The following is a 57,671-nucleotide window of genomic DNA, read 5'->3' as shown; positions in this document are numbered from 1 at the left end:
CTCGGTCGAGACGTTGTACCAGTAGGGCATGACGGCCTCCTCGCCGGTGGACGGTGGAGCCTTCGACCCTAGCGGGGCCGGGACCGACGCGGACGGTCGGCGGATCGGCGGGTCGCCGACTCCTGGGGCGGGCACCACTCGCGCCTAGACTGCCGCGCATGGTCTCCGCCGCTGCACCCGTGGTCGCGGGTCGCGTCACGCCCGCCGCGGCCGTCCCCGCCCGCATCCCACGCCCCGAGTACGTGGGGCGGCCCGGTCCGCGGGCCCACACCGGCTCCGAGGTGCAGACGCCCGAGACCATCGACGCGATGCGGACGGCGGGCCGGATCGCCGCGGCGGCCCTGGCCGCGGCGGGCGCGGCCGTGGCGCCCGGGGTGACCACGGACGAGCTCGACCGGGTCGCGCACGACCACCTCGTCGCGTGCGGCGCCTACCCGTCGCCGCTGGGGTACCGCGGCTACCCGAGGTCGGTGTGCACGAGCGTCAACGAGGTCGTGTGCCACGGCATCCCCGACGACCGCCCGCTGGCCGACGGCGACATCGTCAACGTCGACGTCACGTGCTTCGTCGGCGGCGTCCACGGCGACACGAACGCGACGTTCCTCGTCGGCGACGTCGACCCCGAGTCGCGTCGCCTCGTGGAGGCGACCCGGGAGGCCCTCGCCCGCGGCATCCGCGCGGTGCGGCCCGGTCGACGGCTCAACGTCGTCGGGCGGGTCATCGAGACCTACGCGCGGCGCCACGGCCTCGGGGTCGTCCGCGACTACACGGGGCACGGCATCTCGACCGTCTTCCACTCGGGCCTCGTCGTGCCGCACTACGACTCGCCGGCGCACGACACCCTCCTGGTCGAGGGCATGACGTTCACCATCGAACCCATGCTCACCCTCGGCGCGCCCGACACCCGCGAGTGGAGCGACGGGTGGACGGCGGTGACCGTCGACGGCAGCCGGTCCGCCCAGTTCGAGCACACCATCGTCGTCACCGCCGACGGCGCCGAGATCCTCACCGCCCCGCCCGACCCTTCGCCCTGAACCGGCACCCGACCGTTTCCCGGCCCGCCACCCGAAGCCCGAACCCGACCACCCCCTCACCTCCCGGAGGCAGACATGGCCAAGCACTACCCCCTCGGCATCGACGTTGGCGGCAGCGGCATCAAGGGCGCGCCCGTCGACCTGAAGAAGGGCGAGTTCGCGGCCGACCGCCTGCGGATCGAGACGCCCGAGGGCGCGAGCCCGCAGGACGTCGCGGACGTCGTCGCCGGCATCGTCGAGGCGTTCGCCCGGGTCGGGGCCGACCAGCCGGTCGGCGTGACGATGCCGGCCGTCGTCCGACGGGGGGTCGTGGAGTCGGCCGCCAACATCGACCCCGCGTGGATCGGCACCGACGTCGAGGCGCTCATGGCCGAACGGCTCGGGCGTTCGGTGACGGTGCTCAACGACGCGGACGCCGCGGGCGTCGCCGAGATCGAGTACGGCGCGGGCAGGGGCGTGCAGGGCGTCGTCCTCGTGGCCACGCTCGGCACCGGGATCGGCTCCGCGCTGTTCGTCGACGGGATCCTCGTCCCGAACACCGAGCTCGGCCACCTCGAGCTCGACGGCGCCGACGCCGAGACGCGGGCCGCGAACTCGGCCCGGGAGCGCGAGGACCTCTCGTGGGAGGACTGGGCGAAGCGCCTCCAGCGCTACTTCTCCCACGTCGAGGGCCTGTTCTCCCCGGACCTCATCGTCATCGGCGGCGGCGTGTCGAAGAAGGCCGACAAGTACCTGAAGTACCTCGACCTGCGCACGAAGATCGTGCCCGCCGGCCTGCTCAACGACGGGGGCATCATCGGCGCGGCGTCCCAGGCCGTGACGCACGCCTGACGCCGGCGTCGAGCGGACGCCGCCCGACGAGGGCCGCCCACGCTCCGGTGGGCGGCCCGCCGAGTTTCGCCGGCGCCCGCTCTCGTGGTCGGCGCCCGCCGGCGCCCGGTCAGCCCACGCGCACCGCCCCGCGGCCGCGCAGGTCGGTCCAGCCGACCCCGCGGTCGCCGGCGCCGAGGTTCGCGACCTGACGCAGGAACAGCTCGCGCCCGACGTCGGAGAGCAGGGCGTCGTGGACGGGGATCATCGCCGGCGCGCCGATCCGGCGCACGAACTCGACCGTCTCCTTCATCGCGCACCACGGCGCGCACACCGGGACGGCGAGGACGTCGACCTGCCCCGGGTCGGCGTCGAGGGCGTCGCCGGGGTGGAAGAGGCTCGGCTCGCCCTCGGCGCGCAGGACGACCCCGGCGTTGTCGATGCGCGGGATGTCCTCGTGGATGACCGCGTGGCGGTGGCCGACCGGGTCGACGCGGACCGGGCCGAGCTCGACCGGCGTGCCCGAGGCGAGCGCCTCGACGTCGTGGCCCGCCTCGCGCAGGTCGGCCGCGGTCGAGGCCTCGGCGAGCACCCGCGCTCCGGCGTTGCCCGCGAGCAGGGCCGGGAGGCGGTCGACGTCGCAGTGGTCGGGGTGGGCGTGGGTGACGAGCACGGCGTCGAGGTCACGGACGTCCTCCCACCCGACGGCGAACGTGCCGGGGTCGATGAGGATCCGCGTGTCGGCGACCTCGACGAGCACGCACGAGTGTCCGTACGACGTGAGCTGCATGGGGACTCCTTCTCCGGTCGGCTGATCGGTGCGGCGGATGGGCGGGGTCGCCCCGGGGCGGTGGGCCGCTCCCGCCGCCGCCATCCTCGCGCCGGTCCGGCCCGGCCGCCAGGGCCGGGGCGCTCCGGTCGCTCGTCCTAGGATGGCGCGGTGCGCTTCCTCGACGACGTCCGCCCGCCCTACGACCTCACCTACAACGACGTGTTCATGGTGCCGTCGCGCTCCGGAGTGACCTCGCGGCTCGACGTCGACCTGCGCACGCCCGACGACGTGGGGACGACGATCCCGCTCGTCGTGGCCAACATGACCGCGGTGTCGGGGCGGCGGATGGCCGAGACCGTCGCCCGGCGGGGCGCGGTCGCGATCCTGCCCCAGGACATCCCGCTCGGTGCGATCCGCGACACGGTCGCGCAGGTCAAGTCCGCCGACCCCGTCCTCGAGACCCCGATCACCATCGGCCCGGGTGCCCCGGTCGCCGATCTGCTCTCCCTGCTCGGCAAGCGGGCCCACCGGGTCGCGATCGTCGTGGAGGAAGGGCGCGCGGTCGGCGTCGTCACCGAGCGCGAGTGCGAGGAGGTGGACCGCTACAGCACGGTCGGCGACGTCATGACGACCGACATGTTCACCCTCCCGGCCGGCATCGACCTCGCCGAGGCGTTCGAGCTGCTCAGCTCCCGCCACCTCGACCAGGCCCCGGTCGTGCACGCCGACGGCCGCCTCGCCGGGCTGCTCACGCGCAAGGGCATCCTCCGGTCGACGATCTACTCCCCCGCCCTGGACGGGTCCGGTGCCCTGCGCGTCGGCTGCGCCGTGGGCATCAACGGGGACGTCGCGGGCAAGACCGAGGCGCTCCTCGCCGCCGGCGCCGACGTCCTCGTCGTCGACACCGCCCACGGCCACCAGGACAAGATGGTGGAGTCGCTCGGGGTCGTCGTCGCGGCGCGCGACGCCCACGAGCAGCGCGGCGGCCTCCGCGTCCCGATCGCCGCCGGGAACGTCGTCTCGGCCGCCGGGGTGGCCGATCTCGTCGGCGCCGGCGCCGACATCGTCAAGGTCGGGGTGGGACCCGGCGCGATGTGCACGACTCGGATGATGACGGGCGTGGGGCGTCCCCAGTTCTCGGCCGTCCTCGAGTGTTCGGCCGCGGCCTCCGACCTCGGCGCGACGGTGTGGGCCGACGGCGGCGTGAAGTACCCGCGCGACGTCGCGCTCGCGCTCGCCGCCGGCGCGGGTTCGGTGATGATCGGGAGCTGGTTCGCCGGCACGCACGAGAGCCCCGGCGACCTCATGCGCGACGGCCAGGGCCGCCTGTACAAGGAGAGCTTCGGGATGGCGTCGGCGCGGGCGGTCCGCCACCGGACCCGCGACGCCTCCGCGTTCGCCCGCGCCCGGTCGGCGCTGTTCGAGGAGGGCATCTCGTCCTCGAAGATGTACCTCGACCCCGAGCGGCCCGGCGTCGAGGACCTCATCGACACCATCACGGCGGGCGTCCGCAGCTCGTTCACCTACGCCGGGGCGACCTCGATCCCGCAGTTCCGGGAGCGCGCCGTCGTCGGCGTGCAGTCCTCCGCCGGTTACGAGGAGGGCCGCCCCCGCCACGCCTCGTGGTGAGCGCCCCCGCCGTGACGTGATCGGCGCGGGCCGCCGCGGTCTCGCGACGGCCACGTGGGCGCCCGCCCGCGCGCCCGCCGTGACAGGACGGGGCGGGGCGGGAGCGCGGATGAGTCGGCCTGTACGCCGGGTTCTGTCGAGGACGGTCATCCATCTCGGGCGGCTGTTGCCAGACGCCTCCAGCGACCTACCCGCGTGCTCGGGCGGGCCGCCCTCGAACGCACGCTGTCTGGTCTTGCTCCGGGTGGGGTTTACCGAGCCGGACCAGTCACCTGGCCCGCTGGTGGTCTCTCACACCACCGTTTCACCCTTACCCGCGCCTGCCGGCCGGAGCCGGTGGTACGCGGGCGGTCTGTTCTCTGTGGCACTGTCCCGCGGGTCGCCCCGGGTGGCTGTTGGCCACCACCCTGCCCTGCGGAGCCCGGACGTTCCTCGGCGACCGGCACTTCCCGGTCCGACCTGCGGCCCGGGGTTGCACGGCCGACGCGACCGCCCGGCCGACTCATCCGCACGAGCAGCATACGCCCGCTCGGGGGCCCCGTTCGCGTCCCCCGAGGTCAGGACGGGGGCGTGCCCTCAGGATGACCGCCGCCCGGCCGACAGGACGGGCGTCATGCGCATCGCCTCTCCCCGACCCCGCGCGGTCGCCTCCTCGCCCCCGGTCCGGCCCACCCGAGCCCCGCTCGCGGCGCCGGCCGACGCCGTCGCACCCGCCGACGCTGCGGTCGTCGACCCGATCGACCCCGCCGACGCCCCGCTCCCCGAAGCCCCGATCCCCGGCGCGCCTGCCCTCGCGTCCACCGACCCGGTCCCGACGCCACCCGGGGACGCGAACGGCGGGCGCCGTTCTCCCGTGCTCGTCGGACTCGCCGGCGCGCTCGCCGGGGCCCTGCTCGTCGGCACCGTCCTGACGACCCAGCACGTCCGGGGCGCCCAGGAGGCCGACGCGGCGACGGGCGCCACCGCCGCGCCCGCCGCGACGGCGGGCCCGGCCGACGGCGCCCCGAACGGCTCGGGGGTCCTCGGCGCGTGGCAGCAGTGGTCGCACTCGCGCTCCTTCGACCCCACCTTCGCCGCCGCGGCGGCCGACCCGCGTGGCGTCCTCCTCGTCGGCGACTCGATCGCCAGCGGGATCCGGACGCCGCTCATGGCGTCGACGACGGCACTGAAGCGTCCTCTGTCCTGGGACCACTGGAACGGGCGGCCCACGCACGGCACGGCGGACGCGGTCGTCGCCCTCGCCTCCGCCGGGCGGGCGCCGCGCCACCTCGTCGTCGTCTCGGGCGCGAACGACGTGTTCGAGCCCGCCGCGTTCGCCCCGCAGGTCGACCGCCTCCTGAGGGCGGTCGGCCCGGACACGACCGTCGTCTGGGTCGTCCCGTACGTCGCGAGGCGCGCGACCCGCGACGCCGACGTCGCCAACACCGATCGCCTCGACGCCGTCCTCACCGACGCCGCGGCGACCCACCCCCACCTCCGACTCGTCGACTGGACCGCGCACCTGCGGGCCCTGCCGGAGGCACAGCGTGCCGCGCTGGTCCCCGACGGGGTCCACCCGTCGCCCGCCGGCGCCGCCGAACTCACCCGACTCGTGACCGGAGCCCTGCGATGACCCCGCCCGACGACACCGAGACTGGCCGGATCTCCGCCCGCCTCGCGACCGCCCGCCGCCGCACGATCATCGCCGCGGCCGGGGCCGGGGCCGTGTCGTTGGCCGCCGCCCGACGCGCGGAGGCCGCCGCCGTCGACCCGTACAGCTCCGGGAAGCTGGGGAACTGGCGCGCCTACGGGCGGGCCGCGTCGCGGGCCTCGGTCGACCGGTCGGTCGCCGCGCATCCCGACGGAGTCCGGCTCGTCGGTGACTCCATCGCCAACGGCGTGCTCCGACCCTTGACCACGGCGTTCGCGAACCGAGGCCGCCCCATGTCGTGGGACGCCTGGGCCGGCCGCCCGACCGCCCCGCTCGTCGACTCGGTCCGCGCCTGCGTGGATGCCGGCACGATGCCGCCGACCCTCGTCGTCGTCTCGGGCGCCAACGACATCTTCGCCTCCGCGGCGTTCGAGCCGGCCGCGCGCCGGCTGCTCGCCGCGGTGCCCGAGAGCACGCGCGTGCTCTGGGTGACGCCGTCGGTGCAGCGGCGTACCTCGCCCACGCCCGACGTGCGCAACAGCGCGCTCGTCGGTCTCGCCCTGGAGCGCGCAGCCGCCACCCGCGAGAACCTCACCCTCGTGCGGTGGTTCGAGTTCCTCGCCGCCAAGCCGGCGACGCGGATCCCCGCCTACCTCGTCGACGGGGTGCACCCGACGAACCCGCGCGGGTACGCCGCGCTCGTCTCCCTCGTGCTCGCCGCGGCCTGACCGACTGGTCAGAGAGCCGTCGCGGGGCGCAGCTTCGTCACGTCCCAGCTGCGCCCGCGGTGGGCGGCCAGCGCCGAGGCCAGGACCGAGACGGCCGCCCAGGCGAGCAGGACGACCGCCGACGACACGAGGTGCAGGTCCCCGCCGGCGATGAGCGAACGGAACGCCCGGACGACGTACGTCATGGGCAACAGGGGATGCAGCACCTGGAACACGGTCGGCGAGCTCTCGATCGGGTACGTCGCCCCGGCGGAGGCGAGCTGCACGACCACCAGCAGCAGACCGATGAAGCGCCCGGGCGGACCGAGCAGCGCGTTGAGGGCGTGGTTGATCGCCACGAACGTCACCGACGCGAGCAGCGCGAACGCGAGGAACCGCCACGGACTCGCGATCTCGATCCCGACCCAGAAGACGACCACCGCGGTCAGCGCGAGCGCCTGGAGCACCCCGAGGAGCACGGGGGTCGCGAGACCGGCGAGCGTGATGCGCCACGTCGGGGCCGTCGTCGCGAAGACGCGGCGGGCGAACGGGCGGAGCATGAAGAACATCGACATGCCGCCGACCCACAGCGCGAGGGCGAGGAAGTACGGGGCGATGCCGGTGCCGTACGTCGGCACCCGGTGCAGCCGGGTGTTGTCGGCGTCGACCGGTTCCGCGACGACGCCGGACAGGCGCGACCGCGCGTCGCTGTCGTAGGTGGGCACCGCCTTCGCGCCCTGGGCGGCTCCCTGCGCGAGCCGGGTCGCACCGTCGTCGAGCTTTCCCACTCCGGCAGAGAGCTGCGCGACGCCCGCGTCGAGGCGGTGCGCGCCGCTCGCCGCGGATGCGGCGCCGGTCGAGAGCCGGGTCCCCGCCTGGGCCGAGCGCGAGATCCCAGCGGTGAGCTGCCCCGTCGAGGCGTCGAGCGTCTCGGCACCGTCGGCGAGCCGGTCCGCCGAGGTCGCCGCGGTGCTCAGCCCGGTCGTGATGCGGGGAGCGGCGTCGGCGAGGCGGGTCAGGCCACCGGACAGCGTCGTCGCTCCCGTGGAGAGACGGGTCGCCCCGGAGGCCAGCGCGTCGGCGGCACCCGCCGCGCGGGTCACGCCCTGACCGAGGGTCGGCGCGGCGGCGGCGAGACGACGCAGGCCCTGCTCGAGCGAGTCGGCGCCACCCTCCAGCGCGCTCACGCCGTCGCCGAACCCGTCGGCGCCGGTGGACAGGCGCGTCGCGCCGGCACGCAGCTCGTCGGCCCCCGACCGCAGCGGCGCGGCGCCCGCGGCGAGCTCGTCGGTGCCGGCCGCCACCGCGGCCGCGCCGCGGCGCAGATCGGCCGCGCCGGACGCCGCGGCGGCGGTGCCTTCGCGCAGCGATCCACCGTTCTCGGCCGCGGAGGAGAGGCGCGCGCAGAAGGCCGCCTCGGCCCCGGACCGGGCGCAGGACGCGGCGAGCCCGTCGACCGCGCGGGTGTACTCCGCGGCCCCGGAGGCCACGTCGGTCTGTCGGCGCGCCAGGTCGTCGACGCCCTCGGCGACGGCCCCGGCGCCGGTGTCGACGCGTCGGGCGCCGTCGGCGAGCCGACCGGCCCCGTCCGCCAGCGCGGTGCCGCCGGCGGCGACCCCCTGCGCCCCCGTGGCGAGGGCGCCCGCGCCGGTGGTGAGCCGCCGGACGCCCGACCCCAGCTCGCCGGCGCCGTCGGCCAGCGCCGTGGCCTGACCGGGCAGGGCGCGCGTGGCCGCCGCGGCCTCGTCCAGGCCGGACGACAGGGTCGTCGCGCCGCGCGCCAGCTCCGCGTTCCCGCTCGCCAGCGTCCGGGCGCCCTTCGCGAGGGCGGCCGTCTGCGCGGGCAACTCGAACACCGACGCCGCCGCGGAGCCGAGCCCGTCGGCAAGGCGGCGGTTGCCGTCGGCGAGCGTGCCCACTCCCGTCGCGAGCCGGCCCGCGCCGGCGTCGAGCCGGTCGAGGCCGTCGGCGAGCTGGGCGCTGCCGAAGGCGAGGCGGTCCACGCCCGAGGCGAGGTCGCGCGAGCCCCCGCGCAGGGTCGTCGTCGCGGTCGCGAGGCTCCCGACGCCGTCGGCCAGCTCGTCGGAGGCGGACGCGAGCTTGGTCAGCTGGGCCTGGATGTCGTTGAACCCGAGGTAGATCCGGTTGAGGTAGGTCTTCGTCAGCTCGTCCCCGGTCTGGCTCGTCACGGCGTTCGCGACGCTCGAGGCGATGTTTCCGGCGAGGTAGCTCGTCGCGTCGTTGGTCCGGAGCTGCAACTGGGCCGGCCGGGCCCGGTCCGCGTCCGCGGTGGAGACGGCCGACGCCGAGAAGTCGGCCGGGATCGTCAGGACGGCGTAATAGGTCCCGTCCTCCAGCCCGGCGCGGGCGCCCCGCGCGTCCGTCGGGGTCCAGTCGAGGTTGCTCGGCGAGTCGTCGGTCGCGAGGCGCCCGGCGACGACGCGGCCGAGGTCGACCCGCTGTTTCTTGCCGTCGGCTCCGGTCGTCGTCGTGGGCCGGTCCTCGTTCACCACGGCGGCCGGCACGGTGTCCAGGTGGCGGGTGACGTCGATGTTGCTGTAGGTGAGCAGGCCGGCGTAGATCGAGGGCACCGCGACGAGCGCGAGCACGACGAGCTTGCCGAACACGCCCCGGGCGAGGCGGCTCAGCTCGGAGTTGGCGAGGCTGGGAAAGAGACCCATCAGAGGTTCACCTTCACGATCGATGCGGTGCGCAGACGGGCGACGACGACGTCGGCGGCGGGCAGGCCGGTCCAGCGGGTGAGGTCGGCGGGGGCGGGTGGGTCCTGGCAGGCGGCGACGACCGCCGGGCGGCTCGGCGCGGTCCGGGCCAGCCAACCGAGCACGGCCCAGACGGCGACGCGGTCGTGACGGCTCCGCAGGGCGTCCACGTCGTCGACGACGATGACGTCCGGCTCGCCGACCTCCGCGAGGACGATGCCGAGAACGGTCCGCAGCAGGCTCGAGAGGTCACCGACTCCGGCGGCGGGGTCGACGAAGACGGGGTCGGGCAGCCGGGGGTACCCGGCCTGCGACCCGGCGGGCGACGCGTCGGCGGACGCGGCGGCGACCGGCGCGGGAGCGTGGCGGGCCCCGTCCTCGGCGGCGACGCGCAGGCCCACCCCGTACGCCTCGTCGACGAGGGCGAGCACGGCGTCGACGTCGCGGGGCCGCGACCACGGGAGCAGGAGTCGCGTCGCGAGGCGTTCGGCGATGTGCTGCCGCACGTCGACCTCGTCGTCGAGCGGGTTGACCGTGGGCAACTCGGCCAGGCCGACCCGCGCCCGGACGACGCGGGTCTGCTCGGGCAGCACGGCGCCGGCCACCTCGAGGTCCCCGCGGCTGTGCTGCATCCGCCCGGCCAGGGCCAGCAGGGCCGACGTCTTCCCACTGCCCTCCGGTCCGGTCAGGGCGCATACCTGACCACGGTCGAGGCGCAGGTCCAGGCCGCTCACGACCGGGCCGAGGGGCCCGGACACCTCGACGCCGCGGGCGAGCACCACCTGATCGGGCGCGGCGGCGGACGCCTCCGCGGCCGCGAGCCGCCGCGCGACGCCGACCCCCTCGAGGTCGACGCGGGGCAGCCGGGCGGCCAGAGCGGGGGGCAGCGTCCACGCCGCGCGCCCCGCGAGCGCCAGGACGGCGGGGGCGAGCAGCAGCCGGACGAGCAGGGCGTCGACGGCGACCCCGACCGCGAGGCCGGCCAGGAGCGGTCGCAGCGAGGGGGGCGCTGCCGGCGCGGCCGCGGCGAGCGCCAGCGCCGTCCCGACACCCGCGAGGAGCAGAGCCGGCGCGGCCGCGGCCGCCCGCTGCGCCGCCGCCGCCCGCGCGTCGTGGTGCCGGTCGAACCGCTCGCGCACGCGCGCCCCCAGGAGGAGCTGGGCGGCGACGGCCGGGGCGAGCAGGGCGGCCGGAAGGACGACGGGGAACAGCGCGCTCACCGGTCCGGCCGGCGCCAGGCCGAACGCAGCGGCGAGCCGGTCCCCGTGCAGCGCGGCCGCCACGGCGCCGCCCGCGACGGCGGCCGAGAGGGCGAGGCCGAGGGCGGCGATCAGGCCGACGACGACGGACCGGGCCGCGACGAACGCGACGAGGAACGCCAGGGCGAGCACGAGCAGGGCGAGCGCGGGAGTGGCGCCGGTCAGGCGCTCCTCCGCGTCGACCCGCACCGCCGTGTCGCCCGTGACCCGCACGCGGAGGTCGTCCGCGCCGTCGAGGGTGTCGGCCCGCGCGCGGAGGTCGCTCACGAGCCGGGCGGTCGCCGGGTCCGCGGGGCCCGTCGTCGGCACGACGACCAGCACGCCGGTGTCGGCGCCCGCGTCGATGAGCGGGACACCGACGTGCGCGACCCCCGGGAGGGCCCGCAGGCGGTCGGCGAGCCCGTCCATCGCCGTCGTGGGGGAATCGGAGGCGATCACGTCGGCGACGACGAGCAGCGGACCCGTCCACCCCGGTCCGAGGCGATCGACGACCATGTCGTGGGCCGCCCCGGCGCTCGAGGTCGGGGAGCGCATGCCGTCGTCCGGGAGGGCGAACGAGAGGTCCCGCGCCGGTGCCGACGCGAGGCCGAGCAGCACGGCCAGACCCGCCGCGGCGAGGAGCGGGCGCCGCACGACCGCACCGACGGCGGCCCGGGCCCACACCGGGCTCCGATCGCCCGAGGGGTCCGCTGCGGTCCCGCGGTCGTGCGCGTGGGCGTGGGCGTCGTCGCCCGCACCGTCGTCCCGACGATCGTCGTCGCGGTCGTCGGGACCACCGTCGGCCACGGCGGCCCGGTCGCGCTCCCTGCCGCTTCCTGCGCTCGCCGGCGGTTCACCCGCCCGCTCGGCGTCCGCGCCGGTCGCCTCGTCGGCCACGCCGCCGCCATCTTCGTCGTCGCCGCGCGCGTCGTCGCCTCCCGCGTCGTCGCCGTCCGCGTCGTCACCGTCACCGCCGGCCTCGCGCTCACTCCCGGGCCGCGGACCGCGCCGCCGCGACGCTCCAGCGGCGCGGCCCCGGAGCCACGGCATGCACGCCGGCCCGAGGGTCAGCGCGGCTGCGAGGGCGACGACGATCCCGAGGGCCGCGCCGGCCGCCGTCCACCCCAGGAAGGGCACGCGCACGACGAGCGTCGCGAGCAGGCCGACGACCGCGGCGGCCCCGGCGAGGACCACGGCGGTGCCGGCGGTACTCGCCGCGTGCCCGGCGCCGTCGTCCGGCTCGAGGCCCGCCCGCAGGTTCTCGCGATACCGGACGAGGAGGGCGAGCGAGGCACCGAGCCCGGCCGCGAACGCGACCGCTCCGCCGAGCAGGACGGCCTCGCCGGGCACGCCGGAGACCGCCGCCGCGAGGAGGAGGACGGACACCGTGACCCCGGCCGCGGCGAAGCCGGCCAGGATGCCCGCGGCGGCCGCCGCGGGTGAGCCGAGGACCGCGAGCGCGAGAAGGGCGAGCGCGAGGGCGGCGGCGGCCGTCCCCGCGATCGTCGCGCCGTCGATCGCGGCCGTCGGAGCGTCGTCGAGCACGCCCCCGACCAGCACCTGCAGATCGTCCGCCCGCAGGCGGTCGGCCTCTGCGGTGACCGCCTGGAGGGTCGAGGACGGGATCTCGCCCGGTCGGTCGTCGAAGCGCACCGTGACCAGGGCGGTCCGCCCGTCGGCGGCGAGCCCGCCCTCGTCGGGGGCCGCGACGGGGTCGGTGACGGCGGCGACGCCCCCGATCCGGTCGAGGCGGTCCACCGCCGCGGCGAGGCGCTCGGCCCGGGCCGGTGCGGTCAGGGCCGCGGACGTCGACCGCACGACGATCGGCGCGGTGGCGCCCGCCGTCTCCGGGAAGCGGGCGGCCAGATCCTCGAGGTCGTCCTGGGCCGCGCTGCCGGGCGCCGTGACACCGCCCGTGGGGACCGAGTCCGACAGGCCGGCCGCTCCGCCGAGCAGCGCGATCAGCAGGAGCCAGGCCGCCAGGACCTGACCCGGCCGTCGGCGGGCGGCCCGGCCGAGGGCGAACAGGGCGGAGGACACGGGTGTCCCCTTTCGACGTGCGGAACGGATCTGGCGGACGCTCCGGGGCGCGTCGGTGCCGCCGGCGCGGTCGAGGGGTTCAATACACTCCTGTATCGAACCGCCGATGCAATACTGTATCGAAACGTGCCGCGGTCGTCACGCGGCGACCGATGCGCACGAAGGAGCACTCGAGGATGCCGACCCGTTCCCCGGCGCCCACCGCACCCACGCCGTCCCGCCGGCGTCGGGCGACCCGGGAGCGCCTCGTCGAGGCGACGCTCGAGCTGCTCGCCCGCACGGGCATCGCGGCCGCCTCGGTCGAGCACATCTGCGAGACGGCGGGCTTCACCCGGGGAGCCTTCTACTCGAACTTCGCCGACAAGGACGACCTGCTCGCCGCGGTCATCGACCACCAGGTCGAGCGCCTCGCGGGCACTCTGACCGCGTCGGCGCGGGTGGCGCCGGGCGACGATCCCGTCCCGCTCGACGCCGTCCTCGACGTCGTGCTCGGCGTTCCCGGCTTCGGGGACGACTTCTACCTGCGCTACACCGAGCTGTGCCTGCACGTGGCCCGGTCGCGCAGCCCGCGGCTCGTCGCCGCCTTCGCGCGACTCGACGAGCAGATCGCCGGAGCCCTCGGCGATCTGCTCGCCGGGCTCGGGCTCGCACCCGTCGTGCCCGTCCCCCACCTGCTCTGCGTCCTCCAGGGCGTGCTCGCCGAGAGCCATCGGCGCGCCCTCCTGGGTGGGGACGAAGATCGCAACCGCATCGCGCGCACCCTCATCCCGCCGGTGCTGGCGGGCCTGACACGGCCACGCACCTCGGAAGGGGCGGCCCCCGCGCCGGCGGCGACCTGAGCGGCGAGTCACTCCGGCGCGACGACCTCGAGCTCGACCCGGCGTTCCACGACGTCGGCGCGGGCGACGCGCACCCGGACCCGCACACCCTCGGGGTGCGAGCCGCGGCACGTGGCGAGCACGGCGGGGTCGACGAGCTGGACGAGGCATCCCTTCTCGCCGCGATCGTCGACGACCATGCCGTCGAACTCCTCGTCCCGCCGGCTCGCGAGCACCGCCGCCTCGACCGCGTCCGTGCACGCCCGGTCGACGGCCGCGGCCCGCCGGTCGCCGGCGCGCATGAGCTCGGGCAGCTCCGCCAGGGCCGCACGGACGTCGTCGGGCACCGGGCTCCCCTCGCTGATCGCGGCGCAGACGAGAAGCCCGAAACGGTCGACGAGCCGCCGCAGCGGGGCCGTGACGTGCGCGTACGGGGCCGCCACGGCCGCGTGCGTCACGTGCTCGGGGGCCGACCCGAGCACGGGTGTGTACCCCGCGCCCCGGAACAGCACGGTCGCCTCCTGGATGAGCGCGAGGTGGGTGGGGTCCTCCCGGTCGAGCGTGTCGAGGAACCGGCCGTGCCCCATCCCCTCCGGCCACGCGATGCCCAGGGCCTGCGCCTGACGTCGCACCTGCGCGACGGCGCCCGGCTCGGGCGCCGGCATGGTCCGCAGGATCCCGACCCCGGCCGAGAGCATCATGTCCGCGGCGACCATGCCGGTCATGAGCGAGATCTGGGCGTTGTGGTCCTCGGCGGGCACGGGCGGGCGGAACGACAGGACGTAGCGACCGTCGACGAGGTCGATCTCCTGCTCGGGCATCGGCAGGTCCGCGCCGCCCCGGGCGCGCAGCCCCTCGTGGCGCAGGGTGCCGATCCGGGCGAGCAGCGCGAACTCCTCGCGCGGCGAGCCCGAGTCGAGCTCGGCCTGCACCTGGGTGTAGTCGAAGCGCGCGACGCTGCGCACGCGGGCCCGGTACACCTGCGCGGTCCGCACCTCCCCGGCGGCGTCGAGGAGGAGGTCCCACACGAACGCCGGTCGCACGCGGTCGGGCAGCAGGCTCGCGCCGTCCTCGGCGAGCACGGGCGGGTGCAGCGGGGCGCGCTCCCCGGGCAGGTAGAGCGTCTCGACGCGGCGGCGGGCCTCGGCGTCGACGGCCCCGCCGGGGCGGACGAACGCGGGGACGTCGGCGATGGCGTACCGCACGCGGAACCCGTGGCCGTCGGCGCTCAGGTGCATCGCCTGGTCGAGGTCCATGCTGCCCGCGGGGTCGATGGTGAAGAACGGGACGGCGGTCTCGTCCCGGCCGGCGGGCGAGGCGGCGACGGCCGCGACCGCGGCGGCCGCCTCGGCCTCGACCTCGGGCGCGAAGGGCCCGGGGACGTCGAACTCCTCGTGGATCCGCTCGAAGGCCCGGCGCAGCGCCGGGTCCGCCGGTGCGCTCGCGGTGCCGGCGGGGCGCGGGGGCTCGGGCGGCGCGGCCCCGTCGGCGGAGGCGCCGGCGGGACCGGCGGGTCGCAGGTGGTCACCGAGGCGGACGCGTCGCAGGGCCATGGGGCTCAGCGTAGGGGTCGGCCGCCCGCCGGAGCGGGCGCCGCCCTCAGCCGCCGAGGTGCGAGGTGTCGTTGACCACGTCGACGGCGAGGCCCCCGTCCGGCCAGGCCCGGAGCACGGTGATCGACCCCGGGGCCAGCGTGAACCGCCACGCCATCTCGTGCGCGAGACCGAGCGCGTGCTCGAGGACGGCCATGAGGGGGCCCCGGTGGGTCGCGACGATCGTCGTGCCGCCGGCGGCGACGACGTCGGCGAACGCCGCACGGACGCGGGCGGCCAGCTCGGCGAAGGTCTCCCCGCCGGGGGGTCGCACGTCGACGTCGGAGCGCATGGCGGAGAACGCGTCGCCGTGCGCGGCGACGAGGTCGGCCAGCGACGCACCATCCCACTCCCCCACGTCCTGCTCGTCCCACGCCGGGTCGGCGACGGCGGGGCACTCGAGCTCGGCGCCGACGAGCCGGCCGGTCTGGACGGCCCGGGCGAGGCTCGAGGACACGACGCGGACCTCGCCGAACGGTCCGCCGGCGCGGTCGTCCGGGCCGCCGATGATCCGGCGCAGGGAGCGCCCGGCGGCGAGCGCCTGACGCTGCCCCTGCGCGTTGAGGGACGGATCCACCCCGCCCCGGCCGTCGAGGCGGCCGGTGACCGTGAGGTCGGTGACGCCGTGGCGGACGAGGACGACGCGGGTGCCCGGGCCCCGCGTCGGCGGTCCGGACGGTCGCGCCGGCCGGATCGACGGCACCGCGCGCGCGGGGTCCGCCGTGCGGGTGCCCCCGGGGCCGGCCGCGGTGGCGTCGTGGGCCCCGCTCGGTCCGAGGTTCGCGGTGAGCTCCGGGTCCACGGTGGGAGCCCGATCCTCCGTGGGGGCGGCGACCTCGGGCGGCGCGCCCCGGTCGTCCGGGTCGCGGGAGACGTCGTCCACGTCGTCGTCCATGCCGTGCTCAGCGCGGGTCGGCCGGCGGTCGACGGTGTGACCGTCCATGCCCTCGTTCGACAGGGCGTCGGCCGCGCCGTTGAGGGCGCGGGGGATCCACTCGAAGCGGACGGAGCCGCCCGCGGCCCGGCGCGCCGCGACGAGCACCCTCGCCTCGTCGGCGAGGCGGCGCATGTCCTCGTGCTTGATCTTCCACCGGCCGCTCATCTGCTCGACGACGAGCTTGCTGTCCATCCGCGCGAGGACGTCCGCGGCGGGATCCACCTCGGCGGCGGCCTCGAGCCCGACGATGAGCCCCGTGTACTCGGCGACGTTGTTGCTCGCGCGGCCCAGCGGCGCGGCCCGCTCCACGAGCACCCGCCCCCGCGCGTCGCGCACGAGCGCGCCGTAGCCGGCGACGCCGGGGTTGCCGCGCGAGCCGCCGTCGGCCTCGACGACGAGCGACCCGGGGGTCACGGGTTCCGGGGACACGGGCGTCGAGGACGACGCGGGCGTGCGTCGCGTCGACGCGGCGGGTCGGCGCCCCGTGGGGCTCACAGGCCGGATTCGGCGGTGCGCACGAGGATGCGGCGGCACTCCTCGCACCGCACCACCTCGTCCTGGGGCGCCTCCGTGATGCGGCGCAGGTCCGCGCCGAGCAGCTCGAGCCGGCATCCCTCGCAGCGTCGCTGGGACAGGGCGGCCGCCCCCATCCCCGTCTGCGCGCGGATCTTCTCGTACAGGGCGAGCAGGTCCTCCCCCACGCCGTCGGCGACCCCGGCCCGGCGGCCGTCGATGTCGCGCTGCTCGCTGTCCAGGCCGGCCACCGCGCGGTCGCGGGCGGCCGCGGCCTCCTCGACGCCGGTCGCGAGCCGCTCCCGCCTGGCGGTCAGCTCGGCCACCTCGGCCTCGATGCCCTCGGCCCGCTCCATGACCTCGAGCTCGGCGTCCTCGAGCACGTCCTGGCGGCGCGCGAGGGACTCCAGCTCGTGCTGCATGCCCTGCAGGTCCTTCGCGCTGCCCTGTCCCTCGTCGAGGCGGGACCGGTTGCGTTCCGCGCGCTCCCGCACGAGCCGGACGTCGTCCTCGGCCTTGGCGATCTCGCGCCGCACGTCCTCCAGGGCGGTGGTCGCGGCGACGAGGGAGTCGTCGACGGTGGACAGCTCGGCGGCGGCGCTCGCGTGGGCCGCCTCCTCGGGCAGGGTCCGTCGCCGGTGCGCGATCTGCGCCGAGCGGGTGTCGAGCGCCTGCAGGTCGAGCAGTCGCCACTGCCGGGACGGATCCGCCTTCATCGAGTGCCTCTCTCGTCGGGTCCGGGGACCGCCTCGGGGCCGTCGGCCCCGACGACGAAGGTCCACGGGTCGGTACACAGCGTGCTGACGTGGGTCTCCACGGTAGTGCCCGCCGGTCCGAGGGCGGCGAGCAGATCGTCGCGGGCCTGCGCGAGCCAGAGCCACTCCGTGGCCCAGTGCCCGGCGTCGACGAGGTAGGGCGGGCCGGCCTGCTCCGGTGGGTCGCCGGGCCGCGCACCCCCGGCGGCGCGGGCCTGCTCCCGGGCCTCCAGCGCGGGGTGATGGCGCAGGTCGGAGGTGACGTAGACGTCGGCGCCCGACGCCCGCACCTGCTCGAACAGGGAGTCGCCGGCGCCGCCGAGCAGGGCGATGCGCCGCACGGGGGCCCGTGGCGGCCCGGCCACGCGGACGCCCACGGGGGCGTGGGGCAGCTCGCTCTCGAGGCGGCGCGCGAGGTCGCCCAGGGAGATGGACTCGCCCAGGTCGCCGACGAGTCCGAGCCCCTGGCCCTCGCTGTCCGAGAGCGGGGTGCAGGTGGCGGCGTCGAGCCCGCACGCCCGCGCGAGGGCCGTGTTGACCCCGGGCGTCGCGACGTCGGCGTTCGTGTGCGCGGTCCACAGGGCGAGGTCGGCCAGGACCAGCGCCGTGACCGCCGCGCCCTTGGCGTCCGTCGGCACCACCGAGGTGATCCCGCGCATCAGCAGGGGGTGGTGGGTGACGAGCAGGTCGGCCCCGGCGTCGCCCGCCTCGGCGATGACGGCGAGCGTCGGGTCGACGGCGAAGTGGATGCGCCGCACGGGCTGGGCCGGGTCGCCGCTGACGAGGCCGACCCGGTCCCACGACTGGGCCGACTCCTCCGGGAAGAACCGGCGCAGGTGCGCGAGGACCTGCGCGAGATCGGGCGGGTCGGTGAGCAGGTCGGAGCTTTCCGGCGCGCTCACCGCGGCTCGCGAGTTCGCCGTCGTTCGCCGCTTCGTCATGTGGGCCCGGCCGGCCTCGAACCGACGACACCCGCGGTGTAAACGCGGTGCTCTACCAACTGAGCTACAGGCCCCGGACGCCCTCGGGCGCGCCGGCTGCCCATTGTGCCATCACGGGACGGGCCGGAGGCCGCCGTCCGGCGGGCGCGCGGCCGGCGCAACCACGGCGGGGCTCACGCGCCGACGATCTCCGCGAGGGTGGCGTGGAAGCCGGAGAAGTCCCGCGCCTGACCGGGCTCGTTGACGAGGGACCACCGCGTGACGCCGTCGGGGTCGCAGAAAAAGGTGCCGCGGTGGGCGAACCCGCGCGCCTCGTCGAAGACGCCGTACTGCCGGGCCACCTTTCCGTGCGGCCAGAAGTCGGAGAGCAGCGGGAAGAAGAAGCCCTCCCGGTCGTCCCACGCCCGCAGCGAGAACATCGGGTCGCACGACACCGCCACCACCTGCACGTGCTCGTTCTGGTACGAGCCGAGGTCGTCGCGGATCTCCTCGAGCTCCCCCGTGCAGATCCCCGAGAACGCGAACGGGACGAACACGACGAGGACGCCCCGCCCGTCCCGCAGGCCGGACAGCGTGACCGTCTTGCCGTACTGGTCGGGCAGCGCGAACTCGGGGAGCCGGTCGCCGACCGTGGGAGCGGAGGTGGTCATGGCCGACATTCTGCCAGCGCGGAACCCGACATGCCCGGGGGCAGGGTCGTCGTCAGCGGCGCGCGGTCGTCTTCGGGGCGACGAGCCGGGTGGCCGACCAGTCGCTCGTGAGGTTGATGCTCGCGGCCGCGTTGAGTCCGGCGGTGTCCGCGGCCTCGGCGACGTCGCTCGGGTCGACCTCGCCGGACCGGCCCACCTTGGGGGTGACGAGGACGATGAACCCCTGGTCCTCCAGGGTCGCGAGCGCGTCGACGAGGGCGTCGGTGAGGTCGCCGTCGTCCTCGCGCCACCAGATGAGCACCGCGTCGACGACGTCGCCGTAGTCCTCGTCCTCGAGGTCGCCCTGGATCGTCTCGGCCACCTGGGCGCGGACGTCCTCGTCGACGTCGTCGTCGTACCCGAGCTCGAGCACGACCTGACCCGCTCCGAACCCCAGCTTCGCCACGGCCGTGCCGTGGGACGCGGTCTCAACCACGCGTTCCAACCTCCCCAGCATCCGGGCGTCCGTGTTCGGCCCGGGTCGACAAGTCTCCAGACCTCAGTCCAGCGTGTTCGGCGGCAATTGGCAAACAGGCGGGCCGGACACGGGCGGTGCGGCACCCCACCCGACACCGGGTCCACCCCCTCCTCGGACGCGTCTCGGAGGCGCCGTGCCACCCTGTGGGGCAGGCGGCCGGTGCCCCGCCGCCCGGCAACGACATCCCTGGAGGAGACGTGGAGCGCGCGACCCGCCGCACCCCTGCCCTCCGGTTCGAGCTCGGGGCCGACCCGGCCGGGCCCGCGACGTCGGTCCGGGGCGTCGATCGGGTCGTCGTCGAGGAGCCGCTGCAGATCCGGGTGGACGGGGCCGACGTCGTCATGACGATGCGCACCCCCGGCGACGACGTCGACCTCGCGCTCGGATGGCTCGCGGCCGAGGCCGGGCTGACCTCCCCCGCGGACGTGGCGAGCGTCCGCCCGTGCGGGGACCGCGGGCCCGACGGCCTGCCCACGTACAACACGCTCGACGTCACCCTCGCCCCCGGCGTGACCCTGCCGCCCGACGTCGCCCGCGATCGCCCCGTCTCGAGCGCCTGCGGCGTGTGCGGCGCCGACACCGTCGCGGCCGTGGCCCGGCGGGGCGGCACGGACATCGCCGCCGACCCCCTCGTCCTCGACCCCCGGACGCTGCTCGCCCTGCCCGACCTGATGCGCCCGCGGCAGCGGCGCTTCGACGCGACGGGCGGCACCCACGCCGCCGCGCTCGTCGACGCCGCCGGCGAGGTCGTCTGCCTGCGGGAGGACGTGGGCCGGCACAACGCGGTCGACAAGGTCGTCGGCGACGCGGTGCGCCGCGGCGCACTGCCGCTGACCGGGCACGTGCTCGTCGTCAGCGGGCGGGCCGGCTTCGAGATCACGCAGAAGGCCGCGCTCGCCGGCATCCCCGCGCTCGTGTCCGTGTCGGCCACGACCGCCATGTCCGTCGACCTGGCCCGCGAGGTGGGGATGACGCTCGTCGGCTTCGTCCGCGCCGGCCGCGGCACCGTCTACGCCGGAGGGCACCGCATCCGGTCCGGGACGTGAGCCCGGTCACCCCCGATCGCCTCGCGGGCGCCCCGACGGTGACAAGATGAATCCCGCGGTACCGGCGTCTCGCCGGTCCCACGACGGCCGGGGCGCACGGCACCCCGGGCGTCGACACCGATCAGACCCACATCGGCAGGAAGGGCACCACCGTGCGACGCGAGGATTCGCCGATCATCAACGGCCTCCCGAGCAGGCTTCCCGACATCGACCCGGACGAGACGCAGGAGTGGCTCGACTCGATGGAGGCGGTGCTCGACGAATCGGGTCAGCAGCGTGTCCGTTACCTCATGCTCCGCCTCATGCAGCACGCGCGGGAGCGCCAGGTCGGTCTGCCGTCGTCGACGACGACGGACTACATCAACACCATCCCCCTCGAGCAGGAGCCCTGGTTCCCGGGCGACGAGGAGATGGAGCGCGCGTTCCGCCGACTCATCCGCTGGAACGCCGCGGTGCTCGTGCACCGGGCCCAGCGGCCCGGCATCGGCGTGGGCGGCCACATCTCCACCTACGCGTCCGCGGCCACCCTCTACGAGGTGGGCATGAACCACTTCTTCCGGGGTCAGGACCACCCGGGCGGCGGCGACCAGATCTTCTTCCAGGGTCACGCGGCCCCCGGCATGTACGCCCGCGCCTACCTCGAGGGCCGTCTCGACGAGACGCAGCTCGACGGGTTCCGCCAGGAGCACAGCCACGTCGTCGACGGCAAGCCGGTGGCGCTGCCGAGCTACCCGCACCCCCGCCTCATGCAGGACTTCTGGCAGTTCCCGACCGTGTCGATGGGCATCGGCCCGATCAACGCGATCTACCAGGCGCAGTTCAACAAGTACCTGACCAACCGCGGCATCAAGGACTGCAGTGACCAGCAGGTCTGGGCGTTCCTCGGTGACGGCGAGATGGACGAGGTCGAGAGCCGCGGCGCGCTGCAGATCGCGGCGTTCGAGGAGCTCGACAACCTCAACTTCGTCATCAACTGCAACCTGCAGCGCCTCGACGGCCCGGTCCGCGGTAACGGCAAGATCATCCAGGAACTCGAGGCCCAGTTCCGCGGCGCGGGCTGGAACGTCATCAAGGTGATCTGGGGCCGCGGCTGGGACGACCTGCTCGCCGCCGACAGCCAGGGCGCCCTCGTGCACCTCATGAACAGCACGCCCGACGGCGACTACCAGACCTTCCGGGCCAACGACGGCGCCTACATCCGCGACAACTTCTTCGGCCGGGACCCGCGCACGCGCAAGCTCGTCGAGAACTGGAGCGACGAGGACATCTGGTGGCGCCTCAAGCGCGGCGGCCACGACTACCACAAGGTGTACGCGGCCTACGAGCGCGCGGCCAACCACACCGGGCAGCCGACGGTCATCCTCGCCCACACGATCAAGGGCTACACCCTCGGCTCGCACTTCGCCGGCCGCAACGCGACCCACCAGATGAAGAAGCTCGCGCTCGACGACCTCAAGGCGCTGCGCGACACGCTGCAGATCCCGATCAGCGACGAGACGCTCGAGGCCGACCCGTACCAGCCCCCCTACTACCACCCGGGGGCCGACGACGAGCGCATCGCGTACATGCAGGAGCGGCGCGCCAAGCTCGGCGGTCACGTGCCGGAGCGGCGGAAGTCGAGCACGGCCATCCACCTGCCCGACCACAACGCGTACAAGACCCTCAAGAAGGGGTCGGGCAAGCAGCAGGTCGCGACGACGATGGCGTTCGTGCGCCTGCTCAAGGAGCTCATGCGCGACAAGGAGTTCGGCAAGCGCGTCGTGCCGATCATCCCCGACGAGGCCCGCACCTTCGGGATGGACAGCTTCTTCCCGACGAGCAAGATCTACAACCCGCACGGGCAGAACTACACGTCCGTCGACGCCGAGCTCATGCTCGCCTACCGCGAGTCGCCGCAGGGTCAGATGCTGCACCTCGGCATCAACGAGGCCGGCTCCGTGGCGGCGTTCACCGCGGCCGGAACGTCGTACTCGACGCACGGGGAGCCGATGCTGCCCGTGTACGTCTTCTACTCGATGTTCGGCTTCCAGCGGACCGGCGACAGCATCTGGGCGGCGGCCGACCAGATGGCCCGCGGGTTCCTCATCGGGGCCACCGCGGGGCGCACGACGCTCGCGGGCGAGGGCCTGCAGCACATGGACGGCCACAGCCCGATCCTCGCGGCCACGAACCCCGCGGTCGTCCAGTACGACCCGGCCTACGGCTACGAGATCGCGCACATCGTCGAGGACGGACTCCAGCGCATGTTCGCGCAGGACGAGGACGTCATCTACTACATCACCGTCTACAACGAGCCGTTGCAGCAGCCCGCTCAGCCCGACGACGTCGACGTCGAGGGCATCAAGAAGGGCATGTACCTGCTCAAGCCGGCGCAGAAGAAGGACGCGAAGCTGCGCGCCCAGCTCCTCGCGTCGGGCGTGGGCGTGCCGTGGGCGCTCGAGGCGCAGAAGCTCCTCGCCGACGACTGGGGCGTCCAGGCCGACGTGTGGTCGGTGACCTCGTGGACCGAGCTGCGCCGCGAGGCCATGGCGTGCGACGAGGACCACCTCCTCGACCCGACCTCGACGCCGCGGGTCCCGTACGTGACGCAGAAGCTGCAGGACGCTCCGGGCCCGGTCGTCGCGACCTCCGACTACATGCGCGAGGTCCAGGACCAGATCGGCCCGTGGGTCCCGGGCGACTACCACCCGCTGGGCGCGGACGGCTTCGGCTTCTCCGACACCCGGCAGGCCGCCCGCCGGTTCTTCCACATCGACGGACCGTCGATGGTCGTCGCGACGCTCTCGGCCCTCGCCGACCAGGGCAAGCTCGACAAGAGCGTCGCGCAGGAGGCGATCGACAAGTACCGCCTCCTCGACGTCACCGCCGGCGCGTCGGGCAACGCGGGCGGCGAGAGCTGACCGCGCCCGTCCCGGCCCACGCGACGACCCTCACCCCCTGGGGTGGGGGTCATCGCGCGTGCGGGCCCGGCTCGGCCCGACGGCCCTCGTGAGCGAACCTGCGCGTTTAGCATGAGCCCATGACGCGCGTACGCGGACGACCGCGGGACCCTCGGCGATGCTGAGGGAACAGCGCCACCACCTCATCCTCGACGCGCTGCGCGCGCGGGGGACCTCGACGGTGGCCGACCTGGCCGGGTCGGTCGACGCCAGCGTGGCCACCCTGCGGCGGGACCTCGCGGAACTCGACGCCTCCGGGCTCCTGCGACGGGTCCGCGGCGGAGCGATGCCGATCGACGAGCACGACGAGCCGTTCGACGCCGTGCGGGGCGTCAACGCCGACGCCAAGGAGGCGATCGCCCGCGTCGCGGCCGGCCTCGTGCGCGACGGCCAGAGCGTCCTGCTCGACATCGGCACGACCACCCATCGCATCGCGCAGGCGCTCTGTGGACGCCGCATCACCGTCCTGACCAGCAGTTTGCCGGCCGCTGCGGTGCTCGCCGGCGACCCGGCCGTCGAGCTCATGGTGCTCGGTGGGCTCGTGCGACGCGACTACCACTCGATGGTCGGCTTCCTCACCGAGCATGCGCTCGAGCAGGTCCACGCCGACGTGCTGTTCCTCTCGACGAGCGGCATCCGCACCGGGGGCGACGGCGACCTGCAGGTGATGGACACCACGGTCCTGGAGGTGCCGATCAAGCGCGCGATGCTCCGGGCCGCGTCGCGGGCGTACGTCGTGGCCGACGCCACGAAGTTCCCCGGTCGCGGCTCGAGCCGCGTGTGCGACGGCAGCGACCTGGCCGGTCTCGTCACCTCCGCGACGGCTCCCGCCGCCGCCCTCGACGCCGCGCGGCGGGGCGGCCTCGAGGTTCACCTCGACGACGTCCAAGGTTCACGTGCGACCGAAACACTGTCGAACATGATCGTTCCTGAGTAGTCTGACGATCCATCCGGCGCCGCACGGCCACGATCACGAGGACCGTCCGGACGCACCTCGATGACGAAACGGACACTGCCATGGCGCTCCCTCGCTCCACCCGCACGCTGGCCCTCGCGCTGGCCCTCGCCGCCCCCCTCGCCGTCGCCGGATGCGCCAAGTCCTCCTCCGACGTGCAGAACGACAAGGCGGCCGCCACGGGCGGGGCCTCCGGCGGAGGCGCACAGTCCGTCACCGTCCTCATCAGCGCCGACACGAACATCCAGAACCTGTGGGAGAAGAAGCTCATCCCGGGGTTCACCAAGGCGAACCCGGGCATCACCGTCAAGACCAACTTCGACCTGCACGGCGAGCACGACGCGCAGAACCTCGCCAAGCTCGCCGCGGCCGTCAAGGGGGGCAAGGACGTCGGCTTCGACGTCATCGACGCCGGCTTCGTCAGCCAGGCCGCCGACTCCGACCTGCTCGTGCCGCAGGGGACCGACACCCTGCCCGCTCTCGCGCAGGTGAGTCCCACCCTGGTCGAGGCCGGCCGGGGCCACGGCGTCCCGTACCGCGCCAGCTCGGTGCTGCTGGCCTACGACACCAAGACGGTGAACGCACCCCCGAAGACCCTCGACGAGCTGCTCGCCTGGGTCGAGGCCCACCCCGGCAGGTTCGCCTACAACTCGCCGAAGTCCGGCGGCTCCGGGCAGTCCTTCGCGACCACCGTGCTAGACGCGAACATGGACGAGGCGTCCGCGAACGCGCTGCGCACGAGCGTGGACAAGGCGGCGATGGCCAAGTGGGACAAGGGTTTCGCCGTGCTCAAGGGCCTCAACCCGTACGTGTATGGCAAGGGCGTCTACCCCAACGGCAACTCCCAGGTGCTCGAACTGCTCTCCTCCGGGCAGATCGACATGGCGCCGGTCTGGTCCGACATGTTCGTCACCGCGAAGACGAACGGCCAGATCCCCGACACCGTGGATGTCACCCAGATCACCGCGCCGTCGTTCACCGGCGGAGCGTCCTATCTCGGCGTCGCCAAGAACAGCCCGCACCAGGAGGCGGCCCAGAAGCTCCTCGCCTACCTGCTCACCCCGCCCGCGCAGGCCGACATCGCGATGGAGATCGCCGGCACCCCCGTCGCCCCGCTGGCGAGCCTGCCGGCGGAGGTGCAGAAGAAGTTCGAGGGCACCGACCCGACGACGATGCGCCCCACCTACTACGCCGAGGTCGCCAACGACCTCAACAACCAGTGGGACCAGAAGGTCCCCGGGCAGTGATCCCTCGTCCGAGCCGGCGGAGGACCGGTGCGTAGGCCGGGACGCGGCTTCGCGATGGCGATGCCGCCCATGCTGCTCATCCTGGGTTTCGTCGGGCTGCCGATCGTCACCGCGGGCCTCTACAGTCTGGGGCACTTCGGGGGGCTCAACTCGACGACGGCGGCGATCGGCCAGCATCAGCACGAGGCGACGACCTGGTGGGGCACCCTCGGGGCGTACACCGAGGTCCTGTCCAACCCCCGCTTCCGCAGCGACCTCGCGGCGACGGTCGGCGTGACGATCGTCTCGACGGCGATCGTCATGGTCCTGGCCATCGGGATCGCGCTGTATCAACGGTTCTCCGACTCGGCCCTGGCCAAGGGGCTCGCCGTGCTGTCGATCGTGCCGATGTTCATCCCCGTCGTCATCGGCTCGTGGGCGATCCTCACGTTCTACTCGGGCACCGGTTTCGTGCGCACCGTCCTCGCCCAGGTCGGCATCGACGGGCCGGTCTGGGCCTACACGCAGACCGCGGTCGTCATCGGGTCGGTGTGGACGTCGCTCCCCTTCGCCGTGCTCATGGTGACCTCCGGGGTGCAGGCCGTGCCCGACGCGCTCATCGACGCGGCTCGCGACGCCGGGGCCTCACGGGCCCGCACCGCGGCCGGGATCATCCTGCCGATCGCGGCGGTGCCCATCGTCATCGCGGTGACGTTCACCTCGATCGGCGTCCTCGGGTCCTTCACCGTCCCCTACCTCACGGGCCCGAACGCGCCGGCGATGCTCGGCGTCGACATCGCGAACTACTTCCAGGCCTTCAACCAACCGCAGCAGTCGATCGTCATGGCGTTCGTCGTCTTCGCCCTCGCCTCGGCGATCGGGGCCTTCTACGTGTGGGCGAACTTCCGCTCGGCGTCGGGCGCGGTGCGGTGATGGACCGGGTGGCGCGCACGTTGCTCGGGGTCGTCGTCGCCGGGCTGTGCCTCTTCGTGTTCGGGCCCCTGCTCTGGCTGGGGGCGCACGCCTTCGTGTCGAACTGGACGTATCCGCACCTGCTGCCCGACGGGCTGACCCTGCGCTGGTGGCGTGTGGTCCTCGACGACCCCAACCTCGCGGCCGCCGTACAGAACTCGCTCACCTTCGCGCCACTCACGGTCCTCGCCTCGGCGGTGATCTGCCTGCCCGCGGCGTACGCCTTCGCCCGCCATGACTTCTTCGGGCGCCGGACCATGCTCATCGGGCTGTTCGCGACCAACGCCTTCCCGAAGATGGGGCTGTTCGCGACGATGGCCTCGCTCTTCTACGCCCTCGACCTCATGCAGACCGTGCTCGGGATCCTCATCGTCCACGTCATCGGCACCGTCGTGTTCATGACGTGGATCCCCGCCGCCGCCTTCGCCGCCGTGCCGCGCTCCCTCGAGGAGGCGGCCCGCGACGCCGGCGCCCGGCCGCTGCGCGTCTTCTTCACCGTGACCCTGCCGCTCGCGCTGCCGGGCATCCTCGTCGCCGCCATCATGTCCTTCCTCGCGAGCTTCGACGAGGCGCAGGGCACCTACCTCATCGGAGCCCCCGACTACATGACCATGCCGACCCAGATGTACAGCCTCGTGCTCAACTACCCCAAGCAGGTGGCCGCCGTCTTCTCCCTCATGCTCTCCGCGCCGTCGGTGCTGCTCCTGCTCCTCGTCCGTAGGCAGGTCATGGGTGGTCACCTCGCCGAAGGGTTCCAGATCCGATGAGCCGGGCGCCCGATCCCCGCGTCGTCACCGAGGCGATCACGCCCAAGGGCCTGCGGATCCGCGGGCTGCGGAAGGTCTTCGGCGAGAAGGTCGTCGTCGCCGACTTCGACCTCGACGTCCGCCCCGGCGAGCTCGTCAGCCTGCTCGGGCCCTCCGGTTGCGGCAAGACGACGACGCTGCGGATGGTCGCCGGCTTCCTCGCGGCCGACGCCGGGCGCATCGAGATCGACGGCTCCGACGTCGTGCGCCTGCCCCCGGACCGGCGCCCGAGCGCGATGGTCTTCCAGAACTACGCGCTGTGGCCGCACATGAGCGTGTTCAAGAACGTCGCGTACCCCCTGAAGCTGCGCCGCCTGCCCAAGGCCGAGATCGAGCGGCGCGTCCTGGGCGTGCTCGAGCTCGTCGACCTGGCCCACCACCGCGACAGCCGCCCCGCCACGATCTCCGGAGGGGAGCAGCAGCGCGCCGCCCTGGCCCGGGCGCTCGTGCAGGAGCCGCACGTGCTCCTGCTCGACGAGCCGCTGAGCAACCTCGACTCCAAGCTGCGCGTCAAGGTGCGCGAGGACATCCGCGAGCTGCAGCAACGCCTCGGCATCACGACCGTGCTCGTCACCCACGACCAGGACGAGGCCCTCTCGATGTCCGACCGCGTCGCCGTGATGAACGACGGCCGCATCGAGCAGTTCAGCGCCCCCGACGAGCTCTACGACGCCCCGCGCACGAGCTTCGTCGCGAACTTCGTCGGGCAGCTCAACACCCTGCCCGGGGTGGTGACCGGCGGGCGGGTCGCCCCGCGCGACGGGATCCTCACGTGCGTCCGGCCGGAGCACACGACGTGCGTGGCACCCGGGTCCGGCGATCTCGACGGGATCGTGCGGCGGGTCGTGCCGCGCGGAGCGTTCCAGGAGGTCGTCATCGACCTCGACTCCTCGGGTGACGAGCCGACCGGCGGGTCCACGACGGTGCGGTCCATGGCCGTCCGGCCCGACGTCTCCCCCGGTCAGCGGGTCGGTCTCCGGCTCGAGCGCCCGATGAGCTTTCGCGACGGAGCGCGCGTGGACTCACCCGCCCCCACCCACACCCCCGGCCGGTAGCGCGATGGTCGAGATCTGCGCCCACCGCGGCGAATCGTGGACCCACCTCGAGAACACCCTGCCGGCGGTCGCCGCCGCGCTCGAGGCCGGCGTCGCGACGATCGAGATCGACGTCCGGATCACCGCGGACGGCGTGCCGATCGTCCTGCACGACGCGACGACCGCCCGGATCTGGGGCCGCCCGAGCGCCGTGCGCGACCAGACGATGGCGCAGGTGGCGGAGCTGCGGTGCGGCGGCGACCGGATCCCGCGCCTGAGCGAGGTGCTCGACCTCGTGGCCGGCACGGGCGTCCGCCTGCTCGTGGACGTGCCGGATCCCGCGATCGCGCAGGGCGCGCACGCGGTCGTCGCGGCCCATCCGGGGCGGGGGCAGGTCGCCTGGTGCGGCGACACGCTCGCGATGTTCGTCGTGCGCGGCCTCGACGCCGACGCGTCGATCTACCTCGCGACCGAGGGGGTCGACGAGCACGACCTGCGCGAGCTCGTCGGGCGGCTCCGCCCCGACCACCTCAACAGCGACGGGAGCGAGCTGACCCCATCCGACCTGCGGCGTTGCCACGACCTCGGGCTCGCCCAGTCGGTGTGGACCATCGACGACCCGGCGGCGATGGCGCTGCTCGTCGACCTCGGCGTCGACTCGATCACGACGAATCGCATCGACCTGCTCGCCGCCGTCGTCGCCGCCGGTCCACCGCGGGCGATCCCCGCCGACCTCGCCCGCGCGCGCGATGTCGCCCTCGATCTCGCCGGCTTCGCCCTGCGGCGCTCCCGGGCGGGCGCCCGGCGCGTCGAGACCAAGTCGGGGGCCGCCGACCTCGTAACGGACGTCGACCGCGCCGTCGAGACACGCGTGCGCGAGATCCTGACCTCCGCCTTCCCCACCCATCGCGTCGTCGGTGAGGAGGCGGGCGTCTCCGGACCGGACTCGGCGTGGAGCTGGCATTGCGACCCCGTCGACGGGACGACGAACTTCGCGGCCGGGCTCGCCTTCTCCTCCTTCTCCCTCTGCCTCGTGCACGAGGGTCGCCCCGTCGTCGGCGTCGTCGTCGACCACGGGACCGGGCAGGTCGTCGATGCGGTCGCGGGAGGGGGCGTCCGCATCGACGGGCTGCCCGTCGAGCGCCCCGAGACCCCGCTGAGCGGCGGCGTCGTGCTCACCGAGCTGCACGGGAACCGCTGGTGGCCCGGGCTGGACCGGTTCTACGACGCCTGCGTCGCCGCGGACGCGACCTTGCGCATCATGGGCTCGGGCACGCTCTCCCTCACGCAGGTGGCGCTCGGACGCGCGGCGGCCTGCGCGATCAGCGAGTTCCACGCCATCGACCACGGCGCGGCGCTGCTCGCCTGCCTCGAGGCGGGGTGCCGGATCCGCACCGCCCCCCTCGAGCGCGGCGCCGCCCGAGACGTCACGGGCGAGGCGATGCCGCTGGGCGCGCCCGTCGTCGTGGGGCGTTCGGAGGCGCTCGCCGCCCTGGGTGGCCCCACGCCCTGAGCCCGAACACCACGGGCCGACCCGCCCCGATCGCCGGAACGCGACGACCCCGCCCGTTCGGCGGGGGTCGTCGCGTCCCGGCTCGGCCGGCGGTCAGCGATCGCGGCCGGCGCGGAACGCCTCGCGGGCGACGACGCCGGTGTCGGGGTTGTCGGTGAACACCCCGTCGATGCCCGTGCGCAGGTAGACGACAATCTCCTCGACGGCCTTGCCGTAGTCGTCGGGGTCGGTGCCGTTGTGGAAGTCCTTCGCCATGAACTGGTTCTCGTTGCGGAAGGTCCAGGGGATCACCTTCAGCCCGGCGCGGTGGGCGTCGGCGACGAGGCTCGTGGGCGCGCCGAGGCGGCCGTCCGGCTTCTTGGGGATGACGAAGAACTTCTCGGGGCCGATGCCGTCGGCGAACCGCGCGATCTTGCTCAGCTCCGCGGGCGTCAGGTACTCGGCGTACGTCCGCTTGTCGCCCTTGGCGATCATGTCGAACGGACCGTCGAGCGGGCCCGAGCCCGTCCACGCGAGGAACGTCGAGTTGGCGCGGTAGCCCATGCGGCGGATCGTCTTGAGGTTCGTCAGCTCGAACGACTGGAGCCAGAGCGGCGCGTGCCGCCGGTTGAGCCCGTACTCCCGCACGAGGCGCAAGAACTCCTTCTCGGGGTCGAGGCCCTGGGAGTGGAAGTACGTCGAGTGCTTGATCTCGGGGATGATCCCGATGGGCCGGCTGTGCTGCTTCTGGAGGCGCTCGCGGGTGGCCAGCACCTCCTCGAACGTCGGCACCCGCCACAGGCCGTCGTAGATCGTGTTCTGCTGGCGCACCTTCGGCAGTCGCTCCTTCGCGCGCAGCGTCCGCAGCTCGGCGAGGGTGAAGTCCTCGGTGAACCACCCGGTCGTGGGCGTGCCGTCGAGGTTCTTCGTCGTCTTCCGGGCGGCGAACTCCGGGCGGGTCGCGACGTCGGTGGTCCCCGAGATCTCGGGTTCGTGCCGGTCGACGAGGACCCCGTCCTTGGTGAGGACGAGGTCGGGCTCGATGTAGTCCGCGCCCTGGGCGACGGCGAGCTCGTACGCGGCGATCGTGTGCTCGGGGCGGTACCCCGAGGCGCCACGGTGGGCGACGACGAGCGGGGCGGGCATGCGCGTGCGCTCGGCGCGCGCGGTGGGTGAGCGGTCGGCGCCCGCGTCGGCCGCGAGGGCGGAGGCGGGGACGACCGTGGCCCCGAGGAGCAGGGCCGTGAGGGAGGCGCCGACGACGCGGCGGGGGGTGGTGGCAGCCATGAGCGGTAGTCAACTCCCCCTCGCCCCCCGGATGGGTGATGGCCGGGTGTCGGGTCGGCGACGCGCCGGCGACCGGGAGGGGAACGCGCCGTTCCCGGCCGCCGAGGCCCGGATTGTCGGGGGAACACAAACCGGGCGCGCTCGCCTCCGTAGACTCCACCCTCATGACTCCCGGTGACGAGCGACCGGACGAGCCGCCGGACGGGGCCGCGGACGGGGCCGCGGACGGGGTGACGGGCCGCCCGGCCGCAGGACCGCCCGCCGGTCCCCCGGGCCTGACGTCGGCCGACGAGGCCGCGACGCTGCGCACGCTGGAGCGGTCCGCCGGCGACCTCATGACCACCGCGCAGCGCCGCCTCGAGGAACGCTTCGGCTGGTACCGCGAACTCCCGGCGCAGGAGCGGTCGTGGGTGGGTCTCATCGCCGCGGCGGGCATCTCGGAGTTCCTGCGCTGGTGCCGCGAACCAGGGCGGGCGGGGCGCCTCATGGCCGACGTCTTCGGCTCGGCACCGCGGGAGCTCACGCGCACGATCACGCTGAGCCAGACCGTGGACCTCGTGCGCTCCGTCGTCGAGACCGTCGAGGAGGAGGTCGACCGGCTCGCGCCGCCCGATCAGCAGGCCGTCTGGTCGCTGGCCGTCCTGCGGTACTCGCGGGAGGTCGCCTTTGCGGCGGCGCAGGTGTACGCGAACGCCGCCGAGCAGCGCGGGGCCTGGGACGCCCGCCTCGAGTCCCTCGTCGTCGACGCGATCGTGCGCGGCGAGAGCGACGACGAGACGGTCTCACGGGCGACCGCGCTCGGGTGGGGCACGCTCGGCCCGGTCACCGTCGTCGTCGGCCACGCCGGGCGCACGCGCAGTGACGACGCGGTCACCGCCCTGCGCCACGTCGCCGGCCGGCACGGGGTCGAGACCCTCATCGCCGTGCAGGGCGGACGGCTCGTCGTCGTCCTCGGCGGCGGCGACGACCACGCCCGGGTCGTCTCCCAGCTCACCCCCCACTTCGGCCCGGGGGCCGTCGTGCTCGGGCCGAGCGTGCCGCGCCTCTTCGCGGCCGGGCGGTCGGCGCGGGCGGCGATGTCGGGCCTCCGGGCCGCGCCCGCCTGGCCCGCGGCCCCGCGCCCGGTCGCGGCCGACGACCTCCTGCCGGAGCGCGCGCTGATCGCCGACACCCCGGCCCGGCACCTCCTCGTCGAGCGGATCCACCGCCCCCTCGAGGCGGCCGGGTCGTCCCTGCTCGAGACGGCGACGACGTTCCTGCACGTCGGGCGCTCGATCGAGGCCTCGGCGCGCGACCTGTTCGTGCACCCGAACACGGTCCGGTACCGGCTGCGGCGCATCGCGGAGGTGACCGGGTACGACCTCACCGATCCGCGGGAGGCGCACGTCGTGCGCACCGCGATCGCCGTCGCCGCCCTCGACGTCCCCAGGTCCCGGACCCGGCGCCCGCGGCCGGCGGACGTCGACGGCCCGCCCGACCCCTGAGCGCCGGGCCACCTCTCGCCCCGCGAGTTTCCGAGCCCTCGGGCCCCCGATCGACGGGAAACGACGCCTCGCGACGCCCCCGTGCCACGGCAAACTTGGAGGAAACCTCCAAAGAAGCGGACGAAACTTGTCGGGACCCGGACCGGGATCGGAGCCCCGACTACGCCAGAGTGTGGGGGTGCTCGTCATCGTCTGCCCCGGACAAGGGGCCCAGAAGCCCGGCTTCCTCTCCCCCTGGCTCGATCTCCCCGGCTACCGCGACCGGCTCGAACGGCTCGGCGCGGCCGCCGGCGTCGATCTGCTCACCCACGGCACGACCTCGGACGAGGCGACGATCAAGGACACCGCCGTCGCGCAGCCGCTCATCGTCGGCGCCGGGCTGCTCACCCTCGACGCGCTGCTCGAGTCGGCCGGCAGCGGGCCGGACCTGAGCGCGGTCGGGGCGCTCGCCGGGCACAGCGTCGGCGAGATCACCGCCGCCGCGGCGGCGGGCGTGCTCGCTGCCGACGACGCGATGGGCCTCGTCGCGCTGCGCGGCCGTGCGATGGCGCAGGCCAGCGCCGTTCGCCCCACGGGCATGAGCGCCGTCCTCGGCGGCGACCCGGAGGACGTGGCCGCCACGCTGGCCGCTCACGGACTCACGGCCGCGAACGCCAACGGCGCCGGCCAGGTCGTCGCGGCCGGCACCACCGAGCAGCTCGAGGCGCTCGGCGCGGCACCGCCGGCCAAGGCCCGGGTCATCGGGCTGTCGGTCGCCGGCGCCTTCCACACCACGCACATGGAGCCGGCGGTCGACGAGCTCGCCGCCCACGCCGCGGGCCTGTCACCCGCCGACGCGCGCGTCCCCCTGGTCTCCAACCGCGACGGCGAGGTCGTCACCGGCGGCCGCGAGGTCCTCGACCGCCTCGTCGAGCAGGTGCGCCGACCCGTCCGGTGGGACCTGTGCATGGAGCGCTTCACCGAGCTCGGGGTCACCGCGATCCTCGAGGTGGCGCCCGCCGGCACCCTCGTCGGCCTGGCCAAGCGCGCCCTCCCGGGCGTCGCGACCCTCGCGCTGCGGACCCCGGCCGACCTCGACAAGGCGCGCTCCCTCGTGGCCGAGCACGGCGCCGCCTCGTGAGCGGCGACCGGCCGAGGCCGACCCTGCGCACGATCCGCGGCCCGGAGTTCAGCGCGATCCTCGGGATCGGCGACCACCGCCCGGAGCGCGTCGTCGGCAACGACGAGATCGTCCGCTACATCGACTCCACCGACGAGTGGATCCGGGAGCGCTCCGGCATCGCGGCCCGCCGTCAGGCGGGCCCCGACGAGTCGCTCGTCGACATGTCCGTCTCGGCGGCGCAGGCGGCCCTGGACGCCGCGGGCGTGGCCGCGGACCGCGTCGGCGCGGTCATCGTCGCGACGATCTCGCACGACGTGCAGACCCCCGCCGCCGCGACCCTCGTCGCCGACCGGATCGGCGCGGGCCACGCGGCGGCCTACGACCTAGGGGCGGCCTGCTCGGGGTTCACCTACGGCATCGCGACCGCCGACGACCTCGTCCGCTCGGGCCGCGCGGAGCACGTGCTCGTCATCGGCGCCGAGAAGCTCTCCGACTACCGCAACCCCTACGACCGGGGCACCGCGTTCGTCTTCGGCGACGGCGCCGGCGCGGCCCTCGTGGGTCCGTCGACGACGCCGGGCATCTCGGCCACGGTGTGGGGGGCGGACGGTTCCGGCGCGCCGCTCATCAGTCAGTCCGTCGGGTGGAACGCGGCCCGCGCCGCGTGGTTCCGCGACACCGCCGAGCACGGGCTCGACGCCGCCGGAGGCGAGCTCCCGCCGCCCGCGCGGGTCAACCCGGAGGCCACCGACACGTACTGGCCGTACCTAACCATGCAGGGCCCCTCGGTGTTCCGGTGGGCGGCCTACCAGATGGCGCCGGTCGCGCTGGAGGCGATCGAGGCCGCCGGCATCACGCCCGACGACCTCGACGTCTTCGTCCCGCACCAGGCGAACACGCGGATCATCGACGCCCTCGTCAAGAAGATCGGCCTGCCCGACCGGGTCGTCGTCGCGCGGGACGACCTCGCGGACATGGCGAACACGTCCGCGGCGTCCATCCCGCTCGCGACGGCGCGTCTCCTGCGCGAGGGCCGCGCGAAGAGCGGCGACCTCGCCCTGCTCATGGGCTTCGGCGCCGGCCTCACGTGGGCCGCGCAGGTCGTCGTCCTCCCCTGAACCCCCGCCGGTCCGACGGGTACGCATCGGACCACCGCCGCCCCCGGGCGGCACCCGCCAGCGGCGGGGACGCACCCACCGCCCGCGCGGCCGGCCCGGCCACGCGGACCGACACAGATGAAGGAGCAGTCACATGGCTCAGAGCCAGGAAGAGATCCTCGCGGGTCTCGCCGACATCATCAACGAGGAGACGGGTCTCGAGCAGGAGGCCGTCCAGCTCGACAAGACGTTCACCGAGGACCTCGACATCGACTCGCTGTCGATGATGACGATCGTCGTCAACGCCGAGGAGAAGTTCGGCGTCCGCATCCCCGACGAGCAGGTCAAGAACCTGCAGACCGTCCGCGACGCCGTCGACTTCATCCACGGCGCGCAGGACTGACCCGTCCCGCGCGAGCGCGGTGCCACCCCGCCCACGGGCGTGGCACCGCGCGCCGGGCGCGGACGCCTGGCGCGTCACCCGCGGCGCCCGCCCGGGCACCCGTCACGCTCCGTCACTACCCGCATCGCCCACCACACACTCTCGACCCCCGCACCGTCCCCGCCCTCTCGCCCAAGGAGAACCGTCGATGTCCACCACGAGTGATGCCCGGATCGTCGTCACCGGTCTCGGAGCCACGACCCCGCTCGGCGGCACCGTCGAGTCCACGTGGGACGCCCTGCTCCGGGGCACGCCCGGGGCGAAGACCCTGACGCAGGAGTGGGTCGGGCAGTACGAGCTTCCCGTGCGCTTCGCCGCGAGCCTCGCGACCCCGGCGTCCGAGGTCCTCAAGAAGGTGGAGCTGCGCCGTCAGGACCCGTGTGCGCAGTACGCGCTCATCGCCTCGCGCGAGGCGTGGGCCGACGCCGGCACCCCCGAGATCGAGCCCGACCGTCTCGCCGTGGCCGTCGGCTCCGGCATCGGCGGCGTCACGACCCTCATCCAGGCGTGGGACGACCTGCGCGAGAAGGGCCCCCGCCGCGTCTTCCCGCTGACGGTGCCGATGCTGCTCGCCAACAGCCCCACCGGTGCCGTCGCCATCGAGCTCGGCGCCCGCGCCGGCGGCCACACCCCGGTCAGCGCGTGCGCGTCCGGCGCCGAGGCCATCGCGAGCGCCATCACGACCCTGCGCAGCGGGCGGGCCGACATGGTCGTCGCCGGCGGCACCGAGGCGGCGATCCACCCCGTGTGCATCGGCGGGTTCGCCGCGATGCAGGCCCTGTCGACCCGCAACGACGACCCGGCCACCGCCTCCCGCCCGTACGACGTGGGTCGCGACGGCTTCGTCATGGGTGAGGGTGCCGCGATCGTCGTGCTCGAGACGTACGAGCACGCCGTGGCCCGCGGCGCGAAGATCTACGCCGAGCTGCGGTCGGCGGGGCTGAGCAACGACGCCTACCACGCGGCCGCTCCCGAGCCGGAGGGCATCGGCGCGTCCGCCGCCATCCGGGAGGCGCTGCAGCGCGGCGACATCGACGTGTCCGACGTCGTCCACCTCAACGCGCACGCGACCTCGACCCCGGTGGGCGACATCGCCGAGTGCAAGGCCATCCACGCCGCCTTCGGCGACCGGGTCGACGGCATCGCCGTGAGCGCGACGAAGTCGTTGACGGGCCACCTGCTCGGCGCGGCCGGGGCGCTGGAGGCGATCTTCACGATCAAGGCGATCGAGACGCGCACGGCCCCCGCGCAGATCAACCTCGAGGAGAAGGACCCGGCGATCGACCTCGACATCGTGCACGGGCAGCCGCGCACCCTGCCGGACGGCGACATCGTCGCGCTCGACAACTCGTTCGGGTTCGGCGGCTGCAACGTGGCCCTGGCCTTCGCCAGCGTCTGACCCTCTCGGCGACGCCCCTCGCGACACGCGGGGGGCGTCGTCCCGTCCCTGCCGCCGACCCGCCCCGCCCGCCGACCGCGCGCCCGTCGCCGCCGACGGCCCACCGCCGAACCCCACGAGGTGCCCCGTGACCTTCTCCCGCATCGCCATCGTCAACCGTGGTGAGGCCGCCATGCGGCTCATCCACGCGGTCCGCGACCTCAACGCGGCCGCGGGGCTCGAGCCGGGCCGCGGGCGGCCGATCGAGACCGTCGCGCTGCACACGAGCGGCGAGCGGGGGGCGATGTTCGTGCGGGAGGCCGACCACGCCTACGACCTCGGCCCCGCCGCGGATCGTCCCTACCTCGACCTGGCGGTGCTCGAGCGGGCCCTGCACGAGAGCGGCGCCGACGCCGCGTGGGTCGGCTGGGGCTTCGTCGCCGAGGACCCGGCGTTCGCGGAGCTGTGCGGCCGCCTCGGAGTGACCTTCATCGGTCCGAGCCCGGAGGCGATGCGCCGGCTGGGCGACAAGATCGGCGCCAAGCTCATCGCCGAGGAGGTCGGCGTGCCCGTGGCGCCGTGGAGCCGCGGGGGCGTTGACACCCTGGCGGACGCGACGGCCGCGGCCGCGCGCATCGGCTACCCGCTCATGCTCAAGGCGACCGCGGGCGGCGGCGGACGCGGCATCCGGCGCGTCGACTCCGACGCCGACCTGGCCGACGCCTACGAGCGCACCCGGGCGGAGGCGGAGCGGGCCTTCGGCTCGGGGATCGTCTTCCTCGAGCGCCTCGTCACGGGGGCCCGGCACGTCGAGGTCCAGGTCGTCGCCGACGGCCAGGGCACCGCCTGGGCCCTCGGCGTGCGCGACTGCTCGGTCCAGCGCCGCAACCAGAAGGTGCTCGAGGAGTCGGCGTCACCGCTGCTCGACGAGGCGCAGACCGCCCAGCTCAAGGCGAGCGCCGAACGCCTCGCCCTCGCCGTCGACTACGCCGGGGCCGGGACCGTCGAGTTCCTCTACCACCCCGGGGAGGCCACCTTCGCGTTCCTCGAGGTCAACACCCGCCTCCAGGTCGAGCACCCCATCACCGAGGCCACGACCGACACCGACCTCGTCGCCCTGCAGATCCACGTCGCCGCCGGCGGGCGGCTGGAGGGAGACCGCCCGGTCGAGTCGGGCCACGCGATCGAGGCGCGCCTCAACGCGGAGGACCCCGACCGCGACTTCGCCCCCTCCCCCGGCCGGATCGCGCGTCTGCGCCTGCCGAGCGGCCCGGGCATCCGGGTCGACACCGGGGTCGCCGAGGGCGACGAGATCCCCGCGGACTTCGACTCGATGATCGCGAAGATCATCGCCGTCGGCCGGGACCGCTCCCAGGCGCTGGCCCGGTTGCGGCGCGCCATGGACGAGACGACCGTCGTCATCGAGGGCGGCTCGACGAACAAGGGGCTCGTCCTCGACCTCCTCGCGGCGCCCGAGGTGCTCGACGGCTCCGCCGACACGGGCTGGATCGACCGCGTCCGCGCGCAGGGCCGCCTCGCCGAGCGGCGGCACTCCGGCGTCGCGCTCGTCGCGGCGGGCATCGCGGCCTACGAGACGGCCGAGCAGGTCGAGCGGGCCCGGCTGCTCGAGACGGCCCGCGGCGGCCGGCCGCAGGTGCAGCACCGGACGGGTCGCGCCGTCGACCTCAAGCTGCGCGGCGGCGCGGCCAAGGTGACGGTCTACCGGATCGGGTCGCGGCGGTACCGGGTCCACCTCGCCTCCGGCGACGTCGAGCGCACGGTCCTCGCGCAGACCGACCGGATCGACGATCTCACCGGGCGGATCACGATCGACGACACCACGTACCGGCTCGTCACGGCCACCCACGGAGCCGTCCAGCTCGTCGAGGTGAACGGCGTCACGCACCGGGTGGTCCTCGACGAGGGCGGGGCCCTGCGCTCCCCCGCGCCGGCGCTCGTCGTGGCGACGCCGGTCGCCGTCGGCGACGTCGTGGAGGCCGGGGCCCCCGTCCTCGTGCTCGAGTCGATGAAGATGGAGACGGTCCTGCCGGCCCCCTTCGAGGGGCGGGTGAGTGAGCTGACGGTCTCCCCCGGCAGCCAGGTCGAGACCGGCGCCGTGCTCGTGCGCCTCGCCCCCCTCGGCGACGGCTCGCGCGCCGACGCCGCCTCCGCCGTCGACCTCGACCTGCCGGACCCCGCGGGCGACGGGACCGACCGGGTCGGGCACCACCTCGACGACCTCGGGGCCATGCTCCTCGGCTACGACCTCGTGCCGGCCGAGCAGGGGCAAGCGCTCGCGGCCTACCTGCGGACCCGGACCCGGCCGACCGACGCGCCCCCGGCGGGTGAGCTGGCCCTCCTCGAGACGTTCGCCGACTTCGTCGAGCTGTCCCGCAACCGCCCCGCCGGCGAGGAACTCCATCTCGACGTGCGGGTGCACAGCTCGCGCGAGCACTTCCACACCTACCTGCAGAGTCTCGACGTCGAGCGGGGCGCGCTGCCGGAGACGTTCCGCGCCAAGCTGGCCCGCGTGCTGCGCCACTACGGCGTGACGTCGTTCGACCGCACGCCGGCGCTCGAGGAGGCCGTGTTCCGCGTGTTCCTTGCGCAGCAGCGGTCGGCCCCCGAGGTCGAGGTCGTCACGACCGTCCTGCGGGCCTGGCTCGTCGAGCCCGCGCCCGGCCCGGACCTCGCCGCACGCGTCCGGGACGTCCTCGCCCACCTCGTCACCGCCACACAGCTCCGGTTCCCCGTCGTGGGCGACCTCGCCCGCAGCGTCCGGTTCCGGTGGTTCGACCAGCCGCTCGTCGACGCCGAGCGGGCGAGTGTCCTCGCCGGCGTCTCGGGCCGCCTCGCCGACCTGACCGGCACCCCGGCCAGCCCGGCCCGGGACGTGGCGATCGACGCGCTGGCCGAGATCCCCGAGCAGATCGTCCAGTTCCTCGCCGAGCGCATCGGCGGTGCCGAGCTGCCCGCCGACGAACCGATGCTCGCGGTCCTCGTCAAGCGTCACTACCGCCGGCACGGGCTCCACGGGCTCACCGAGACCCACGTGCAGGGCCGCCCGGTCGCCGTCGCCCAGTACACGCTCGACGAGGTGCCGCGGCACCTCGTCACGACGATCGGGCGGGTCGCGGAGCTGCGCGAGGGGAGCGGACTGCTCCGCGCCGTCGAGGAGAAGCTCGCCGACACCCCCGCCGGGCACGACCCCATCGTCGACCTCTACCTGTCGTGGCCCGACGCGCCGGAGGACCCCGACGCGGCCTCCGCCCGGATCGGCCGGATCCTCGGCGACCTGGAGTTCCCGCACCGGGTGCGGCGCGTCGCGGTCGCCGTCTGCCCGGGCGGCGGCCGCGAGGTCGGCTACTTCACGTTCCGCCCCGCCGCCTCGCCGCAGGGACGCACGGTCCGCGCGAGCACCGCTGCCCCCGTCGACCCCGACGACGCGGGAACACCCTCCCCGTTGACCGAGGACGTCCTCGTCCGCGGGGTGCACCCGATGGTGGGGCGACGCCTGGACCTGTGGCGCCTGCGCGAGTTCGAGGTGACCCGCCTCGACGCGCCGGCCGACGTCCTGCTGTACCGCTGTGTCGCTCCGGGCAACCCGACCGACCAGCGCCTCGTCGCGCTCGCGCAGGTCCGTCAGGTCGCCGTCGTCCGCGACTCCTCGGGCCGCGTCGTCGGCCTGCCGCACGCGGAGCGCGCCGTCGCCAACTGCCGGGAGGCGATCCGTCGGGTCCGCGCCGCGAACGCCGAGGAGTCGGTGCGCCTCGACATGAACTACGTGTGGATCCACCTGTGGCCCACCCTCGAGGCCGACGTCGCGCAGCTCACGGCGCTCAAGGATGACATCGCCCCCGTCACCGCCGGCGCGGGGATCGAGGAGGTCGTCGTCGACGGGCCGGTGGCCTCCCCGGACGGCACCGAGACCCAGCTCGCGGTGCGGTTCCGGAAGGCGCCCGGGTCGGGGGTCGTCGCGACCCTCGGGGGTCCGCCCACCGAGCCGCTGCACCCCCTCGACGACTACGCCACCAAGGTCCTGCGCGCCCGGCGCCGCGGCCTCGTCTACCCCTACGAGCTGCAGGCGATGATCGCCGGCGCCGGCGGGTCGACCACGGAGTACGACCTCGACGAATCGGGCCGCCTCGTCCCCGTCGAGCGGCCGCGGGGGCGCAACACGAGCGGGATCATCGCGGCCGTCGTCACGACGCGCACCGCGCGGCACCCGCACGGGGTCACGCGGGTGGTGCTCTGCGGGGACCCGTTGCGGGCGCTGGGCGCGGTCAGCGAGCCCGAGTGCGCCCGCATCGTCGCGGCGATCGACCTCGCCGAGTCGATGGGGGTCCCCCTCGAGTGGTACACTGTCTCGGCCGGCGCGCGGATCTCGATGGACTCCGGCACCGAGAACATGGACTGGGTCGCCCGCGCCCTGCGCCGGATCGTCGAGTTCACGCAGGCCGGCGGAGAGATCAACGTCGTCGTCGCCGGGGTCAACGTCGGCGCGCAGCCGTACTGGAACGCCGAGGCGACGATGCTCATGCACTGCAGGGGCATCCTCGTCATGACCCCCGACAGCGCGATGGTCCTCACGGGCAAGCAGTCGCTCGACTTCTCCGGCGGCGTCTCGGCGGAGGACAACTTCGGCATCGGCGGGTACGACCGCGTCATGGGCCCGAACGGGCAGGCGCAGTACTGGGCCCCCGACCTGCTCGGGGCGCGGCGCATCCTCATGGCGCACTACGACCACACGTACGTCGCCCCCGGCGAGGCGGGGCCCCGACGGGTGGCGACGACCGACCCCGTCGACCGCGACGTGACGACCTCGCCGCACCCGGCCGGGGACGCGGGCTTCACGCGGATCGGCGACATCTTCTCGGCGCGGACGAACCCCGACCGGAAGAAGCCGTTCGACATCCGCACCCTCATGGGGGCGGTGGCCGACGCCGACCACCCCACGCTCGAGCGCTGGGCCGGCATGGCCGACGCCGAGACCTCCGTCGTCGCCGACGCCCACCTCGGCGGGATCCCCGTCTGCCTCATCGGGATCGAGTCGCGGCCCGTGCCCCGCCGCGGCTTCCCCCCCACCGACGGCCCCGACGTCTACACGGCCGGCACCCTGTTCCCCCGTTCGTCGAAGAAGACGGCCCGCGCCGTCAACGCGGCGAGCGGCAACCGGCCCGTCGTCGTCCTCGCCAACCTCTCCGGCTTCGACGGTTCCCCAGAGTCGATGCGCAACCTCCAGCTCGAGTACGGCGCGGAGATCGGCCGAGCCATCGTCAACTTCGACGGCCCCATCGTCTTCTGCGTCGTCTCCCGTTACCACGGCGGCGCGTTCGTCGTCTTCTCGAAGGCGCTCAACCCGAACATGACGGTGCTCGCCGTAGAGGGGTCCTACGCGTCGGTCCTCGGCGGCGCCCCCGCCGCCGCGGTGGTGTTCGCCCGCGAGGTCGACGCGCGCACCGCCCAGGATCCCCGGGTGAGCGGGCTCGAGGCGCAGCTCGCGGCCACCCGCGGCGAGGGCGACGCCGACGCCGAGCGGGCGGCCGCCGCCGCCCTGCGGGCCCGTCTCGAGGCGACGCGCCGCGACGTGCGCGCCGAGAAGCTCGGGGAGGTCGCCGCCGAGTTCGACGGCATCCACGACATCCATCGGGCCGTCCGCGTCGGCTCCGTCGACGAGGTCGTCGCCCCGGCCGACCTGCGGCCGCGCCTCGTCGCCGCCCTCGAGGCGGGGCTGCGCCGGTAGGGGGGCCATCGGGCCGGTCCGCGCGTGAGCCCGGACGAACGGGCGCCGCCGGGCACAGCGACGGGAGGCCACCCGCCCGGGTGGCCTCCCGTCGCGTCGGTCGCGGTGCACGTCCCCGCACGCGGGCGCAGGGCGACCGCGGACGCTCGGACGCGGTCGGCCGTCACGCGCGCACTCCCCCGCGGGTGCGACGCGTCACGGGGACTCGCCCGGGCGGGCGGTTCAGCTCACGCGGTAGAGCCAGCGGGTGGGCTGGCCGTCGCCGGCGTGGCGGAAGGGGTCGAGCTCGAGGTCCCACGCGGTGCCGAGGGCGACGTCGAGCTCCCGGCGCAGTGCGCTGTGGTCGCCGGCCCGCAGGGCGGCGCGGATCCGGTCCTCGTTGAGGACGGCGTCGCCGTTCGCGGACGTCCACGTGTGGTGGATGCCGAGGGCGGGCGTGTGGCTCCAGCGGGACCCGTCGGATCCGGGGCTGGCCTCCTCGGTGACCTCGTAGCGGAGGCTGTCCCATCCGCGCATGGCGCTGGCGATGCGGGCGCCCGTGCCGGGCTCGCCCACCCAGGCGACCTCGGTGCGCACGAAGGATCTCCCGAGCGGCTGAGGGGTCCACTCGAGACGTACCCCCTCGCCGAGGACGCTCTCGAGCGCCCACCCGATGTGGGGGCACAGCGCCGCCGGGGCCGAGTGAATGAACACCACCCCGCGGGTCATGACGGTCGACGACACGACGGACATCCGGGCCTCCTGTGTGTGAGGGACGTCTTCCCCAACGACCTCACGCGGATGACCGAGCCGATCGTGCGCCTGCGACGCGCCGATGCTGTGATCTGTGTCGATCTCTTCGGTTGTGCGGGCCGGCCCCGGACGCATCCGCCCTTCCCGGAGCGGACGCGCGAGTTGCCTTGCCTTCTCGTCATTCTGCCCCACCGACGCCGCCCGGCCAAGCCCACGCGACGAACGGATGTCGACAAGTTCGCAGCTCGTGGGCGTGGAAAGCTGGACAACCGATCAAGACGTACGGTTGACTTGGTCCTGTCGCCGCCGCCGGTGCAGGGAACATCGGCCGCGGACATCGAGTGCCTCGGCGCTCGAGGTCGCACCGTCGTGGGGGCGGAGAACCGTGGCGACACCGCAGGACACACGCTTCGACCAGGGGGGAACCACCATGAACGAGATCACCGCACCGGCGCCCGGCATGCAGAGCGCGATGGCCATCCTCACGGCCCGGCTCCAGAGCATGGACGGGGGCTGCACCGTCAACGAGTACGTCGACGTCCTGCGCGACGAGATGGAGGGCCAGGACCCGATCATCCTCACCTCCGCGATGGCCAGCCTGGCCTCCGCGCTGCTCGCGATCGCCTCGGGTGGCACGAAGATCCCGCCGTACGAGCTGCTGTCGACCATCGGTCTGACGCTCGCCGACGCCTGACCTCCCCGGGCGAGCCGTGAGTGCAGTCGGCGGGCCGGTTAGTCTGTGCGCTGCGGGCCAGTAGCTCAGCCGGTCAGAGCAGCGGACTCATAATCCGTCGGTCGTGGGTTCAAGCCCCACCTGGCCCACCGCTATAGACACGGTCACCGACACGACGAAGGCCCCGACCGTGCGGTCGGGGCCTTCGCGGTGGCTCCCCCGGTTGGACTCGAACCAACAACCCTCCGGTTAACAGCCGAATGCTCTGCCAGTTGAGCTACAGGGGAATGCTGCCTGAGGAAGATTAGCAAACTTCGGCAGCCGGGCGAAATCGCGGTCGGCGGGGCTGACCTGGTCAATCGTCCACGCGCACGCGCGCGTTCGCCCACGCCGCGTCGCCGGCCCAGGGGCGGCGTCGGCGGCGTCCGTCACCGGCCCGTCAGCGCAGGCCCGCGGACTCGGCGAGCTCGGCGAGGACCTCCCCGCACAGGGCGGCCACCTGCGGGTCGCCGCGGCGCACCCCGCGGGCCGGCACGATCTGCTCGACGAGCGAGGAGTCCGACAGGTCGCGCCGGATCGCGACGCGGCCGACCTCGGCGTCGTCGAGGACGACGACGGCGTCGACGAGGACGCTCGCCGCGACCCGCTCGTAGAACACGGCGGAGAAGCGGTCCCCGCCCGGTCCGAGGGTCCACTGGGCCGCGCGGCCGCCGTCGACCCACGTCACCGAGATCGTCCCGGTCACCGGCTCCCAGGCGCCCGCGAGGACGTCGAGCCACGGCCGGGAGAGGCGCACGGTCGCGCCGTCGGAGCCGCCGGGGTCGAGGACCCACACGCGCGTCGTCCCGGCGACGAGGAGCCCGCCACGGTAGGTCTCGGTCGTCACCGCGAGGGGGCGCTCCCCCGGGCGCTCGCGGCGGAGGACGTCGCGGGCGAGGGAGGCCTCGGGCCGCCGGCGGGAGAAGAGGCCCATCAGCTCACCCGCGCCCGCAGGCCGGCGAGGTCGCGTTGCAGGGCGGTGAGTTCGACGGCGATGCCGTGCGCCCGGGCCGGGTCGTCGCCCTCGGCGCGGCGCAGGGCCCCGGTGGCGTCGGCGATCCGCCGCTTGAGCGCGTTCTCGCGCATCCGGACGACGAGCGAGTCGACGTACCGCTCGTCGGGCTGCATCGTCGTCGGGTCGACCCGCGCCTTGACGGGGGCCACCGCGAGATGGCTGACGAGCCGGGACGCGCGGGGCCCGGCGGCGGCGTCGAGGGCGTCGACCCAGGCCGCCGACGACACGGTCTCGTGCCGGCCCCACTGGGTGAGGACCGCGTGCATGACGGCGTGGTGGCCGGGGTCACTCAGGGTCATGGCCGCGAGGGCCGCCGCGTCGGCGTCGGCCACCGCCCGCGGGTGCTGCACGAGCACCTGCAGCAACTGGTGCTCGAGGTCGACCTCGGGGTCGCGCAGGTTCGGGAATCCGAACGGCACGGTCTCCGGGTCGACGGGTGCGGCCTGCGGTGCCCCGGGTTCGGCGACCGGAGGCGCGGCGGGCGCGACCGGCGCCGCGTGGCCCGGGCGTCGTTCGGCGTCCGCGGCGCGCGCGACCTCGCGGGCCACCTGCTCGACCTCGACGCCGATCCATCCCGAGACCGTGCGCGTGTACTCGGGGCGCAGCGAGCGATCGCGGATGTCGGCGATGATCGGGGCCACGGCCCGCATCGCCTGCACGCGCCCCTCGGCGTGGTCGAGGTCGTAGGCGGCGAGCGTCGTCCGGACGGCGAACTCGAACATGGGCACGGCCTGTTCGACGAGCAGGCGCACGGCCCCGTCACCCGACCGGATCCGCAGGTCGCACGGGTCCTGCCCGGAGTCGGCCACGGCGACGTAGCTCTGCGAGGCCCAGCGCTGGTCGAGCGAGAAGGCCCGCATGGCGGCCTTCTGCCCGGCGGCGTCTCCGTCGAAGGTGAAGATCGTGCGCGCGGGGGCCGACTGGGCGTCGTCGCGCAGGAGACGACGCAGCGTGGCGACGTGGTCGGTCCCGAACGACGTCCCGCACGTCGCGACCGCCGACTCGACGCCGGCGAGGTGGCACGCCATGACGTCGGTGTAGCCCTCGACGACGACGGCCCGCCGGGTCGTCGAGATCGCCTTCTTCGCGAGGTCGAGGCCGTAGAGCACGGAGGTCTTCTTGTAGATGGGCGTCTCGGAGGTGTTGAGGTACTTCGCCTCGATGCGGTCGTCGTCGAAGAGGCGACGCGCCCCGAACCCGACCGTGGCGCCGGTGAGGTCGCGGATCGGCCACACGAGCCGGCCGCGGAAGCGGTCGTAGAGACCGCGGCCGCCGCGCCCCACGAGCCCGGCGAGGACGAGCTCCTCGTCGGTGAACCCCTTGCCCCGCAGCTCGGCGGCGAGCGCCTCACCGGAGCGGGGCGCGAAGCCGACGCCGAACCGTTCCGCGGCCGCGCGGTCGAAGCCGCGTTCGCGCAGGAAGTCACGGCCGGCGCGGCCCTGGGGGTCGGCGAGCAGCGCGGACCGGTAGTAGTCCTCTGCCGCCCGGTGCGCCTCGATGAGGCGGGCGCGCCGCCCGTGGGCGGCGTCGTCGCGGCCGCGCCCCTCCTCGTACGTGAGGGAGATGCCGAAGCGGTCGGCGAGCTGCTCGACGGCCTCCACGAAGGTGACGTGGTCGATCTTCATGACGAACGAGATGACGTCGCCGCCCTCGTCGCACCCGAAGCAGTGCCAGTGCCCCTGAGCGGGACGCACGTTGAACGAGGCGGTCTTCTCGTCGTGGAACGGGCACAGGCCCTTGAGGCGCCCGACGCCGGCCCGCGTCAGCGTCACGTGCTGGCGCACCACCTCGTCGATGAGCGCGCGCTCCTTGACGAGGGCGACGTCGTCGTCGCGGATGCGTCCGCCCCGTGAAGCCTGCACGCCCACCTCCCATGTCCCGCGCGGCCCCAGTCTATCGACGGGCGGTCACCCGGCCCGGGCGAGGCGGCCGGTCCGGGTACGCGTGGCGGCGCGGACCCGCTGTGCGCCCACCCTCAGGTGCACCAGCGGCGATGGAGGGTGAGCGCGCGCACGTCGGACAGCGACGCGACCTGGTCGAGGACCACCCGGCGGCGCGCCGCGTCGTCGCCGGCCGCCTGCGCCGCGGCGAGGTCGGCGGCCAGGGGCACGTCGAGCCGCTCGGGCCGGGCGAGGAAGGCCGCGACGAGATCGGCGACGACGCCGCGCTCGCGCTCCATGAGGTCGACCCGGTCCGGGCTGCGCATGACGAAATGAGCGGCGAGCGCCTTGAGCACCGCGCATTCGGCGCGCGCCTCCGCGGGGACGACCACGTCGGCGTCGTACCGGGTGTGCGGGCCGGGCCCGAACGCGGCGAGGGTCGCCTGCTCGGCGGCGAGGACGAAGCGCCCGATGAGCCGGCTCGTCATGTCCTTGAGCGCCGCGAGGCCGGCCCGGGAGTGGTCGAACCGTTCGACGACGTCGCCGGTGGCGCGCAGTCGGTCGACCGCCGCCACGAGGAGCGCGTCGTCCAGGTCCGGCTCGTACCACTCGCGCACGACGTCGAAGACGGGCCGCAGGTCGGTGCGCGAGCCGAGGACGCGCAGGTCGAGGCGACCGCCCGCCACGGCGTCCTCCACGTCGTGGACGCAGTAGGCGACGTCGTCGGCCCAGTCCATCACCTGCGCCTCGACGCAGCGCCGCCTCTGCGGCGCCCCCGTCCGCAGCCACGCGAACGCGTCGGCGTCGTCGGCGTACACCCCGAACTTGGCCGTGCGCACCGGCCCGTCGCCGCGGAACCACGGGTACTTCGTCGCCGCGTCGAGGCTGGCCCGGGTGAGGTTGAGCCCCGCCGACCGGCCGTCGGGGTGGGCGCGCTTGGGTTCGAGCCGCGTGAGGATGCGCAGCGTCTGCGCGTTGCCCTCGAACCCGCCGATGTCGGCCGCGACCGCCGCGAGGGCCGCCTCCCCGTTGTGGCCGAACGGTGGGTGGCCGAGGTCGTGGGCGAGGCAGGCGGTGTCGACGACGTCGGCGGAACAGCCGAGCGCGCGGGCGAACTCGCGCCCGATCTGGGCGACCTCGAGGGAGTGGGTGAGCCGGTTCCGGACGAAGTCGTCGGTGTCGGGCTGGACCACCTGGGTGGTCGCCGACAGCCGCCGGAGCGCGGCGGAGTGGACGAGCCGCGCCCGGTCCCGGGCGAAGTCGTCGCGGTCGGCCCGCTTGAGCGCGGGGTCCTCGGCGACCCAGCGCGCGCGGTCGTCGACGGAGTAGGCACCCACGCGAGAACTCTAGGATGGGGTGGTCGTCCCGGTGGCAACGAGGCCGCGCGAGAGACGCCCGTCGGAGATCACCGTGCCGGCGGGGCCCGGGCCGGTGAGCCCCGGGTGCGCGGCCGCCCCTCGTGGACGGCGCGAGGACCCCTCCACCCTCCAACCCGTAAGGTCGAGTCATGCACCGCCACCCCCTCATCTCGGCGGCCGAGCTGGCCGCGCGTCTGCGCGGCGGGCCGAGTCAGGCGCCCCTCCTGCTGGACGTGCGCTGGCAGCTCGGCTCCGGCGACGGCTACGACGCCTACCTGCAGGGACACCTGCCAGGGGCCGTCTTCGTGGACCTGGAGCGCGACCTGTCGGGCGAGCCCGGCGAGGACGGCGAAGGTGGCCGCCACCCCATGCCCAGCGTCGACGACTTCGAGCTCGACATGGCCGAGTGCGGTGTCGACAACGAGCGCCTCGTCGTCGTCTACGACGACTACGACTCGATCGCCGCCGCCCGCTGCTGGTGGCTCCTGCGCCACTTCGGCAAGTACGACGTCGTCGTCCTCGACGGCGGCCTGAGGGCCTGGAAGGCCGAGCGGCTGCCCGTCGAGTCGGGCGTGCGGCTCGTCGAGGAGGGCGACTTCTCGATCCGCCGGTCCCGCATCTCCGCCCTCGACGCCGACCAGGCCCTCCTCTACGCCCGCGAGGGGCTCTTGCTCGACGCGCGCCCGTCCGACCGCTTCGAGGGCCGCAACGAGACCGTCGACCGCGTCGCGGGTCACATCCCCGGCGCCGTCAACGTGCCCGCCCGCTCCCTCGTCGCCGGCGACGGGACGATGCTCGAGCCGGCCCACCTGCGCCGCGTCCTCGGCGAGGTCGGCGTCGACGGTGAGCGCCCGGTCGCCGCGTACTGCGGATCCGGCGTCCAGGCGTCGTTCCTCGCCCTCGCGATCTGCGCGGCGGGCCTCGGGTGCGAGATCCCCGTCTACGTCGGCTCGTGGTCCGACTGGATCACCGACGCCTCCCGCCCGACCGGATCCGATCACACCTCCGGGGTGCGCTGACCTCGGGTGTGCTCCCGGGGCGGCGTCCCTCAGCCGCCGGAGACCGAGACCTCCGCGGCCGCGACGAGCGCCGCCGAGGCCCCCGTGAGGTCCCGCGACTCGAGCCAGCCCTCCGGGAGCGCCACCCGCCGCGGCGAGCCGGCGCGGCCGCGTTGCCCTTCCGCCGCGTCACCCGGCCACGGCTGGATGGGGTCGAGGCCAGCGAGCAGCTCGTCGAGCGAGTCGAGGTCCTCGACGAGGGCCAGCCGGTGCCGGATGTCGTGCCCGGCGGGAAAACCCTTGAGGTACCAGGCGATGTGCTTGCGGATGTCGCGGCACGCCTTGTTCTCGTCCCCGTAGAACTCGGCGAGGTACACGGTGTGGCGGCGCATCGTGGCCGCGACCGTGCCCAGGTCGGGGCGGACCCGCGCGTCGCTGCCGGCGAAGGCGGCCGCGAGGTCGGCGAACAGCCACGGCCGCCCGAGGCAGCCGCGCCCGACGACGACCCCGTCGCACCCCGTCCGGGCCACCATGTCGAGGGCGTCCTCCGCGGACCAGATGTCACCGTTGCCGAGCACGGGGATGCTGCTCACCGCCTCCTTGAGCCGCGCGATCGCATCCCAATCCGCGCGGCCGGAGTACGCCTGGCTCGCCGTGCGGGCGTGCAGCGCCACCGCCGAGGCCCCCTCGGCCTCGGCGATGCGACCGGCCTCGAGGTAGGTGACGTGGTCCTCGTCGATGCCGACGCGCATCTTCACGGTGACGGGGACGCCGCTCGGGGCGGCGGCCCCGACGGCCGCCGCGACGATGTCGCGGAACAGGCCCGTCTTCCACGGCAGGGCCGCTCCCCCGCCCTTGCGGGTCACCTTGGGAACGGGACACCCGAAGTTGAGGTCGATGTGGTCGGCGCGGTCCTCGGTGACGAGCAGCCGGGCCGCGGCTCCCACGGTCGCCGGGTCGACGCCGTACAGCTGCACCGACCGGGTCGGCTCGTCGGCGTCGTGCTCGATGAGCCGCATCGTCTCGGCGTTGCGCTCGACGAGCGCCCGCGACGTGATCATCTCGCTGACGTACAGGCACGACGCGGCGCCGCCCGCGGCCGCGTCGAACTCGCGGCACAACCGGCGGAAGGCGCGGTTCGTGATCCCCGCCATGGGCGCGAGGACGACGGGCGCGGCGATGCGGTGCGGCCCCAGGGACAGGCCCGGAAGGGTGGAGAGAACGCTCATGGTCTCCCCATCATCCCAGCCGCCCGGCGTGCTCCGGCCCCGGCCGGGGCCCCGCCGCTCCGCGGCCGAGGGGCCGGCCGGCCGCACCGGGTGGGCGTGCGGCAGGGGCCTACCTCGTGGCGACCTCGAGGGCGACGACGGCCACCGGTGCGACGAGGCCACCCACGTATCGTGGGGACGTGCCCGAACCGACCCTCCCGCCCACGCCCCCGCACCCCGTCCACGACGCCGCCGCCCCCGCATCCGAGGGGGCGGTCGACCCGCGCGACACGGCGACCCCCGCCGGACCCACGCAGCCCGCGTGCGCCTGCTGCGCACACGGCGCGGAGGCCGCGCCCGGCGTGCCCGGTGCGCCGGCCACCCCCGCGACCCGCGGGCCCGCCTGGCTGCCGGCGGCGGTCGTCGTCACGCTCCTCGTCGTCGGGCTGCTGCTCGGCGGGCCCGTGGGCGCCGTCGTGGCGGGGCTCGGCGCGGTCGCGCTCACGGTCGTGACCGCCCTCGCGTGGCGCCGCGCCGAGCCCGGCGAACGCCTCATGCGCCTCGCCGTCCTCGTGCTCGTCGTCGGGCTCTGCCTCGTGCGGTTCGTCCCTCGCTGAGCGGTGAGCGGGAGCCGTCCGCCGAGCACGTGAGCGCGCCGGCCGCACCCCTCGATGAGGTGCTACGGGGTGCTACGAAACTGAAGTGAAGACCATCAGCCAGCGCGAACTGCGCAACGACAACGCGACGATCGTGGCGGGTGTCGAGAGCGGCGAGGTCTACACCGTGACGCGGCGCGGGGTTCCGGTGGGCAGACTCGGCCCCGTCGACGCCGAGGCGGACCTGCGCTGCGCCAGACCCGCGAGATCACGTCCCGTGTTCGCGTCCCTCCCGCGGGTCACGAGCGAGGTCTCGACCGAGGAGATCCTCGCGGACCTGCGCGGCGACCGGTGAGTCGCTGGTACATCGACACCTCGGCCGCAACGAAGCTCCTCGTCGACGAGGACGAATCGGCGGCACTCGCGGGCGAACTGGACGCCCGCCGACCCGACCTCGTGGCGAGCTACCTGCTCGAGACCGAGATCCGGCGGGTGGTGCATCGCGTCCCCACCCTGACGCACGAGTCGGCCAGCAGACTCCTCGACAGCGTCGGACTGTACGAGTGCCCGCCGTCCCTCTTCCGCGAAACCGGCCTTCTGCCCGGGCCCGGGCTGCCGTCCCTCGATCCTCTCCACCTCGCGACGGCCGTTCGCGTCGGGGTGGACGCCGTCCTGGCGTACGACCGGAGGATGGGCGAGGCGGCTCGCGCGCTCGGCCTGACCGTCGTGGCCCCCGGTGCATCGGACCCGACCGTCGCCTCGCGCTGATCGCCCCCCGACAGGCCTGTCGAGGCCGGCCCCGTCAGTCGTTGCCGAACTCCATCGCGGCGCGGTCCAGCGCCTCCTCGTCGTCGTCGATGCCCGCGGTCGACGAGGCGATCGCCGCAGCGCCGCCCGGGGCGAGGTCGCCCACGAGGTTCGTGCTCGCGATGCCGTGCGACGGGGCGCCGGCGGCCCCGCCGAGCAGGCCGATCCCGGCGTACTGCTCCAGGCGGCTGCGCGAGTCGGCGATGTCGAGGTTGCGCATGGTGAGCTGGCCGATGCGGTCGGTGGGGCCGAAGACGGCGTTCGCGGTGCGCTCCATCGACAGCTTGTCGGGGTGGTAGCTGAAGTTCTCGCCCTGGGTGTCGACGATCGTCCAGTCCTCACCGCGGCGCAGGCGCAGGGCGACCGAGCCGGTGACGGCCGAGCTGACCCACCGCTGCAGCGCCTCGCGCAGCATGAGCGACTGCGGGTCGAGCCAGCGGCCCTCATACATGAGCCGGCCGAGGCGGCGGCCGTTGCCGTGGTAGCTCTCGAGGGTGTCCTCGTTGTGGATGGCGTTGACGAGCCGCTCGTAGGCGATGAACAGCAGCGCCATGCCGGGCGCCTCGTAGATGCCGCGGCTCTTGGCCTCGATGATCCGGTTCTCGATCTGGTCGGACATGCCCAGCCCGTGGCGGCCGCCGATCTCGTTGGCCTTGAGCACAAGGGCGACGGGGTCGTCGTACCGGACGCCGTCGACGGCCACCGGCCGCCCCTGCTCGAACGTGAGGGTGACGTCCTCGGTGGGCACGTCGACCTCGGGGTCCCAGAAGCGCACGCCCATGATCGGGTCGACGATCTCGATGCCCGTGTCGAGGTGCTCGAGACGCTTCGCCTCGTGGGTCGCGCCCCAGATGTTCGCGTCCGTCGAGTACGCCTTCTCGGTCGAATCCCGGTAGGGCAGGTCGCGCTCGGCGAGCCAGCGGCTCATCTCGGCGCGGCCGCCGAGCTCCTCGACGAAGTCGGCGTCGAGCCAGGGCTTGTAGATGCGCAGCGCGGGGTTGGTGAGCAGTCCGTAGCGGTAGAACCGCTCGATGTCGTTGCCCTTGAAGGTCGATCCGTCGCCCCAGATCTGGACGTCGTCCTCCATCATCGCGCGGATGAGCAGGGTGCCGGTGACGGCGCGACCCAGGGGCGTGGTGTTGAAGTACGTGCGGTTGCCCGAACGCAGGTGGAACGCGCCGCAGGCGAGGGCGACGAACCCCTCTTCGACGAGAGCGGCGCGGCAGTCGACGAGGCGGGCGAGCTCGGCGCCGTACGCCTGCGCCCGGCCTGGCACCGAGGCGATGTCGGGCTCGTCGTACTGGCCGATGTCGGCGGTGTACGTGCAGGGCGTGGCGCCCTTCTCGCGCATCCACGCCACCGCGACCGAGGTGTCGAGGCCGCCCGAGAAGGCGATGCCGACACGTTCACCGACGGGGATGCACGTCAAGACCTTGGACATGACCACAGATTATGCGTCGGACCGTATGTCTATGCAGTCGTCTCGGATCGTGGACAGCGCCGGGTCACGAATCGGCGGTGTCGACGGCCCCGCCGTAGCGCCGGTCCCGGCGGGCGTACGTCTCGATCGCGGACCAGAGGTGCCGGCGGTCGTAGTCGGGCCACAGCGTGTCCTGGAACACCATCTCCGCGTACGCGCTCTGCCAGAGCAGGAAGTTGCTCGTGCGCTGTTCGCCGGAGCTACGGACGAAGAGGTCGACGTCGGGCATGTCCGGCTCGGGCAGGTACCTGGCGAGGGTCTTCTCGTCGATCCCGCCCGGCCGCAACCGGCCCGCCGCAACCTGCTCGGCGATGGCCCGGGTGGCGTCCGCGATCTCGGCGCGGCCCCCGTAGTTGACGCAGAAGTACAGCGTCATCGCCCGGTTGTCCCGCGTCATCTCCTGCGCCGTCTCGAGCTCGGAGATGACGGACCGCCACAGCCGGGGCCGCCGCCCGACCCAGCGCATCCGCACCCCCCACGCGTGGAGCTGGTCGCGCCGGCGGCGGATGACGTCGCGGTTGAACCCCATGAGGAACCGGACCTCGTCCGGGCTGCGCTTCCAGTTCTCCGTCGAGAACGCGTAGGCCGACAGGTTCCCGACCCCGATCTCGAGCGCGCCGGCGACGACGTCGAGGAGCGCCGCCTCCCCCGCCTCGTGGCCCCGCGTCCGGGGCAGACCGCGCTGGTTGGCCCAGCGCCCGTTGCCGTCCATGACGACCGCGACGTGGTTCGGCACGAGCCCGGCGGGGAGCTGCGGTGGCGTCGCGCCGCTCGGGTGGGCGAACGGGGCGGCGTAGGTGCCGTGGGGCATGGTCAGGACCTTTCGACGAGGCGCAGGGACCGCACGCCCCGCTCGAGATGCCACTGGAGGAACGCGGCGACGAGGCCGCGCCCCTCGCGGCGGTGGACGGCCTCGCTCGCCTCGGCGCTGCTCCAGTCGCCCTCGAGGAGCGCGCCGAGCAGGGCGAGGGTGGCGAGGGCGGGGGCGGCCGAGCCGGGGGTGCGGCACGACGGGCACACGGCACCGCCCGCCGACACGTTGAACGCCTTGTGCGGCCCCGGCTCCCCGCAGCGGACGCAGTCCCGGAAGCTCGGCGCCCACCCGGCCACCGAGAGGGAGCGCAGCAGGAACGCGTCGAGGACGAGGCCCGCGTCGTGCTCCCGGCCGGCCAGGGCCGCGAGGCCGCCCGCGAGCAGGAAGAACTGGGCCCGGGAGGACTCGCGCGCCTCGACGAGCCGCTCCGCGGTCTCGAGCATCGCCGAGGCGGCCGTCCACGCGTCGTAGTCCCGGGCGATCGCCTCCCCGTAGGGGGCGAGCACCTCGACCTGGGTCACGGTGTCGAGGTTGCGCCCCTCGTAGAGCTGGGCGTCGACGACCATGCCCGGCTCGAGGCGCGCCCCGAACTTGCTCTTCGTCCGTCGCACCCCCTTCGCGACGGCGCGGACGAGCCCCCGTTCGCGGGCGAGGAGGGTGATGATGCGGTCCGCCTCGCCCAGCTTGTGCGTGCGCAGCACGATGGCGGCGTCGCGATAGAGGGGCACCGGCCCATTCTGCTACGCAGGTCCGACATCGCCTCGCCGGCGCCCCGGCGCCGCCCTACCGGGACGGGCGGCCCCACCCCGCGCCCGCGCTCTCCGGGCGCCGCGCGGAGGCCGGGCCGAGGTCGCGCCGCGGCCAGGCGCTGAACCGCCCGACGAGCGTGAGCATCGCCGGCACGAGGACCGTGCGCACGAGCAGGGCGTCGATGAGGATGCCCACGGCCATGGCGAAGGCGAGCTGGTGGAACGAGGCGAGCGGGATGACGGCGAGCATCCCGAAGCTCACGGCGAGCGCGAGCCCGGCCGTGGTGATGGCCCGCGACGTCTCGGGCATCGCGCGCACGATCGCCTCCCGCAGCGGGTGGTGGTGGGCCTCCTCCCATGTGCGGCCCACCCCGAAGATGTTGTAGTCCGACCCGAGGGACACGAGCAGGACCGACGCCGCGAAGGGGACGTAGAACACCAGGCCGTCCGCGCCGAGCACGTCGACGAACAGCCACGTCGTCAGCCCGAGGGACGCGGTCAGCGCCAGGCAACTGCTCAGCAGGAGGTAGACGGGCGCGACGAGCGCACGCAGGAAGCCGGCGAGGAGCACAAAGTTGACGAGCAGCCCGACGACGGCGATCCGCAGCAGGTCGCTCGCGGTGCCGGAGACGAGCCCCTCCGCGAGCGCGGTGTCGCCGGCGAAGCTCATCCGCGCGTCGCCGAAGCCGGCGCGGTCGGCGAGGCCCGGCAGCCGCTCCCGCAACTGCGCCAGGTGGGCGATCGCGCGGGCGTCGAGCGGCTCGGAGTCGAACACGAGCAGCAGCCGGGCGGCGTTCCCGTCCGGGGAGACGACGACGCCCTGGGCCGCCCGGTCCAGCGGGAGCTGGCCGGGGCCGATGACGGTGGCGACGCCCGGCTCGGCCGCGATCTCGCGCTGCAGCACCCGCAGGGCGTCGAGGCGTCGGCCGACGCCGTCGCCCTCGACGAGTACGGTCGTCGGCGAGGTCACCCCGGGCGCGAAGGCCTGGGCCGCCGCGGCGGAGGCCTCGCTGACCGTGTTCGTCGCCGGGAGCGAGCTCGTGAACCCCGCCGAGAGCTGGGCGCGGGCCAGGGGCAGCGAACAGGCGACGAGGGCGGCCACGCAGACGAGGGCGGCCAGGAACGCGGTCACGGGCCGCACGAGCAGCTGCGTGAGCCGGCGGATGAACCACGAGGGCGGGGCCGAGACGCGATCGGCGGGGTCGGCCGGGCGGGGGTGACCGGCCGGGCCCGCGACAGCGCGGCGGCGCCCCCGCGCGACGGCCCGGGGCCACATGAGCCTCCGTCCGAGGATCGCGATGAGCGCCGGCACGAGGGTGAGGGAGACGACGCAGCCCACGACGATCGTCGCCGCCATCGCCGGACCGAAGGCGCGGAAGAAGCCCGACTCGGCGACGACGAGCGAGAACGTGCCGGCGGCCACCGTGAGCCCCGCGGCCAGGACGATCGGGGTGTAGACGCCGACCGACTCGACGATGGCCTCCCGGACGTCGCCGCCGTGGCGGTCCAGGGCCGCCGTGAACCCCGTGGCGTAGAAGATCGTGTAGTCGGTGACCACCCCGAGCAGCAGCGCGACGACGACGGGCTTGAGCTCGGCCGGCGCCCCCACGCCCACGTGCTCCGAGAGGAACACGAGGAACCAGATCGTCGACACGACGGCGATCCCGGAGGCGAGCAGCGCGACGAGCGGGACGACCAGCGACCGGAACGCCAGCCCCACGAGCAGGAAGATGACGGCGACGGTGAGGGTCTCGACGAGGGGTAGGTGGGTGTCGAGCAGGTAGCTCTGCTGCGCCCGCGCGGGCACGGAGCCGGCGACCCCGACGACGTGGTCCTCCGGCCGCTCGAGCCGGTCCTGGGTGTACTGACGCGCGGCCGCGTGCTGTTGGCCGAAATCGCTCGTCGGGTCCATGAACATGTACGTGAGCACCGCCGTGCCCGTCTCCCCCTGCCCCTGGCCGAGGGGCACGGCGTTCGTCAGGGGGATCGCGCCGAGGACGGGCCAGGCCGGGGTGGTCTGGTTGAGCGCGAGGGCATCGAGGATCGACTCGGCCTGCACGAACGGGGACAGGCCGGCCGAGTCGTGCTGGACGACGACCGTGCGGCTCGAGAGAGGGAAGCCGAACCGTTCGACGGCGCGCAGTTCGGCCTCCGCCGCGGCGCTCTCCTCGGGGATGAGGCTGGCGGTCTCGTCCGGCGTCGAGAAGCTTGGCGGGTTCGCGATCAGCAGGCCGACGAGCACGCACCACAGCAGGACGATGGGCCACCGGCACGCGTGGACGACCCGGGCGTAGACGTGGGAGGGGCGGAGCGATCTGAGACGGGCGGGGGGACGGAGTGGGCGACGGGGCGCGCGTTCGGCGCCGCCGCCGGTGTCCGTGCCTGACGTCCTCGTGGCGGGACCTCCCCGGACGGGGGCCGTCGCGGCGGCCCGGCGCTCACGCCGTCGCGACCCGACGGCCGCATCAGGATATGGCCCACCGGGTGTCCCGCCGGCCCGGGTGGATCGACGGACCGTCCGGGTCGCACCGGTCCCCGGCGCCGCTAGCGTGGAGGCGCGGCGCGTCCGACTCCGGTGCGCCCCCGGCGAAAGGACCCCGCGATGCGCTCCTCCCCCGGCGGCCTGTTCGAGGCGGACCCCTCCCCGGCCCGGCGGCCACGCCGACGGGGTGCGCTCGTCGCGGGGCTGATCCTCGGCCTGCTCCTCGGCGCCGGCGGGCTCGTCGCGCTCGTGCGCACCGAGTGGGGGGCGGCGACGATCGCCCGCCCGGCCCCCGTCCCGACCGTCACGGCGACCCGGGCCCCGGACTCGTCCGACGGCGTCGCCGGGCCGGCGGGATCGACGTGGCCGGCGGCGTGCGCACGCGTCACCGAACACTCGACCGCGGTGCTCGCCCTCCTGCGGCAGGGCGCCGACGCCGCGTCCCGGCTCGACGCGGCGACCCTCAGCGGGATCGTCCGGCAGGCCGAGGAACGCAACGCCGCCCTCGCCGCGGACAGCGCGACGTGCCGGCAG

The 57,671-nt window shown here is 74.6% G+C and carries 46 protein-coding genes, 3 tRNA genes and 1 other RNA gene (2 of these 50 cut by a window edge); 27 read left to right on the top strand and 23 right to left on the bottom strand.

The window, feature by feature from the left end:
- A protein-coding gene (locus ICW24_RS12845; RefSeq protein ID WP_226346114.1) for an SPOR domain-containing protein crosses the window boundary here: on the bottom strand, positions 1 to 30 show its beginning. The gene continues 147 nt to the left of window position 1, outside the view; the window shows 30 of its 177 coding nt (coding positions 1–30); its start codon is at positions 28 to 30; the stop codon falls past the left edge of the window.
- Between the two features lie 128 nt (positions 31 to 158).
- Here ICW24_RS12845 and map point away from each other — a divergent pair, with 128 nt between their 5' ends.
- Together map and ppgK are read left to right on the top strand one after the other, a co-directional pair.
- Complete coding sequence (map, locus tag ICW24_RS12840) at positions 159 to 1,034, top strand: type I methionyl aminopeptidase (protein WP_226346113.1); 876 nt, start codon at positions 159 to 161, stop codon at positions 1,032 to 1,034.
- A 75-nt stretch (positions 1,035 to 1,109) separates the two neighbouring features.
- Positions 1,110 to 1,865 (top strand): polyphosphate--glucose phosphotransferase, encoded by a 756-nt coding sequence (gene ppgK, locus ICW24_RS12835; protein ID WP_226346112.1) that lies wholly within the window; start codon positions 1,110 to 1,112, stop codon positions 1,863 to 1,865.
- 109 nt (positions 1,866 to 1,974) lie between these two features.
- On the opposite strand, the gene ICW24_RS12830 is transcribed toward ppgK, so the two are convergent.
- Positions 1,975 to 2,634: an MBL fold metallo-hydrolase gene (locus tag ICW24_RS12830; RefSeq protein ID WP_226346111.1), complete on the bottom strand. Its 660-nt coding sequence runs from the start codon at positions 2,632 to 2,634 to the stop codon at positions 1,975 to 1,977.
- A 150-nt stretch (positions 2,635 to 2,784) separates the two neighbouring features.
- On the opposite strand from ICW24_RS12830, the gene ICW24_RS12825 reads away from it, so the two are divergent.
- On the top strand, positions 2,785 to 4,245 hold the full coding sequence (locus ICW24_RS12825; protein WP_226346110.1) for a GuaB1 family IMP dehydrogenase-related protein: 1,461 nt from the start codon (positions 2,785 to 2,787) through the stop codon (positions 4,243 to 4,245).
- A 106-nt stretch (positions 4,246 to 4,351) separates the two neighbouring features.
- Here ICW24_RS12825 and rnpB read toward each other — a convergent pair.
- Positions 4,352 to 4,750: RNase P RNA component class A (rnpB, locus tag ICW24_RS12820), an RNA gene on the bottom strand.
- A gap of 108 nt (positions 4,751 to 4,858) precedes the next feature.
- Here rnpB and ICW24_RS12815 point away from each other — a divergent pair.
- Together ICW24_RS12815 and ICW24_RS12810 are read left to right on the top strand one after the other, a co-directional pair.
- Positions 4,859 to 5,857, top strand: a complete 999-nt coding sequence (locus tag ICW24_RS12815) for a GDSL-type esterase/lipase family protein (protein WP_226346109.1) — start codon at positions 4,859 to 4,861, stop codon at positions 5,855 to 5,857.
- Positions 5,854 to 6,603, top strand: a complete 750-nt coding sequence (locus tag ICW24_RS12810) for an SGNH/GDSL hydrolase family protein (protein WP_226346108.1) — start codon at positions 5,854 to 5,856, stop codon at positions 6,601 to 6,603. Before ICW24_RS12815 ends, ICW24_RS12810 begins: the two co-directional genes overlap by 4 nt.
- A gap of 8 nt (positions 6,604 to 6,611) precedes the next feature.
- On the opposite strand, the gene ICW24_RS12805 is transcribed toward ICW24_RS12810, so the two are convergent.
- Both ICW24_RS12805 and ICW24_RS12800 read right to left on the bottom strand, forming a co-directional pair.
- Positions 6,612 to 9,263, bottom strand: coding sequence for a YhgE/Pip domain-containing protein (locus tag ICW24_RS12805; protein WP_226346107.1), 2,652 nt, complete (start codon positions 9,261 to 9,263; stop codon positions 6,612 to 6,614).
- Positions 9,263 to 12,580 (bottom strand): MMPL family transporter, encoded by a 3,318-nt coding sequence (locus tag ICW24_RS12800; protein ID WP_226346106.1) that lies wholly within the window; start codon positions 12,578 to 12,580, stop codon positions 9,263 to 9,265. Before ICW24_RS12800 ends, ICW24_RS12805 begins: the two co-directional genes overlap by 1 nt.
- Before the next feature lie 176 nt (positions 12,581 to 12,756).
- On the opposite strand from ICW24_RS12800, the gene ICW24_RS12795 reads away from it, so the two are divergent.
- Positions 12,757 to 13,419, top strand: a complete 663-nt coding sequence (locus ICW24_RS12795) for a TetR/AcrR family transcriptional regulator (protein ID WP_226346105.1) — start codon at positions 12,757 to 12,759, stop codon at positions 13,417 to 13,419.
- 8 nt (positions 13,420 to 13,427) lie between these two features.
- On the opposite strand, the gene ICW24_RS12790 is transcribed toward ICW24_RS12795, so the two are convergent.
- The 7 genes from ICW24_RS12790 to ICW24_RS12760 form a co-directional block, all read right to left on the bottom strand.
- Entirely contained in the window at positions 13,428 to 14,951 is a 1,524-nt protein-coding gene (locus ICW24_RS12790) for a ribonuclease catalytic domain-containing protein (RefSeq protein ID WP_226346104.1), read from the bottom strand.
- A 46-nt stretch (positions 14,952 to 14,997) separates the two neighbouring features.
- A complete protein-coding gene (locus ICW24_RS12785; RefSeq protein ID WP_226346103.1) occupies positions 14,998 to 16,341 on the bottom strand; it encodes a bifunctional RNase H/acid phosphatase in 1,344 nt (447 codons plus the stop codon).
- A 77-nt stretch (positions 16,342 to 16,418) separates the two neighbouring features.
- The gene (locus ICW24_RS12780; RefSeq protein WP_226346102.1) at positions 16,419 to 17,156 is read right to left on the bottom strand and encodes a zinc ribbon domain-containing protein; all 738 of its coding nucleotides are present in this window, start codon (positions 17,154 to 17,156) and stop codon (positions 16,419 to 16,421) included.
- Positions 17,153 to 18,097: a Nif3-like dinuclear metal center hexameric protein gene (locus ICW24_RS12775; protein ID WP_226346101.1), complete on the bottom strand. Its 945-nt coding sequence runs from the start codon at positions 18,095 to 18,097 to the stop codon at positions 17,153 to 17,155. The genes ICW24_RS12780 and ICW24_RS12775 overlap by 4 nt, the downstream gene beginning before the upstream one ends.
- A 40-nt stretch (positions 18,098 to 18,137) precedes the next feature.
- Positions 18,138 to 18,210, bottom strand: a tRNA-Val gene (locus ICW24_RS12770).
- A 99-nt stretch (positions 18,211 to 18,309) separates the two neighbouring features.
- Positions 18,310 to 18,786: a peroxiredoxin gene (locus ICW24_RS12765; RefSeq protein ID WP_226346100.1), complete on the bottom strand. Its 477-nt coding sequence runs from the start codon at positions 18,784 to 18,786 to the stop codon at positions 18,310 to 18,312.
- Positions 18,787 to 18,838: 52 nt separating this feature from the next.
- Positions 18,839 to 19,282: a DUF3052 domain-containing protein gene (locus ICW24_RS12760; RefSeq protein ID WP_226346099.1), complete on the bottom strand. Its 444-nt coding sequence runs from the start codon at positions 19,280 to 19,282 to the stop codon at positions 18,839 to 18,841.
- 218 nt (positions 19,283 to 19,500) lie between these two features.
- Here ICW24_RS12760 and fdhD point away from each other — a divergent pair, with 218 nt between their 5' ends.
- The 8 genes from fdhD to ICW24_RS12720 all read left to right on the top strand — a co-directional run bounded on the left by fdhD (position 19,501) and on the right by ICW24_RS12720 (position 29,794).
- Positions 19,501 to 20,349: a formate dehydrogenase accessory sulfurtransferase FdhD gene (fdhD, locus tag ICW24_RS12755; protein ID WP_226346098.1), complete on the top strand. Its 849-nt coding sequence runs from the start codon at positions 19,501 to 19,503 to the stop codon at positions 20,347 to 20,349.
- Between the two features lie 152 nt (positions 20,350 to 20,501).
- A complete protein-coding gene (aceE, locus tag ICW24_RS12750; protein WP_226346097.1) occupies positions 20,502 to 23,249 on the top strand; it encodes a pyruvate dehydrogenase (acetyl-transferring), homodimeric type in 2,748 nt (915 codons plus the stop codon).
- Between the two features lie 157 nt (positions 23,250 to 23,406).
- Positions 23,407 to 24,225, top strand: coding sequence for a DeoR/GlpR family DNA-binding transcription regulator (locus ICW24_RS12745; protein WP_226346096.1), 819 nt, complete (start codon positions 23,407 to 23,409; stop codon positions 24,223 to 24,225).
- 80 nt (positions 24,226 to 24,305) lie between these two features.
- Positions 24,306 to 25,490, top strand: a complete 1,185-nt coding sequence (locus ICW24_RS12740) for an extracellular solute-binding protein (protein ID WP_226346095.1) — start codon at positions 24,306 to 24,308, stop codon at positions 25,488 to 25,490.
- A gap of 27 nt (positions 25,491 to 25,517) precedes the next feature.
- Complete coding sequence (locus tag ICW24_RS12735) at positions 25,518 to 26,402, top strand: ABC transporter permease (RefSeq protein ID WP_226346094.1); 885 nt, start codon at positions 25,518 to 25,520, stop codon at positions 26,400 to 26,402.
- A gap of 8 nt (positions 26,403 to 26,410) precedes the next feature.
- A complete protein-coding gene (locus ICW24_RS12730; RefSeq protein WP_226346093.1) occupies positions 26,411 to 27,208 on the top strand; it encodes an ABC transporter permease in 798 nt (265 codons plus the stop codon).
- On the top strand, positions 27,205 to 28,302 hold the full coding sequence (locus ICW24_RS12725; RefSeq protein ID WP_226346092.1) for an ABC transporter ATP-binding protein: 1,098 nt from the start codon (positions 27,205 to 27,207) through the stop codon (positions 28,300 to 28,302). The genes ICW24_RS12730 and ICW24_RS12725 overlap by 4 nt, the downstream gene beginning before the upstream one ends.
- A 4-nt stretch (positions 28,303 to 28,306) precedes the next feature.
- Positions 28,307 to 29,794 (top strand): inositol monophosphatase family protein, encoded by a 1,488-nt coding sequence (locus ICW24_RS12720; protein WP_226346091.1) that lies wholly within the window; start codon positions 28,307 to 28,309, stop codon positions 29,792 to 29,794.
- A 93-nt stretch (positions 29,795 to 29,887) separates the two neighbouring features.
- On the opposite strand, the gene ICW24_RS12715 is transcribed toward ICW24_RS12720, so the two are convergent.
- Positions 29,888 to 31,060, bottom strand: a complete 1,173-nt coding sequence (locus tag ICW24_RS12715; protein ID WP_226346090.1) for a glycerophosphodiester phosphodiesterase — start codon at positions 31,058 to 31,060, stop codon at positions 29,888 to 29,890.
- 164 nt (positions 31,061 to 31,224) lie between these two features.
- On the opposite strand from ICW24_RS12715, the gene ICW24_RS12710 reads away from it, so the two are divergent.
- The 6 genes from ICW24_RS12710 to ICW24_RS12685 all read left to right on the top strand — a co-directional run bounded on the left by ICW24_RS12710 (position 31,225) and on the right by ICW24_RS12685 (position 42,306).
- The gene (locus ICW24_RS12710) at positions 31,225 to 32,544 is read left to right on the top strand and encodes a PucR family transcriptional regulator (protein WP_226346089.1); all 1,320 of its coding nucleotides are present in this window, start codon (positions 31,225 to 31,227) and stop codon (positions 32,542 to 32,544) included.
- Positions 32,545 to 32,722: 178 nt separating this feature from the next.
- Entirely contained in the window at positions 32,723 to 33,664 is a 942-nt protein-coding gene (locus ICW24_RS12705) for an ACP S-malonyltransferase (RefSeq protein ID WP_226346088.1), read from the top strand.
- Positions 33,661 to 34,764: a beta-ketoacyl-ACP synthase III gene (locus ICW24_RS12700; protein ID WP_226346087.1), complete on the top strand. Its 1,104-nt coding sequence runs from the start codon at positions 33,661 to 33,663 to the stop codon at positions 34,762 to 34,764. The genes ICW24_RS12705 and ICW24_RS12700 overlap by 4 nt, the downstream gene beginning before the upstream one ends.
- A 133-nt stretch (positions 34,765 to 34,897) precedes the next feature.
- A complete protein-coding gene (locus tag ICW24_RS12695) occupies positions 34,898 to 35,146 on the top strand; it encodes an acyl carrier protein (protein WP_226346086.1) in 249 nt (82 codons plus the stop codon).
- 187 nt (positions 35,147 to 35,333) lie between these two features.
- Positions 35,334 to 36,584, top strand: a complete 1,251-nt coding sequence (locus ICW24_RS12690) for a beta-ketoacyl-[acyl-carrier-protein] synthase family protein (protein WP_226346085.1) — start codon at positions 35,334 to 35,336, stop codon at positions 36,582 to 36,584.
- Between the two features lie 127 nt (positions 36,585 to 36,711).
- The gene (locus ICW24_RS12685; protein WP_226346084.1) at positions 36,712 to 42,306 is read left to right on the top strand and encodes an ATP-binding protein; all 5,595 of its coding nucleotides are present in this window, start codon (positions 36,712 to 36,714) and stop codon (positions 42,304 to 42,306) included.
- Positions 42,307 to 42,528: 222 nt separating this feature from the next.
- Here the strand turns inward: ICW24_RS12685 and ICW24_RS12680 are convergent, their stop codons facing one another.
- The gene (locus ICW24_RS12680) at positions 42,529 to 43,038 is read right to left on the bottom strand and encodes a DUF3145 domain-containing protein (protein WP_226346083.1); all 510 of its coding nucleotides are present in this window, start codon (positions 43,036 to 43,038) and stop codon (positions 42,529 to 42,531) included.
- A gap of 430 nt (positions 43,039 to 43,468) precedes the next feature.
- Between ICW24_RS12680 and ICW24_RS12675 the strand changes: the two genes are divergently transcribed.
- On the top strand, positions 43,469 to 43,732 hold the full coding sequence (locus tag ICW24_RS12675; RefSeq protein ID WP_226346082.1) for a hypothetical protein: 264 nt from the start codon (positions 43,469 to 43,471) through the stop codon (positions 43,730 to 43,732).
- A 54-nt stretch (positions 43,733 to 43,786) separates the two neighbouring features.
- Positions 43,787 to 43,860 (top strand) — tRNA-Ile (locus tag ICW24_RS12670).
- A 62-nt stretch (positions 43,861 to 43,922) separates the two neighbouring features.
- Here ICW24_RS12670 and ICW24_RS12665 read toward each other — a convergent pair.
- The 4 genes from ICW24_RS12665 to ICW24_RS12650 all read right to left on the bottom strand — a co-directional run bounded on the left by ICW24_RS12665 (position 43,923) and on the right by ICW24_RS12650 (position 47,982).
- A tRNA-Asn gene (locus ICW24_RS12665) sits at positions 43,923 to 43,998 on the bottom strand.
- 152 nt (positions 43,999 to 44,150) lie between these two features.
- Positions 44,151 to 44,684, bottom strand: a complete 534-nt coding sequence (locus ICW24_RS12660; RefSeq protein WP_226346081.1) for a hypothetical protein — start codon at positions 44,682 to 44,684, stop codon at positions 44,151 to 44,153.
- Complete coding sequence (gene dnaG / locus ICW24_RS12655; protein ID WP_226346080.1) at positions 44,684 to 46,627, bottom strand: DNA primase; 1,944 nt, start codon at positions 46,625 to 46,627, stop codon at positions 44,684 to 44,686. The genes ICW24_RS12660 and dnaG overlap by 1 nt, the downstream gene beginning before the upstream one ends.
- A 113-nt stretch (positions 46,628 to 46,740) precedes the next feature.
- Entirely contained in the window at positions 46,741 to 47,982 is a 1,242-nt protein-coding gene (locus tag ICW24_RS12650) for a deoxyguanosinetriphosphate triphosphohydrolase (protein WP_226346079.1), read from the bottom strand.
- Positions 47,983 to 48,152: 170 nt separating this feature from the next.
- Here ICW24_RS12650 and ICW24_RS12645 point away from each other — a divergent pair, with 170 nt between their 5' ends.
- Positions 48,153 to 49,022, top strand: a complete 870-nt coding sequence (locus tag ICW24_RS12645) for a sulfurtransferase (protein WP_226346078.1) — start codon at positions 48,153 to 48,155, stop codon at positions 49,020 to 49,022.
- A gap of 29 nt (positions 49,023 to 49,051) precedes the next feature.
- Here ICW24_RS12645 and dusB read toward each other — a convergent pair whose 3' ends face one another.
- Complete coding sequence (gene dusB / locus ICW24_RS12640) at positions 49,052 to 50,230, bottom strand: tRNA dihydrouridine synthase DusB (protein ID WP_226346077.1); 1,179 nt, start codon at positions 50,228 to 50,230, stop codon at positions 49,052 to 49,054.
- A gap of 179 nt (positions 50,231 to 50,409) precedes the next feature.
- On the opposite strand from dusB, the gene ICW24_RS12635 reads away from it, so the two are divergent.
- From ICW24_RS12635 to ICW24_RS12625, 3 genes are all read left to right on the top strand, one after another.
- Complete coding sequence (locus ICW24_RS12635) at positions 50,410 to 50,826, top strand: hypothetical protein (RefSeq protein WP_226346076.1); 417 nt, start codon at positions 50,410 to 50,412, stop codon at positions 50,824 to 50,826.
- An 85-nt stretch (positions 50,827 to 50,911) separates the two neighbouring features.
- Positions 50,912 to 51,160 carry a type II toxin-antitoxin system Phd/YefM family antitoxin gene (locus tag ICW24_RS12630; protein WP_226346075.1) on the top strand — a complete coding sequence of 83 codons (249 nt, stop codon included), beginning with the start codon at positions 50,912 to 50,914 and terminating at the stop codon, positions 51,158 to 51,160.
- Positions 51,157 to 51,573, top strand: a complete 417-nt coding sequence (locus ICW24_RS12625; protein ID WP_226346074.1) for a type II toxin-antitoxin system VapC family toxin — start codon at positions 51,157 to 51,159, stop codon at positions 51,571 to 51,573. The genes ICW24_RS12630 and ICW24_RS12625 overlap by 4 nt, the downstream gene beginning before the upstream one ends.
- Positions 51,574 to 51,607: 34 nt before the next feature.
- On the opposite strand, the gene argG is transcribed toward ICW24_RS12625, so the two are convergent.
- The 4 genes from argG to ICW24_RS12605 form a co-directional block, all read right to left on the bottom strand.
- Positions 51,608 to 53,053, bottom strand: a complete 1,446-nt coding sequence (gene argG, locus ICW24_RS12620; RefSeq protein WP_226346073.1) for an argininosuccinate synthase — start codon at positions 53,051 to 53,053, stop codon at positions 51,608 to 51,610.
- Between the two features lie 64 nt (positions 53,054 to 53,117).
- A complete protein-coding gene (locus ICW24_RS12615; RefSeq protein ID WP_226346072.1) occupies positions 53,118 to 53,903 on the bottom strand; it encodes an isoprenyl transferase in 786 nt (261 codons plus the stop codon).
- Between the two features lie 2 nt (positions 53,904 to 53,905).
- Positions 53,906 to 54,634 carry a DNA repair protein RecO gene (recO, locus tag ICW24_RS12610; protein WP_226346071.1) on the bottom strand — a complete coding sequence of 243 codons (729 nt, stop codon included), beginning with the start codon at positions 54,632 to 54,634 and terminating at the stop codon, positions 53,906 to 53,908.
- A gap of 55 nt (positions 54,635 to 54,689) precedes the next feature.
- Positions 54,690 to 56,897: an MMPL family transporter gene (locus ICW24_RS12605; protein WP_226346070.1), complete on the bottom strand. Its 2,208-nt coding sequence runs from the start codon at positions 56,895 to 56,897 to the stop codon at positions 54,690 to 54,692.
- Positions 56,898 to 57,257: 360 nt separating this feature from the next.
- Here ICW24_RS12605 and ICW24_RS12600 point away from each other — a divergent pair, with 360 nt between their 5' ends.
- On the top strand, positions 57,258 to 57,671 hold the 5' portion of the coding sequence (locus ICW24_RS12600; protein ID WP_226346069.1) for a hypothetical protein. Its footprint extends 18 nt past the window's final position; the window shows 414 of its 432 coding nt (coding positions 1–414); its start codon is at positions 57,258 to 57,260; its stop codon lies beyond the right edge, outside the window.

The sequence above is a fragment of the Agilicoccus flavus genome, assembly GCF_014857905.1.
Taxonomy (GTDB): domain Bacteria; phylum Actinomycetota; class Actinomycetes; order Actinomycetales; family Dermatophilaceae; genus Agilicoccus; species Agilicoccus flavus.
The sequence above is the reverse complement of the archived record's forward strand: the minus strand, read 5'-3'. Positions and strand labels throughout refer to the sequence as shown.

Coding starts and splice junctions, on each gene's coding strand:
- ICW24_RS12690 (WP_226346085.1), top strand. CDS start 35,334: ATGTCCACCACGAGTGATGCCCGGATCGTCGTCACCGGTCTCGGAGCC.
- ICW24_RS12710 (WP_226346089.1), top strand. CDS start 31,225: ATGACTCCCGGTGACGAGCGACCGGACGAGCCGCCGGACGGGGCCGCG.
- ICW24_RS12675 (WP_226346082.1), top strand. CDS start 43,469: ATGAACGAGATCACCGCACCGGCGCCCGGCATGCAGAGCGCGATGGCC.
- ppgK (WP_226346112.1), top strand. CDS start 1,110: ATGGCCAAGCACTACCCCCTCGGCATCGACGTTGGCGGCAGCGGCATC.
- ICW24_RS12660 (WP_226346081.1), bottom strand. CDS start 44,684: ATGGGCCTCTTCTCCCGCCGGCGGCCCGAGGCCTCCCTCGCCCGCGAC.
- ICW24_RS12725 (WP_226346092.1), top strand. CDS start 27,205: ATGAGCCGGGCGCCCGATCCCCGCGTCGTCACCGAGGCGATCACGCCC.
- ICW24_RS12615 (WP_226346072.1), bottom strand. CDS start 53,903: ATGCCCCACGGCACCTACGCCGCCCCGTTCGCCCACCCGAGCGGCGCG.
- ICW24_RS12715 (WP_226346090.1), bottom strand. CDS start 31,060: ATGGCTGCCACCACCCCCCGCCGCGTCGTCGGCGCCTCCCTCACGGCC.
- ICW24_RS12740 (WP_226346095.1), top strand. CDS start 24,306: ATGGCGCTCCCTCGCTCCACCCGCACGCTGGCCCTCGCGCTGGCCCTC.
- ICW24_RS12745 (WP_226346096.1), top strand. CDS start 23,407: ATGCTGAGGGAACAGCGCCACCACCTCATCCTCGACGCGCTGCGCGCG.
- ICW24_RS12790 (WP_226346104.1), bottom strand. CDS start 14,951: ATGGCCCTGCGACGCGTCCGCCTCGGTGACCACCTGCGACCCGCCGGT.
- map (WP_226346113.1), top strand. CDS start 159: ATGGTCTCCGCCGCTGCACCCGTGGTCGCGGGTCGCGTCACGCCCGCC.
- ICW24_RS12680 (WP_226346083.1), bottom strand. CDS start 43,038: ATGTCCGTCGTGTCGTCGACCGTCATGACCCGCGGGGTGGTGTTCATT.
- ICW24_RS12805 (WP_226346107.1), bottom strand. CDS start 9,263: ATGGGTCTCTTTCCCAGCCTCGCCAACTCCGAGCTGAGCCGCCTCGCC.
- ICW24_RS12695 (WP_226346086.1), top strand. CDS start 34,898: ATGGCTCAGAGCCAGGAAGAGATCCTCGCGGGTCTCGCCGACATCATC.
- dusB (WP_226346077.1), bottom strand. CDS start 50,230: ATGAGCGTTCTCTCCACCCTTCCGGGCCTGTCCCTGGGGCCGCACCGC.
- ICW24_RS12810 (WP_226346108.1), top strand. CDS start 5,854: ATGACCCCGCCCGACGACACCGAGACTGGCCGGATCTCCGCCCGCCTC.
- ICW24_RS12765 (WP_226346100.1), bottom strand. CDS start 18,786: ATGACCACCTCCGCTCCCACGGTCGGCGACCGGCTCCCCGAGTTCGCG.
- ICW24_RS12645 (WP_226346078.1), top strand. CDS start 48,153: ATGCACCGCCACCCCCTCATCTCGGCGGCCGAGCTGGCCGCGCGTCTG.
- ICW24_RS12795 (WP_226346105.1), top strand. CDS start 12,757: ATGCCGACCCGTTCCCCGGCGCCCACCGCACCCACGCCGTCCCGCCGG.
- ICW24_RS12830 (WP_226346111.1), bottom strand. CDS start 2,634: ATGCAGCTCACGTCGTACGGACACTCGTGCGTGCTCGTCGAGGTCGCC.
- ICW24_RS12720 (WP_226346091.1), top strand. CDS start 28,307: ATGGTCGAGATCTGCGCCCACCGCGGCGAATCGTGGACCCACCTCGAG.
- ICW24_RS12760 (WP_226346099.1), bottom strand. CDS start 19,282: ATGCTGGGGAGGTTGGAACGCGTGGTTGAGACCGCGTCCCACGGCACG.
- argG (WP_226346073.1), bottom strand. CDS start 53,053: ATGTCCAAGGTCTTGACGTGCATCCCCGTCGGTGAACGTGTCGGCATC.
- ICW24_RS12815 (WP_226346109.1), top strand. CDS start 4,859: ATGCGCATCGCCTCTCCCCGACCCCGCGCGGTCGCCTCCTCGCCCCCG.
- ICW24_RS12780 (WP_226346102.1), bottom strand. CDS start 17,156: ATGAAGGCGGATCCGTCCCGGCAGTGGCGACTGCTCGACCTGCAGGCG.